Origin of the sequence: Streptomyces sp. NBC_01549 (assembly GCF_026339955.1) — a bacterium.
Classification (GTDB): Bacteria; Actinomycetota; Actinomycetes; order Streptomycetales; family Streptomycetaceae; genus Streptomyces.
The window spans coordinates 1,317,548-1,375,218 of sequence record NZ_JAPEPW010000002.1 but is presented as its reverse complement, the minus strand read 5'-3'; the positions used below and the strand labels follow the sequence as shown (position 1 = coordinate 1,375,218).

The window sequence follows — 57,671 nt, the reverse complement described above, 5'->3', positions numbered from 1 at the left end:
GTTTATGGGGTCATAGATCCAGCCCGACTACTGACTAAGGTTTGCCTTAGTTTAGGCTTCCCGACGAGCCACCCTGCCACCGTTCGAAGGGAACCTGATCATGCCTCGCCCTCTGCGGGTAGCCATTGTCGGAGCCGGCCCCGCCGGGATCTACGCTGCCGACGCGCTGCTGAAGTCCGCAGTGGCGGTCGAGCCCGGTGTGTCCATCGACCTCTTTGAGCGGATGCCGGCCCCCTTCGGTCTGATCCGCTACGGCGTGGCCCCCGACCACCCGCGGATCAAGGGCATCATCACGGCCCTGCACCAGGTGCTCGACAAGCCTCAGATACGTCTCTTCGGCAACGTCGACTACCCGGGGGACATCAACCTCGACGACCTGCGCACCTTCTACGACGCGGTGATCTTCTCCACGGGGGCGACGGCCGACCGGGCCCTCGACATACCCGGCATCGGCCTTGACGGCTCGTACGGTGCGGCGGACTTCGTCTCCTGGTACGACGGCCACCCGGACGTGGAGCGGACCTGGCCGCTCGAAGCGGAGAAGGTCGCCGTCCTCGGTGTCGGCAATGTCGCCCTCGACGTCGCGCGCATCCTCGCCAAGACCGCCGACGAACTGCTGCCGACCGAGATCCCGCAGAACGTCTACGACGGCCTCAAGGCCAACAAGGCCCTGGAGGTCCACGTCTTCGGCCGCCGCGGTCCGGCGCAGGCGAAGTTCAGCCCGATGGAGCTGCGGGAGCTGGACCACTCCCCGAACATCGAGGTCATCGTCGACCCCGAGGACATCGACTACGACGAGGGCTCGATCGCGACCCGGCGCGGCAACAAGCAGGCCGACATGGTCGCCAAGACCCTGGAGAACTGGGCCATCCGCGACGCCGGTGACCGCCCGCACAAGCTCTTCCTGCACTTCTTCGAGTCCCCGACCGAGATCCTCGGCGAGAACGGCCGGGTCGTCGGCCTGCGCACCGAGCGCACCGCCCTCGACGGCACCGGCAACGTCAAGGGAACCGGCGAGTTCAAGGACTGGGACCTCGGTGCGGTCTACCGCGCCGTGGGCTACCTGTCCGACGAACTGCCCAAGCTCCCCTGGGACGCCGATTCGGGCACGGTCCCGGACCAGGGCGGCCGGGTGATCGAGGAGACCGGCGAGCACCTGCAGTCGACGTACGTCACCGGCTGGATCCGGCGCGGCCCCGTGGGTCTGATCGGCCACACCAAGGGCGACGCCAACGAGACCGTCGCCAGCCTGCTCGACGACCACACGAACGGACGTCTGCACACGCCCGCCTCGCCCGACCCGGAGGCCGTGGACGCGTTCCTCGGCGAGCGGAACGTCCGCTTCACCACCTGGGAGGGCTGGTACCGCCTGGACGCCGCGGAGAAGGCGCTGGGCGAACCGCAGGAACGGGAACGCGTGAAGATCGTCGAGCGCGAGGACATGCTCGACGCGAGCGGCGCCTAGTCCTCGGCGTGCGGTCGCCCTCGATGGCGACCGCACGCTGCCGCGTCGCGTCACGCCGGCGTCGGCCGTCAAGGGTCAGTCGGCCGTCAAGGATCAGTCGACGTAGTCGGCGACCAGGACCGCGAACTCGTCGGGGGTGGCCAGCCGGATGCCGAGGCCCTCGGCCTTGGCGCGCTTGGATCCGGCACCCTCGCCGGCGACGACCAGCGTGGTCTTCTTGGAGACGCTTGAGGAGGAGCGGCCACCGGCGCGTTCGATGAGTTCGTTCATCTGGTTGCGGCTGAGCTTCTCCAACGGGCCCGTCATGGCCCCGGTGACGACGACCGCCATCCCGGTCAGCGGACCGCCCGTCGGCTCCGCGCCCTGGGTGGCGCCGCCGGTGTCGTCGGTGGGGACGGGCGGGGTGGCGCCGGGTTCGGTCATGTTGACCCCGGCCGCGGCGAGCTTGTCGATGAGCGGAGCCAGTTCGGCCAGTTCGGCGACGATGGACGGGGCCTTCTCCGTGCCGATGCCCTCGACCCGCTGCATCGCTTCGGCGTCGGCGGCACGGATGTGCTCCATCGCGGCGAAGTACCGGGCGATACGACGGGACATGGAGCGGCCCGTACCGCGGACGCCGAGCGCGCACAGTACCCGCGACAAGGGTTGCCCCTTGGCCGCGTCGATCGCCGCGAGGAGATTGTCGGTGCTGGTCTCACCCATCCGTTCCAGGACGAGGAGCTGGTCGCGGGTGAGGGCGAACACGTCGGCCAGATCGGCGACCAGGCCGGCCTCGACGAGCTGGACGACACGGGTGTGGCCCAGCCCCTCGATGTCGAGCTGGTCACGGCCCGCGGCGTACGAGAGGGCGGCGACCAGGTGACAGTTGCGGCCGTTCGCGCAGCGCCAGCGCTGCTCGCTGGTGTCGATGGCGGAGCCGCACCGCGGGCACACCTCGGGGAAGACGATCGGCCGCTCCTCGCCGGTGCGCAGATGGGCGACGGGGGCCTCGACGCGGGGAATGACGTCCCCGGCGCGGTGGACCATGACATGGTCGCCCAGCCGCAGGTCGCGGCGGGTGATGTCGGCCGGGTTGTGGAGGGTGGCGTAGGTGATGGTGGAGCCGTCGATCTCGACCGGTTCGAGGACCGCGCGCGGAGCGATGATGCCGGTGCGGCCCACGTTCCACTCCACCTCCAGGAGCCGGGTGATCTTCTCCACGGCCGGCAGCTTGTAGGCGATCGCCCAGCGAGGGGCACGCGAACCGGATCCGGCGACGGCCTGATCGGCGGCCAGGTCGGCCTTGATGACGATCCCGTCGATTCCGAACGGCAACTCCGCCCGCAGCGCGGCGACCTCCTTCACCCGGTCCAGGACCTGCTCGGCGGTCTCCGCCGTGGTGCCGGGCACGGCGGTGGAGGCGGTGATGTTCACACCGAGCTCGCCGCACCGCGCCATCAGCTCGCTGTGCGCGGCTTCGCCCAGCCGCGCCGCGAGGTCCTCCTGTGTACCGGGCAGCGCCAGCACGCCGTAGCCGAAGAAGGTCATCGGCACGGTGTAGGCGCGGTCCTTGGCACGCAGCGTGCCCGCCGCGGCGTTGCGCGGGTTCGCGAACGGCTGCCCGCCGTGCGCGGTGCGCACCTCGTTGGCGTGCTCGAACTGGGCGGTGGTCATCAGGACTTCGCCGCGCACCTCCACCGTGACCGGTTCGGCGAGTTCGGCCGGGAGCCCTTCGACGGTGCCGATGGCGTGCGAGACGTCCTCCCCGGCCGTCCCGTCGCCACGGGTGATCAGCCGGGTGAGGCGGCCATGGGTGTAACGGGCGGCGATCGCGAGCCCGTCGAGCTTGGGCTCGACGCTGAACCGCGCGACGTCATGGCCGATTCGCCGGGCCAGCGACGAGGTCCAGGCGGTGAACTCCTCCGGCGAGAACACATTGTCCAGGCTCAGCATGGGCACCGTGTGCGGGACATCGCCCTCCACGGCACCACCGGCGACCTTCCCGGTCGGTGAGTCGGGCAGCACCTCGCCGGGATGAGCGGCCTCCCACGCCGCGATGCCCCGTACCAGCCGGTCGTAGGTGTCGTCGTCCAGCACTGACGTGCCGCCCGCGTAGTAGGCGGCCGAAGCCTTCACGGCGTCCTCGACCGCCTGCGCGTAGGCGGCGGCATCCACGATCACTGCAGCTGGTGTTGTCATGCTCGCCATCCTGCACGCCACCACTGACAACGCCCCGATACGCGTCTGCCGCACGCCGAAATCCAGATGACCGCGACGGCGGCCACCACTACGGTGGACCTCGTTCAGGTGCGAAGGTTTCGGCTACTTCTCCTGTCAAGAGAGAGACGCGGGTTCGAATCCCGTCGCCCGCCTCGGCGGGTGTCGTCCAGCGGCCCAGGACACTTACGTCGCCGACACCGATCCCGATCTCTGAACACCACGACACGAGCCGTCCGCCACGGGGGAGTTACAGGCGGACGGCTTCGTCGCGCGCGTTCGAGGCGGCAGGCGCGCCCACCCGTAGGCCGTCCATGACGAAGTCCAGAAGGCGGGTGGCGCGCGGCTGCCAGTCCCCGCCCGCGTCGATCTGCCAGAGACCGGCGATGACGAGGAAGAAGTCCTCGGGGGTCAGCCCGGGGCGGATGGTTCCGGCCTCGTCGTTCGCCGTCAGGAGCAGTGCGGCGGCCGAGGACATCGCGCCGTGTCCCAGTCTGGCCAGGGTGCCGTGCGCGAGGGTGGTCGCGCGCAGCGCCTCGGCCAGGCCGACCTTGGTCATGGCGAACTGGGCGAGGCGGTCCATCCACTCCCGCAGGGCCCGGTCCGGCGCGCGGGTCTCCAGCAACTGGGCCGCGGCGGCGGCGACCTGCTGCACCTCGTGGCGGTAGATCTCCAGGAGAAGGGCCTCGCGGTTCGGGAAGTTGCGGTAGAACGTTCCCTGCCCGACCCCCGCCTTCTTGGCGATCGTGCTGAGCGGGGTGTCCGCCGACCGCGTCAGCTCGGCCAGGGCCACTTCGAGGATGCGCTCGCGATTGCGTTGCGCGTCGGAGCGCAGTGGCGTGGCCTTCTTCTCCTGCACTCGGTCCTCCTTCGTCCTCCACGGCCTGCCGGGTGAACGCCTTGCTAACCGGACAGCTGTCCGGTAGGTTCACGATTAACGGACAGCTGTCCGTTTAGGGCTCCACCATACCGTCGGATTCGGCCAGTGTGGACTGTCGGAGTCCCCCTTTTCCCGGCCCTCTCGCGACTTCCTTCCCCCTCAGACAGGCGAAAGAAGGCTGATCATGGCCCCTACGACGTCCAGCGGTACGACCTCGACGTCCAGCGCCATCACCCTGCACATCAACGGCGAGAAGCACACGCTGCCCGTCGACCATCGCACCACCCTGCTCGACGCGCTGCGTGAGCGTCTCGATCTCACCGGAACCAAGAAAGGCTGTGATCAGGGCCAGTGCGGCGCCTGTACGGTGCTCCTCGACGGACGACGGGCCGTTTCCTGTCTGCAACTCGCCGTCGCCGCCGAGGGGCGTGAGATCACCACCATCGAAGGGGTGGCGGACGGTGATCGGCTGCATCCCGTACAGCAGGCCTTCCTCGACCTCGACGGCTACCAGTGCGGCTACTGCACGCCCGGTCAGATCTGTTCGGCCCTCGCGGTGATCGAGGAGCACGCGGCGGGCTGGCCGAGCGCCGTGACCGCCGACATACGGCCCGAAGCGGGGGTTTCGCAGCTCACGCCCGAGGAGATCCGCGAGCGGATGAGCGGCAACCTGTGCCGGTGCGGCGCGTATGTGTCGATCGTGGAGGCCGTGGCGAGGGCGGCGCGGGGACGGGTGCCCGACGCGTACGTGGCCGATACGCGGTCGTCCGATACGCGGTCGTCCGAGACCAAGGAGGCGGCGGCATGAGGGAGTTCGGCTATGAGCGCGCCTTCGACGTCTCAGGTGCGGTCGCCCTGCTGGGCGCCGATCCCGACGCGCGCTATCTCGGCGGCGGCACCAATCTCGTCGACCTGATGAAGAGCGGGGTGGAGCGGCCCGCGCGCCTCGTCGACGTACGTGAACTCCCCCTTGACCGCGTCGAGTTCACGAACAGCGGCGAGCTGCGAATCGGCGCGACCGTGACCAACAGCGACCTCGCCGTCCATCCCGACGTGCGGCGTCACTACCCGGCGTTGACCCAGGCCGTCCTGGCGGGCGCCTCCGGTCAGTTGCGCAACATGGCCACGGTCGGCGGAAACCTGCTCCAGCGCACCCGCTGCGGCTACTTCACCGACCTGGCGAAGCCCTGCAACAAGCGTGTCCCCGGCAGCGGTTGCCCCGCCGTCGAGGGCGAGCACCACAACCACGCGATCCTCGGCGCCTCCACGCAGTGCGTGGCCACGCATCCTTCGGACATGGCCGTGGCCCTCACCGCCTTCGACGCCGTCGTCTCGTACGAAACGGCTGACGGGCCGGGGGCGTTGCCCCTCGCGGAGTTCTATCTGCCGGTGGGTGACACACCGCACCTGGAGACCGCCCTGCCGCCCGGCGCGCTGATCACCGGCGTCACCCTGCCGGCCGCCCCGGTCGCCGCCCGCTCCCGCTACCGCAAGGTGCGCGAGCGCGCCTCGTACGCGTTCGCGATCGGCTCGATCGCCGCCGCGCTCGACGTCCGCGACGGTGTCGTACGCGAAGTGCGCCTGGCCTTCGGTGCGGTGGCCTCCCGGCCGTGGCGGGCCCGGGCGGCCGAGCGGGCGCTGACTGGGGGACCGGCGAGCGCCGAGGCCTTCACGGCCGCCGCCGACGCCGAGTTGGCGGCGGCCCGGACGCTGCCCCACAACGGATACAAGGTGCCCCTGATGCGCAATCTCGTCGTGGCGATGCTGACCGAACTCACCGAGGAGGCGGCCCGATGACCAGCACGACCACGACCACGACCACGACGGCGGCGGCGACCGCGACGTCCGGAGCCGTCGGCGTCGCGCACACCCGCGTGGAGGGCGTGGCCAAGGTCACCGGGGCGGCGCGCTACGCGGGTGAGGTCCCGTATCCCGAACTCGCCCACGGCTGGCTGGTGTTGTCCACCGTGGCGCGTGGCCGGATCCGCGCGGTGGAGTCCGCGCCCGTCCTCGCGATGCCGGGCGTCCTCGCCGTCCTGCACCACGAGAACGCCCCGCGCCTCAACGGCGACTACACGAACGCCTTCGGGCTGCCCGACCCGATCGCCCAGATCTTCCAGCACGACCGAGTCCCGTTCGTCGGCTGGCCGGTGGCGCTGGTCGTGGCCGAGACGCCCGAGCAGGCCCGGGAGGCCGCCGAGGCCCTTGTCGTCGAGTACGACGAGGAGCCGCACAACGTCGTGTTCGCCGCCGGGCTTCCCGGTGTGTACGCGCCGGAAAGTGCCCCCGCCGCGCAGAAGGGGGACCTGGAGGCCGAACTCGCCGCGTCCGCCGTCGTCGTGGACGCCGAGTACAGCACTCCGGAGGAGCACCACAGCCCCATGGAGCCGCACGCGGCGATCGCGCGCTGGGACGGCGGCCGGCTCGAGGTCGTCGACTCCAACCAGGGCAGCAGGTTCGTGGCGGACGAGCTGGCGAAGCTGTTCTCGCTCGACCCCCAGTCGGTCCGGGTGCGCTCGGAACACGTCGGTGGCGGCTTCGGCTCCAAGGGCACCCGCCCGCACTCGGTCGCCGCCGCGATGGCCGCGACCGTCCTGCACCGACCCGTCCGCGTCATACTGACCCGCCGCCAGATGTTCTCGCTGGTCGGCTACCGCAGCCCCACGGCCCAGCGGATCAGGCTCGGCGCCGACGCGGACGGCCGGCTGCGCGCGTTCGACCACCGGGCCGAGAGCCTCACCTCGACCGTCCACGAGTTCGTCGAGCGGTGTGCCGAGTTCGGGCGCGCGATGTACGCCTCTGACGCGCACTACTCGCAGAGCCGTGTCGTACCGCTCGACGTGCCGACCCCGAGCTGGATGCGGGCCCCGGGCGAGGCACCGGGCTCGTTCGCGCTGGAGTCCGCGCTCGACGAACTCGCCGAGCGGTGCGGCCTCGACCCGATCGCGCTGCGCGCCCGCAACGAACCGGCCGTCGGCCCCGTCTCCGGGCTGCCGTTCAGCGGCCGCAATCTGCTCGCGTGCTTCGAGGAGGGGGCCCGCCGGTTCGGCTGGGCCGACCGCGACCCGCGTCCCGGCATCCGCCGTGAGGGCCGCTGGCTGCTCGGGACCGGCACGGCCGCGTCCACGTTCCCCGTGTTGTCCGCCCCGTCCACGGCGGCCGTGACGGCCGAGCCGGACGGCACCTTCACCGTACGGATCACCGCGTCCGACATCGGGACCGGGGCACGGACCGCGCTCACCCTGATCGCCGCCGACGCGCTGGAGGTCCAGCCGGAACGCATCCGGATGCGGATCGCGGACAGCGACTTCGGCTTCGCGATGATCGCCGGCGGTTCGATGGGCACCCGCTCCTGGGCCTGGGCGATCCGGGTCGCGGCGGGTGAACTGCGCGAGCGACTCGCCCTGGGCGGTGGCATTCCGCCGGAGGGGATCACGGCACGCTCGGACACCTCCCAGGCGGTCGGCGCGCTGGAGCAGAAGGAACGGCACTCGTTCGGGGCACAGTTCGCCGAGGTCGCCGTCGACGTCACCAGCGGAGAGGTGCGGGTGCGGCGGATGCTCGGCATCTTCGCCGCCGGCCGGATCGTCAACCCGCTGACCGCGCGCGGTCAGTTCATCGGAGGCATGATCTGGGGCCTGTCCATGGCCCTGCACGAGGAGGCTCACAGGGACCGGGCCAGTGGCGGCCATGTCGGCGCCGACCTCGCGGGCTATCACTTCTCCGCGCACGCCGACGTGCCCCACATCGAGGCGGACTGGGTGGACGACCCCGACCCCGGGGATCCGGTCGGCATCAAGGGCATCGGAGAGATCGGGGTCGTCGGCGCGGCGGCGGCGATCGCCAACGCGGTCTGGCACGCGACGGGTGTACGGCACCGGAATCTGCCGATCCGCCCGGACCGGGTGCTGCTGGCCGGCGCGCGAGGGGACCAGGATGCTTGACATCGCCGACGAGCTGAACCGGTGGGCCGAGGAGGGCCGGGACTTCGCCGTCGCCACCGTGGTGAGCGTCGGCGGCAGCGCCCCGCGCGGCCCCGGCGCGGCCCTCGCGGTCGACAGCGGAGGCACGGCCGTCGGCTCGGTCTCCGGAGGCTGCGTGGAAGGCGCCGTGTACGACCTATGTGTCCAGGCGCTCCAGGACGGCCACACGGTGCTGGAGCGGTTCGGCTACAGCGATGAGGACGCCTTCGCGGTGGGGCTGACCTGCGGTGGGGTCATCGAGGTGCTGGTCACGCCGGTGCGCGCGGACGCGCCGGACCGGGCGGTGTACGCGGCGGCGCTGGCGGCCGCGGCCCGGGGCGAGGCGGCGGCCGTCGCCCGGGTCGTCCGGGGGCCGGTGGAACTGCTGGGGCGGATGCTGCTCGTCCGCCCCGACAACTCGTCCGACACCTGCCGGGGGAGCCTCGGCGGTCGCCCGGAGCTGGACCGCACCGCGGTGGGGGAGGCGCGCGCCCTGCTGGCGGCGGGCCGCACCGGCACTCTCGAACTCTCCGAGGACGGTGCGCGCTGCCCCGGCGGTGTGACCCTGCTCGTCGAGTCGAGCGTGCCGCCGCCCCGCATGATCGTCTTCGGCGCCGTGGACTTCGCGACGGCGCTGGTGAGGGTGGGCAAGTTCCTCGGCTACCACGTGACCGTGTGCGACGCCCGCCCGGTCTTCGCCACCCGGGTCCGCTTCCCCGACGCGGACGACATCGTGGTCGACTGGCCGCACCGCTATCTCCGGCGCACCGTGACCGACGACCGCACGGTCCTGTGTGTGCTCACCCACGACGCGAAGTTCGACGTACCGCTGCTGGAGGCGGCCCTGCGGATGCCGATGGCGTTCGTCGGCGCCATGGGCTCGCGCCGCACCCACGAGGACCGCGAGCGGCGGCTGCGCGAAGTCGGCCTCGGTGAGCGGGAGTTGGCCCGACTGAGGTCGCCGATCGGACTCGACCTCGGGGCCCGTACGCCCGAGGAGACCGCGCTGTCCATCGCGGCGGAGATCGTCGCGGCACGGGAGGGCGGGACGGGCGCTCCGCTGACCGGTTCCAGGACACCGATCCACCGTGACGGGGGCGGGCGGGGGACTGGCGCGGTGGCGGCGCGTGAGGCTGCCTGAGTCAGGCGCATGAAGTCGAATGACTCAAGCGCGAGGTGCCCGGGTCGACCACTCTGGAGGTATCGCCGGTTCCCGGCCGGCGCGACCTGGGAGGTTGGAATGGACACCATGCACGCGGTGCGCGGCCACCGACGGGGCGGCCCGGAGCAACTGACGTACGAGATCGCCCCGCGCCCGGTGCCCGGCCCGGGCGAGGTCCTGGTCGGGGTGCGATCCGCGTCCATCACGCCGGGTGAACTCGACTGGGACGCGACCTGGACCGACAGCTTCGACGGCAGCGGCGGCGAGCGGGTGCCCGTCGTGCCGTCCAAGGAGGTGTCGGGTGTGGTCGTCGAGCTCGGCGACGAGGTGTCGGACTGGAAGGTAGGCGACGAGGTGTACGGGTTGATCCCGTTCACCCGGGACGGGGCCGCGGCGGAGTTCGTCGCCGTACCCGCGGCCGTGCTCGCCGCCAAGCCGGCCAGGCTCGACCACGACCACGCGGCGGCGCTGCCGCTGGCCGGGCTGACGGCCTGGCAGGGCCTGGTCCTGCACGGCGGCCTGCGCCCCGGTGCCCGGGTGCTGGTGCAGGGTGGCGCGGGCGGGGTCGGCTCCTTCGCGGTGCAGGTCGCGGCCGCGCTCGGCGCCTCCGTCACCGCGACGGCCGACGCCGCGGCCGCCGATTTCGTACGCGAGCTGGGCGCCGAGCAGGTCATCGACTACCGGAGCGAGCGCTTCGAGGAGCAGGTCAAGGACGTCAACCTGGTCTTCGACACGGTCGGCGGCGACACCCAGGAGCGCTCCTGGCAGGTGCTGCGTCCCGGGGGCCGACTGGTGAGCATCGTCGCCCCGCCCGACGCCACCAGGGAGGGCGGCAGGTTCTTCGTCGTGGAACCGGACCGCTCCGGACTGGAGGAGCTGTCCCGCCTGGTCGCGGACGGCGAACTGGCTCCGCCCGTCGACCGCGTGTTCCCCCTCGCCGAGACCGCGCGGGCGTACGCGGCACTGGAGCAGGGCCATCGCCGGGGCAAGACCGTGCTGCACGTCTCCTGACCCGACGGGGTCGGGGCGACGGTCGTGGCTCAGGAACCTAGGCCGAGCGTGCGAGCCAGTCGTAGGTGGCCTGCGCGGTGAACTCGCCCTGTCCGCCGCGCAGCAGCAGCCCCGCCGTGGCGAACGCCGGGTCGTCGGCCTGCGCGGCGACATACGGGATCGCGACGCAGCGCATCCCGGCCGCGTGCGCGGCGGCGGCGCCCGGAGCGGCGTCCTCGAGGACCACGCAGTCCGCCGGGTCGGCCCCGAGGCGGCGCGCCGCTTCGAGGAACACGTCCGGGGCGGGCTTGCCGTGCGCGACCTCGTCGGCCGAGACGACGGTCGTCAGGTGGGCGGCCAGGCCGGTGCCCGTGAGGATCGCCTCGATGGCGGCGGGTGAGGAGCCCGAGGCCACGGCCATCGGAACACCCTCGGCGGCCAGCAGTTCCACGAACTTCCGATCGAAGACGAACGAAGTGCGGCCCAGAGTGCTCATGGGGTCCAGGATGCCAAGTGAGGGCCGAATGCGGTCGATCGCCCCTGTGCCGCCGGTGAGACCCTGAGTGGACACCCGTCAGCTTCTGGGCGCTCGCCCGATCGACTCCACCAGCGGCAGCACCCTGTGCGCGACCCGCTCGCGCAGCGCCACCTCCGTGCGGGTGCGGACGACGCCGGGCATGCTGATGAGCGCCTGGATCACGTCCTCCAGGTGCGCGTTGTCACGTGCCACGACCCGGGTGAGCAGATCGCCGCCGCCCGTGATCGAGAACGCCTCGATGATCTCCGGTACGGCGGCCAGCGCGTCGCCGACCTCGTCGAGGTGGCCCTGCGTGACCTCGATGTGCACGAAGGCGAGGACGGGGTGGCCGAGTGCCGCGGGGGACAGCGAGGGGCCCGTACCGGTGATCACCCCGTCCCGTTCCAGTCGGTCGAGGCGGGCCTGGAGCGTGCCGCGGGCGACACCGAGCATGCGGGCGTACTCGCGCACGCTGGTACGCGGCTGCTCCAGCAGCAGCCGCAGGATGCGGGTGTCGAGTTCGTCCACGGCCATGATCCACCGGTCTCCTCGCCGCCTTGGATGATCTTCGTCGACCGTACCAATGGCTCGGCCCGTCGTGAGACCGGTGGGCCGGTTCACCCTCCCCGCTCACCTGGTCCGCCGCGCCGCGTTTGCCGGTGCGGCGCCCACCGCGTTACCTGGATGGGGTGGCGCAAGGCTCGAGGAGCGGCGAGGAGCGACGATGATCACGCAGGAGCAGGTCGACCGAATTCTCCGGCTCGGCGGGAACGGGCTCCCGTTGGTCTCCCTCTACCTTCCGGTGGAACCGGACCAGCCCGGCCGTCGTACGTACCGTGCCCGACTGGACGGTCTGCTGGACCGCATCCGGCCGCTCGCGGACGACGACTCGCTGGAGCACCCCGTACGGCTCTCGCTCCGCGACGACCTCGCGAAGATCGAGCGTAGGCTCGGCGAGGAACCCCGGCGGGCCGGGACCGTCGCCGTCTTCTCCTGCAGCGGCAACGGCGTCTACGAGGAGGTGTGGCTGCCGCGCGGCACCCACGAACGCGTCGTGGTGGACGCGGACCCCTACGTCCGTCCGATGCTGGCGGTGCTCGACGAGTCCTACCGCACCTGCGCGGTCGTCGTGGACGAGGGCACCGCCCAGATCTGGGAGTACCACCTCGACGAGGTCCGGGAGCTGGAGGCGGTCCGCGACCGTGTGCTGCGCAGGCCCGACCACGCCGCGGGGCCCGCCGAGGACCGGGTCCGTGACAAGGCCGACGAGGTGAGCAAACGGCACTACCGGCGGCTCGTCGGCGAGCTCAAGCGGCTCTTCCGGGAGGGGGGCTTCGATCTGCTGGCCATCGGCGGGCACCCGCACGAGGTGCCGGCCTTCATCGACTTCCTCACCCGTGACCTGCACGACCGGCTCGTCGGTCGCTTCACCGTCGACCGCGACACCGTGACCGCCACCGACATCCGGGACAAGGTGCGGGGCCTCGTCGCCGACCGCGCGTACCAGGAGCAGGAGCGACTGGTCGGCGAGATCCTCGAGGCCGTGGCGACCAAGCATCACGCGACGGTCGGGCTCGACGACACCCTGTGGGCGGGGTCGCTGGCCGCGATCCGGACGCTGGCCGTGGACACGGACGCGGTGGCCCCGGGAGTCGTCTGCGACCGTGACGGGCTGCTCGCCGCCGCGGGGGTGCACTGCCCGCTCTGCGCAGACGCCCTGCGCGAGGTCCCCGACGTCATCGACGAACTGGTGAAGACCGTCATCGAGGACGGCGGCGAGGTCCGCCACATCGAGGTGGAGTCGGACCTGCGTACGCATCTGACCGGGGCCCTGCTGCGCTTCGAACTCCCCCCGCACCCGATCGACATGGAGTGATGCCAATGGCATCCACATGGCTCACCCATCCGCTCAGTGACTGTGCCAATGGCTCAGTGTTCCGGGAGCCACTTGAGCCAACAGCTCCGATGATGCTGTGATGGGCAGGTCGATGGCGCTGCGGGACCCCCGCGGCGCCTTTTGCGTGCCTGAGGCACAGGCTGAGCTCAAGGGGCGGGGAAACAGTGAAGAGGGTGTTCGTGGCACCGGACCCGGGCCGGCTGCGGCTGCGCGGCGCCACCCGGGCCGTCCTCGGTATCGGCCTGGCGGTGGCCCTGTGCGGCGCCATCGGTGCCTCCCTCGCGGGTGCGGTCGCGGGAGGTCTCGCGGCGCTGCTCGCCCTCTTCACGGTCACCGACGCCACCGTGCGCGGACAGCTGGCGACGACGGCGGCGCTGCCCGTGGTGGGCCTTCCGGTACTGGCTCTCGCGGCCGTCCTGCACGACCACCCGGCGGCGAGGGACGCGGCCTTCCTCGCCCTCGTCGGTGCGGGTGTGTACGCCCGGCGCTGGGGGCCGCGCGGCCATGCCCTCGGCGTCTTCGGGTTCATGGCGTTCTTCATGGCGCAGTTCCTGCACACCGAGCCGGCCGAACTGCCCGAGGTGTACGGCGCGGTACTGCTCGCCCTTCTCGCGTCCTCGGCCGTCCGATTCGGACTGTGGTGCTACGAGCGCCGGATGCCGCCCGCCGGCGTCATCGCCCCTTCGCCGGGCCGGGGCCTCGCCCGTCCCACCACCCGCCAGGCGGTCCAGGCCGTCGTGGCCGCCGCCTTCGCCCTGGGCGTGGGAAGCCTGCTGTCCCAGGAGCGGTGGTACTGGGCCGTCGGGGCCACCTGGTGGATCTTCGTCAACACCACCTCGCGCGGCGAGACCCTGATCCGCGGCTACCGCCGGGTCCTCGGAACGGTGATCGGTATCGTCCTCGGGGTGTCGGTCGTCGTCCCGCTGCACGGCGCGCCCGTACCGACCGCGGCCCTGCTCGCCGTGTGTGTGTCCGTCATCTTCTACAGTGCGGCGGTCTCCTACACCTGGATGATGCTCGCGGTGACGGTGATGGCCGAGCTGCTGTACGGGATGTTCGGCGTGCTGGACCGGCATCTGGTCGTCCTGCGGCTGGCGGAGACCGGCATCGGGGCGGTCGGCGCCGCGCTGGCGGTGCTGTTCGTGCTGCCGATCACCACGCACGCCACGACGGACGCCTGGATCGTACGGGCGATCCAGTGCGTCCACGCCTGCACGACCGAGGCCGCCGCCCGCCTGAACGGCTCCGCCGCCGCCGACCCCGCCGCCCGCGTCGCGGAGCTGGAGACGCTGCTGAACAAGGTGCGACTCTCGCTCACGCCCCTTCTGCACCCCCTCAACCCCCTGCGTGCCCGCGGCCGGAGGGCGCGCCAGGTACTCGCGTCCCTGAACACCTGCGCGCGGGAGGTTCGGGGGCTCGCCGTCATCGCGTCGGACCCCGTGGCCTCCTGCGACGCCCGCCTCATCGTCGCGTGCGAGCGTGTGGAGCGGGCCGTCGAGGCGCTGACCTCTCCCGGACCGCGGCGGATCGAGGTCCAGGCCGACGCACCTCCCCTGGAGGAGCCCGCCCTCGCACACCTGCACGGGCTCGAGCGGGCGCTCGCCGAACTCTCCGCGCCCCTCCTGTACCCCCGTGCTTCGAGTCCCGTGAGCGCCTGACGTCCGCGAGCCGCGTGCAAGGACCACTCGGAGGGTGGATCACCGCCCGGGCGGGGTAACCCCGCGGCTATCAGACGCACGGAGCCCGCGGACCGTGCGGGGGCGGCCCGCGGGCGGAGCCGCTTGGGGGTGGCACCATGCGGGACTTCCCGCGAGGAACCGGACGGACAGAACGATTCGGCGACGACGGGAGCGCGTGGTGTCCGGCACCGTGGGCCGAGGGGCCGGGCGGCTGGCTGGACCGTGTTCCGGCAGGTCGCGGGGCGCAGGGAGCGGCCCCGACCACACTGCCTTACGCAATCGGTTCCCGGAAGGCGGAGCTGTCCGTCCCGGGCCTCGGGGGACACCTGACACCCGTCACGGATGGTCCCGCCGCCCCGATGCCGTGCGACGAGTCCACGCCGTACGAACTCCTGGGCGCCGCCGCCGAGTTCCTCACCCTCCACCACACCGAGCGGCGCCTCGGCGACCCTGCCCGGCGTATCGCCGCCGCGCGGGCCGAGATCGCGGAGACCGGCACGTACCGCCACACCACCGAGGAACTCGCCTTCGGCGCCCGCGTCGCCTGGCGCAACGCCAACCGGTGCATCGGGCGCCTGTACTGGCACTCCCTGTCCGTCCGTGACCGCAGGGACGTGCGGACGGCCGAAGAAGTCGCCGAGGCGTCGGCGGATCATCTGTGGGAGGCCACCCGCGAGGGCCGGATCAGGGCGCTCGTCACCGTCTTCGCGCCCGACCGGCCGGGCCGCCCCGGCCCACGGATCTGGAACGAACAGCTCATCCGGTACGCCGGCTACACGCGTCCGGACGGCGGTGTGACCGGCGACCCGCGCAACGCGGGGCTCACCGCGCTGGCCCGGAGGCTCGGCTGGCCCGGCGGCCCCGGCACCCCGTTCGACGTCCTGCCGCTGGTGATCCAGGGAGCCGACGACAAGCCCCACGACGAGCCCCGCTGGTTCGCGCTGCCGGACGACACGGTGCTCGAAGTGGAGCTCGCCCACCCCGAGTACACCTGGTGGCGCTCGCTCGGACTGCGCTGGCACGCCGTACCCGCGCTCGCCAACATGTGCCTGGAGATCGGCGGCGTCTGCTACCCGGCGGCCCCGTTCAACGGCTGGTACATGGGCACCGAGATAGGCGCCCGCAACCTCGCCGACACCGACCGCTACAACCTTCTGCCGTATCTCGCCGACCGCCTCGGCCTCGACACCCGCACCGACCGCTCGCTGTGGAAGGACCGCGCGCTCGTCGAACTCAACCGTTCCGTCCTGCACTCCTTCGACCGCGCGGGCGTCACCGTCACCGACCACCACACCGAGTCCCGGCGCTTCCTCACCCACCTCGGCCGCGAGGAGCGCAAGGGCCGTCGGGTCGGCGCGGACTGGTCGTGGATCGTGCCGCCGATCTCCGGCAGCGCCACGCCCGTCTTCCACCGCACCTACGAGACCGTGGAACGGCGTCCCGCGTACGTCCACCACCCCGACGCACGCGCACGGGCGCTCGGGGAGACCGGCGGGACCTTGGTCTAGACCGATGGCCGTCGACTGCTACCGTCGGCCCCGGACAGCGCGGGACCGAGAGGGGAACGGCAGTGGCAGACGGCGGCAGGCGGGAACAGCGGGCGTTCATCGGCTCGTTCACGGCGGCGGGAGGCCCGGGCGTCCTCACCGCGGCCATGGACCGCGGCAGCGGCGCGCTCACCCTCCTGAGCGTGGTCGACGGGGTACCCGATCCCTCGTACCTCGCCCTGTCGCCCGCCCGCGACATGCTCTACGCGGTCAGCGAGACGGCCGACGGCGCGGTGGTCGCGTACCGCGTGGACGGCGACCAGCCGGAGTCCGTCGGGCCCCTGGTCTCCGTCGGAGGCAGCGGCCCCACCCACCTCAGCGTGTTCGGGGGACACGTCCTTACCGCGAACTACGGCTCCGGCAGTGTCACCGCCCTGCCCGTGCGCGACGACGGCGCCCTCGTCGGCGCCGCCTCCAGCGTGTTCCAGCACAAGGGTTCCGGCCCCCACACCCGGCGCCAGCAGAGCCCACACGCCCACCAGGTGCAGCCCGACCCGAGCGGGCGCTGGGCTGTCAGCGTCGACCTCGGCACGGACTCCGTGCGGGTGTGCGCGCTGGACGGCGGTCGGCTCACGCTGCACCGCGAGATCGCGCTGCGCCCCGGCTCCGGGCCCCGCCATCTGGCCTTCCATCCGCGCGGCGAACACGCGTACGTGCTCAACGAACTCGCGCCCACGGTCACCGTCTGCCGCTGGAACGCCCTGGAAGGCTCCTTGCGGCCCGTCGGCGAGACGCCGGTGCTGTCCGGGGTCCCGGACGGTGACGCGTACCCCTCGGGCATCGTGGTGTCGCCCGACGGACGCTTCGTGTGGACCGCCACCCGCGGGCAGGACGTCGTCTCCGTGCTCACGCCCGACGCCGTGGGCGAGGGGCTGCGACTGGTCGCCACGGTGCCCTGCGGCGGCACGTGGCCGCGCGCGCTGGCCCTCGAGCCCTCGGGGCGGTTCCTGTACATCGCCAACGAGCGCTCCGGGGACGTGACCTGGTTCGCGGTCGACCCGGACACCGGAGTGCCGCGACGGGGCGGCTCGGTGGAGGTTCCGGCGGCCTCCTGCGTGGTCTTCGGCTGACCCGCCCGGTGACGGCTCGCGACTGACGTGCGAGCCGCGGTTGTACGAGCCGCTGTCGTACGAGAGAAGGGCCCGTTCCTGTGAGAGGAGCGGGCCCTTCGGCGTGCGAGGGGTGGTGACGGGGCGGGTCAGCGGACCGGCGTGCCCTGCGGCTGCGGCGGGGCGATGCCCAGCGCCGCCGTGTACTTGGCCAGCGCGAGCTTGCCGATCGCCGGGTATGGGCCGAGCGCCTCGGCGGCGGAGCAGCCCGCCTCCTTGGCGGCCGCGTCCAGCAGACCGGCGTCGATCTCAGGGCCGATCAGGTACGGAGCCAGGGCGAGCTGCTGGGAGCCGGAGCCGCGCAGCTGCTCGGCGGTGGCCGCGATCGCGCCCTCCTCGTCCAGCGCCGCCGCCATCACCGGCACGGCGAGCCGCGCGGCGAGCAGCATGCCGGTGATCCCGGCCGCCTGTACGGCCTCCTCGCCACCCACGGAGGCGAGGATGATGCCGTCGGCGGCCGTCGCCACGGTGAACAGCCGGGCTCGGTCCGCGCGCGCCAGACCCGCCTCGGACAGGCGCACGTGCAGCGCCTCCGCGAGCAGCGGGTGGGGGCCGAGCACGTCGGTCAGGTCGGCCGCGATCCGGCTCTCCATGACGGCCTGGCGGACCCGGCGCAGCAGCGCGTTGTCCGGGCCGGCGAGCAGGGGCACGGCGACGGCGACGGGGCCGTCGGGCTGGGGCACGTCCGCACCGGCGGCACGGGCCTGCTCATAACGGGCGGTGCGCTCCTCGGCGGCGCGCGTGAGCACGGACTGCAGCGTGGGGAACTCGGCGTCGTCCCCGTCGAGGTACCCGATCCGGGCGTCGAGGCCGGGCAGCTCGGAGCGCGCGATGCTCACGACCTCCTCGGCGAGGCTGCGCGTGGCCGCGCTGGAGGTGCCCGGCACCGCGAGGACGAGCGCGGGCGCGCCCTCGGGAGCCGCCAGCGGCTCGGGTCGGCGGTGCCGCCCGGGCTGGCGAGGTCGCGGCATTCGTACTGGCAGGCCGGACGCGGGTCCAGTGGGGGAGCTCATGGCGACGCATGTTACTGGCTTCTTGGGCTCCCCTGTTCGGGGAGGGTGCAGGTGAGCGGTATCCGTCCGCTTTTGTCTGATGAGTTACGCGTGGATCAGAAATGATCGGTGTGGCTGGACTTGACAGTGCCGTGGTGCTCCTGTGCCGACCGGTGCGACAACCGGTGCGACAGTCGACTTCACTTGTCCGACAGGGCGGATGAATCCCCCTATCAGGTCATGGATGGCGAGGTTGTGCCCTTTTCGGTCATCACGTACAGCATGTGCGCGTCGCGAGGGAGAGTGAGCCGGTCGCTCGCCAGATCGGCGGCGATGCGTACGGCGCCGTCCAAAGGGGTGCCCGCGGCCGGCACCTGCCGCGCGTGCGGCAGTCGCTCCGCCAGTTCCTCGCGCAGCGGTACGAGGAGAGGGTCGCCCATCTTGAACAGGCCCCCGGTGAGGGCGACTTGGTCCGTGCCGGTGTCCGGGCAGACGGCGGACGCGGACTCGGCCAGGTGCCGGGCGGCGGCGCGCAGCACGTCACGTGCGACGGGGTCGCCGATGGCGGACGCGGCGCACGCGGCCACTTCGGGCGCGAAGGCGGCCAGTACGGCGGGCCGGTCGGTGCGTGGGTACAGCTTGCCGGGCAACCCCGCCACCGGCCCGAACATCTCCTCGGCCCGCGCCAGCAACTGCGCCGACCCACCGGGGCGCCCGTCGAAGGCGCGTAGGGCCGCCTCGAGCCCGGCGCGGCCGATCCATGCCCCGCCACCGCAGTCGCCGAGCAGGTGGCCCCAGCCGTCCGCCCTGCGCCAGCTCCCCAGGTCGGTGCCGACCGCGATCATGCCGGTGCCCGCGGCGATCACCGCGCCCGGCCGGGGACCGAGCGCGCCCACGTACGCGGTCACCGCGTCGGCGGCCAACGCGAGCCGCCGCACGCCGAGTTCGCGCTCCAGCGCGGACGGCAGTTCGGCGCGCAGTGCGTCGCCGAGGGTGGCGAGACCTGCCGCCCCGACGGCGACGGCCCCGAGTTCCTCCGTCCCGGCGGAGGTCATCAACTCCCGTGCCATCGGCAGCAGTTGCTCCAGCAGGTGTTCGGCGTCGATGCCGCGCGGGCCGGTGCGGACCGGCTCCTTGGACATCAGTGGAACACCGACGACATGCCCGTGCACGGCCAGTGCTGCCCGCAGTCCCGAGCCGCCCGAGTCCACCGCCAGCACACCGGCCGGCCCGGCCGGCCCGCCGAAGCAAGTCACGGAAGACGCCGGTGCGCGGATCCGGAACGAGAAGGTGAACAGGCATGATGGCGACAGCGGAGTCGCTCGACCAGGGGACGCAACAAGCTCCCCTCCTCCCTGCTGACCGGCTGAGCGATCGGTTGGACCGGCTCGATGATCTCGGCGAGGAGGAAGACTAGCGTCGAGAGGCGGGTCCGCGCGCGGCGCTCGTCCGTATGAATCGGGTCACCGCGTGTGCCAGTAGAGTGGCGCGTCGTGGCACCACGACCCTTGCATGAACTCATCGAAGCAGGTTGGGCGAAGGCTCTGGAACCTGCGGCCGAACGCATCGCCGCCATGGGGGACTTCCTCCGGGCCGAGATAGCGGCAGGCCGGACCTATCTCCCGGCCGGGGCGAATGTCCTGCGGGCCTTCCAGCAGCCTTTCGACGACGTCCGCGTCCTGATCGTCGGCCAGGATCCCTACCCCACACCGGGGATGGCCATCGGGCTGAGCTTCGCCGTGTCGCCCGAGGTGCGTTCGCTGCCCGGCAGCCTGGAGAACATCTTCCGGGAACTGCACACGGACCTGGGCCTGCCCAGGCCGTCCAACGGCGATCTGACGCCCTGGACCGAGCAGGGCGTGCTGCTGCTCAACAGGGCACTGACGACGGCGCCCCGCAAGCCCGCGGCGCACCGGGGCAAGGGCTGGGAAGAAGTCACGGAGCAGGCGATCCGGGCGCTGGTCGCGCGGGAAAAGCCGCTGGTGTCGATCCTGTGGGGGCGTGACGCCCGCAATCTTCGGCCGCTGCTCGGGGATCTCCCGGCCATCGAGTCCGCCCACCCCTCACCGATGTCGGCCGATCGCGGGTTCTTCGGCTCACGTCCGTTCAGCCGGGCCAACGAGTTGTTGGTGAAGCAGGGCGTGCAACCGGTGGACTGGCGCCTGCCGTAGAACAGGGCCGTCGCGGCGGCCGCGGTGGTCGGGCGGCACCGCGCAACCCCGCGACCGCCGAGCGCGTCGACGTGCACGACACTGTGCTCCGCGAGCGTATTTCGCCGCTCGTCCACACTGACCCGGGAGGGGACCAACAGCATGATCATTTTTGGCACCAGGGGATACCTGTACCAGCTCGCGATACTGACGCTGGTGTGCGGCCGCTGCGGCAATCCTTCCGCGCACACACTCCGCAAGCGTGTCACGAAGTTCACGCTGTTCTTCGTGCCGCTGTTCCCGATCTCGTCGAAGTACTCGACGCAGTGCACCTTCTGCGGTGCGGAGCAGAAGGCGACCAAGGAGCAGGCGGAGCAGCTGCAGGCCCAGGCGGCGAGCGGTCAGGCCGGCCAGCAGTACGGCCAGCCCCAGCAGCCCCAGCAGCCCTACCAGGCCTGAGGCGGGGGCGGGGACCGGCGCGGCAGTACGTCGACGGCGCCGCTGCGCCGTCGGTCCCTTCCGTACGAGCCACCCAGGCCGCGTTCCGCGCCGTACCGGCCGGAAATGCTCCTCTCAGGGCAATGATGGACCACCTGGGCATGGCGTATCGACGGAAGGGAACCTCTCATGGGTCTGATCGGATCGATCGGCCTGATCCTGCATCCCCGGCGCAATCCGGGACCGGTCATCGATTCGGTGGTGCAGTGGGCCCGTAAGAACGAGGCCGAGGTGCTGGGGCTGCCGGACGAGGTGGGCCGTATCGACTGCAGCGCGGTCTCCGTGTCGGCGGAGGCCCTGGTCGCCCGGGCCGGTCTGATCGTCAGTCTCGGCGGGGACGGGACCATGCTCCGTTCGATGCGGCTGCTCTCCGGAAGTCCCACCCCGGTGCTCGGCGTCAACCTGGGCCGGCTGGGCTTCCTCGCCGAGGTCGACGTCGACGAACTGCCGTCGGCGCTGGACCGGATCGACGGCGGTCAGTTCACCACCGAGGCCCGGATGGCCGTACGGACGCGCCTCCCGGACGGGCGCGAGGTCCGCGCGTTCAACGACATCGCCCTCGTACGGGTACCCGGCAGCGGCATGGCCGCCATCGCGATCCGCCTCCAGGGCGACGAGTTCATCCGGTACTCGGCCGACGCCGTCGTGGTCTCCACGTCGACCGGTTCGACGGCGTACAGCTTCGCCGCGGGAGGCCCGATCCTCTCGCCCCGGGTGGAGGCCATCCTGGTCGTGCCCGCCAGCGCGCACTCGTCGTTCGACCGAGCGCTCGTCCTGCCCGCGGACGAGGACGTCACCCTGGAACTCCTCCCCACGACCGGGCGGTTGGCGGTCGAGGTCGACGGCGAAGTGGTCGGCTACCTCGACGCGGACGACCAGATCACCGTGACGGCATGCCCCGCGGCGGCTCATGTCGTGCGTCTCGGCGGTACGACGTTCTACCAGCGCGCACGCAGAAAACTCGGTATCAAAGGAAGCGTCGAAGCGGGCCGCCGTACCTCCCATGATCACGCCGACCCCTCGACGGGGCCCTGACCCGCGGGCCGGGGCACTCGCCATCAGCGGCTCAGCGGCCGACCGGGTCTCAGTCCTGGCGGGCGACCCCTTGCAGCGCGGCCCGTTGCCGCGCCGCCCGCACCGCGGCCGACAGCGAGGCGATGTCGTAGGCGCCGTAGTGACGACGGCCGTTGACGAAGAACGTCGGCGTGCCCGAAACGCCGCTGAGGTCCGCGGACTCCACGTCCGCCGCGATCCGGGCCACCCCTGTGCCTTCGCGGAGATCCTTGCGGAAGCGCTCGGTGTCGAGGCCGATCTCCTCGGCGTAGCGGAGCAGGTCCTTCGGCCGCAGGTCACCCTGGTGCTCCATCAGCAGGTCGTGCATCTCCCAGTACCCGTCCTGGTGGGCCGCGGCCTCGGCGGCCTCCGCGGCGAACTGGGCGTTCGGATGGACGTCGGTCAGCGGCAGATGCCGCCACACGTACCGCACGTCGCCGAAGTCGGCGAGCAACTCGCGCACCACGGGCTCGGCCAGGCCGCAGTACGAGCACTCGAAGTCCCCGTACTCGACGAGCGTCACGGGCGCCTCCAGCGGGCCGCGTACGTGATCGCGGTCCACGTCGACGGGATCGCTGAGATCGACGATGGAGGTGCCCGTGCCGAGCAGGGCCCGGACGCGGGACCGCCTGGGAAGGGCGCCGATCACCCAGGTGACCAGCCAGGTGAGGAGGAACGAGCAGACCACGGCGGCGAGGATGCCGATCTTCGCCTCGGCCAGCCGGGCCCCGTTGAAGGCGAGCGTCGCGATCAGCAGGGACACGGTGAACCCCACCCCTGCCAGGGTGCCGCCCGCGGTGATGGCGCCCCAGCCGACCGACGGGTGCAGACGCCCGCGGCTGACGCGTGTGGTGAGCCAGGTGGCGCCGATGATGCCGAGCGGCTTGCCGAGCACATAGCCGAGGAGGATGCCGAGGGCGATCGGTGAGGTGAAGGCATGCGCCAACTGGCTGCCGCTGATGGTGATGCCGGCGTTGGCGAGCGCGAACAGCGGCACGATCGCATAGCTCGTCCAGGGGTGGAACATCTGCTGGAGCCGGTCGTTGGGCGAGAGCGTGGAGGAGATCCCGCGCCGTACGGAGCGTTCGAGTTCCGGGGTCGGCTGCTCGCGGAAGCGCAGGAACAGACGGCTCGCCCGTTCCAGGTCGCCCCGCTCGGCCGGGTAGGCGTAGGTCAGCAGGCCCATCGCGAGGCCGGTCACGACCGGGTCCACCCCCGACTTGAGCAGCGCGACCCACACCGCCACGCCCAGCACCGCGTACAGAGCGGGAATCCGCATGCCGAGGGTGCGCCGCACCAGCACGACGCCGGCGAAGAGGCCGAGCGCCGTCAGTAGTGCGGGCAGGGCCAGGGCGCCGCTGTAGACGACGACGATCACGGCCAGTGCCAGGAAGTCGTCCACGACGGAGATGGTGAGGATGAAGACCCGAAGACTGTCGGGCAGCCGTGCCCCGAAGAGGGCGAGCATGCCCAGGGCGAAGGCCGTGTCCGTCGACATGGCCGCGCCCCAGCCGTGCAGGGAGTCATGGCCCGCGTTGAGGGTCAGGTAGATCACGACGGGGACGACCATGCCGCTGAGCCCGGCGAGCAGCGGCAGCGTCACCCTTCGGCGCTCCCGCAGCTCGCCCAGGTCGAACTCCCGGCGCGCCTCCAGTCCCACCACGAAGAAGAACAGCGTCATCAGCCCGCTGTTCACCCACTCCCGCAAATCCAACGAGACTCCGCCCGCCCCGAGACGGACCGACAACTCGGTGCGCCAGACGGCCTCGTACGTGCCCGGCCCGATGTTGGCCCAGGCGAGGGCCGCGAGCGTGGCGGTCAGCAGGACGGCGGCACTGCCGGTCTCCGTCCGCAGGAAGGCACGCAGCGGACCGTGCGCCTCCTTGCCGCACACGGTCTGCCCCGACAGGGGCGAGGTCTCAGGTGGCACAGTCATCCCCTGATTCTCACCCGGCGCGTGGTCCGGCACGCGGCGAAACGGTACGGGGGCGGAGGAGATCCGCTCAGGTGCTGGGGGACGAGATCCCGTCGGGGGTCAGCGGTTGGCGGTCGGTGGTCAGCGGTCGGCGAGGAGGTCCCGGACGGCCTTGACGACCTCGGCGGGGGCTTCCTCGGCCATGAAGTGACCGCAGGAGACGGTGGTGTGCCGCAGGTCGGGTGCCCAGGCGCGCCACCGGGCGGCGGCGTCGAAGCCGAGAGCCGCACCCCAGTCCTGCTGCAGAACGGCCACGGGCATCCGCAGCCGGTTCCCGGCAGCGCGGTCGGCCCGGTCGTGCTCGACGTCGATGCCGGCCGAGGCACGGTAGTCGGCGACGATGGAAGGGACCGCCGCGCGGGAAGCGGCCAGGTAGGCGGCTCGGATCTCGTCCGGGATCGCCCGCGGGTCCCGCGTCCAGACGTCGAGGAAGTGACCGAAGAAGACGTCCGCCGCGGCGTGGATCATCCGCTCGGGCAGACCCGGCGGCTGGGCCATCAGATAGAGGTGGAAGCCGACGGCCGCGCCGGTGCCGTGCATCACGTCCCACATGTCCAGCGTGGGCAGCACGTCGAGCGAGGCGAGATGGGTGATCGCCTCCGGGTGGTCGAGGCCGGCCCTGATGGCGACCAGCGCGCCCCGGTCGTGCCCCGCCAGCGCGAAACGCTCGTGGCCCAGGGCGCGGGCGAGCGAGACGATGTCGGCGGCCATGGTGCGCTTGGCGTACGCGTTCCCGTCGGCGCTGGTGTCGACGGGCTTGTCGCTGGCACCGTAGCCCCGCAGATCGGGACAGACGACGGTGTGATCGGCCGCGAGGTCGGCGGCCACGTGCCGCCACATCAGATGGGTCTGCGGGAAACCGTGCAGCAGCACGATCGGGCTGCCGGATCCGGCGACGGCGACGTTGAGCGCGACATCGTCGGTGACAGGGACACGCCGGTAGTCGAAACCGGGGAGGGTCGGTGGCATGGTTCGCCCTTTCTGGAAGGCGGAAGCGGAAGGTGACGGACACGACGAGCCTGCCGGGCGTGAATCAGCGGGTGATCAGCACGTCGTCGGCGCAGTACCGTGGCGAGGGTGTCGGGAGAGGCGGGAAGGGTGCGGGTCGCGTTCGGTGTGCTCGGGCCGACCGTGGCCGAGAGCGACGGCCGCGCGCTCGCGCTGAAGGGACCGAGACACCGGGCCGTGCTGGCGCGGCTGGTGGTGGCCCGCCGCCGGGTCGTCCCGGTCGCCCACCTGGTGGACGACCTCTGGGCGGACCCCCCGCCCGGCGCCGTGGGTGCCCTGCAGACCTTTGTCGCCGCGCTGCGACGCGTCCTGGAGCCGGACCGTCCGCCCCGGGCCCCGGCCCGTCTGCTCGTCACGGACGGCCCTGGGTACGCGCTGCGCCCGGAGCCGGACGCCGTGGACGCCTGGCGCTTCGAGACAGCCGTCGGCGCCGCCGCGAAGCTGCCGGCCACACGAGCGCTGCCACGACTGGAGGAGGCACTGACCCTGTGGCGTGGGCCCGCCTTCGCCGAGTTCGAGGAGGAGGACTGGGCACGGGGCGAGCGCTCTCGACTCGCCGAGCTGCGGCTGCAGGCGGTGGAGCGGCGGGCCCGGACACAACTGGCCCTCGGCCTGGCCGCCGAGGCGGTGCCCGACCTGGACGTACACCTCGCCGCCCACCCCTGGCGCGAGGACGCCTGGTGGCTGCTGGCGCTGGCGCTGTACCGGCAGGACCGTCAGGGGGACGCGCTGGGCGTGCTGCGCAGAGCCCGGGCGGTTCTGGCCGACCAGCTGGGTGTGGACCCCGGGCCCCGGCTGCGCCGCCTGGAAGCGGACATCCTCGCCCAGGAGCCCGGGCTCGATCCTCCGGCCGAGCCGACGGCGACCGCGGCCCGGCTGTGGACACGGACGGCGGCGGCCTACGACCGTACGGTCGCCGCCGGGGCCCGGGCCCGATTGGAGACGACGGTGAGCCTGATCCGGAACCTCGCGGTGACCAGTGGGGGTGGACTGGCGGCAGCGAGGCAGCACCGTATGGAGGCCATCGTCGCCGCGGAGGAGTTCGGCGACCCGGATCTGACCGCGCGGGTGATCGGCGCCTACGACGTCCCCGCGATCTGGACGCGCGGCGATGATCCGGAGCTCGCCCAACGGATCGTCGGGGCAGCCGAGCGCGCCCTCACCGCTCTGCCGGGCGACGCGCACGACGCCGCGCGGTGCCGCCTGCTGGCCACGATCGCCCTGGAGACGCGCGGCAGCAGAGCACCACGCGGCCCGCGGGCCGCCCACGAAGCGGAGGGGATCGCCCGTCGTCTCGACGATCCCGCGCTGTTGGCGTTCGCGCTGAACGGGGCGTTCATGCAGTCCTTCACCCGCGCGGGCCTGGCCGCACGGCGTGACGAGATCGGCGCGGAGCTGGTCGAACTGGCCGCCCGGCACGACCTGGTGACCTATGAGGTACTCGGCCACCTCATCCGGCTCCAGGCCCGCGGCGCGCTCGCCGACTTCGCCGCGGCAGACCGCCATGCCGCCGCCGTGGACCGGCTGGCCGAGCGCCACGAGCTGCCGCTGGCCGGGGTCTTCACCCATTGGTACCGGGCGCTGCGGCTGGCCACGTCCGGGCAACCGGAGGGGGCCGAGACCGCCTACCGGGAGGCCGCCGCACGGCTGGACGGCGCCGGTATGCCGGGCCTGGAGCGCGGTCTTCTCCCGCTCGCCCTGCTGTGCCTGCGGCTGGAGCACAAGAGGACGCGGTCCGAGCGTGATCCAGGCCCGGTCGAGATCGACCCGGGGGCCGACTGGGGCCCGTACCGCCCCTGGGCGGCACCCTTCGCCATGCTGGCGTCCGGTCGCCGTGCCGAGGCACGGGCGGCACTGCGCGCGCTGCCGGAGCCGCCGGGCGACCTGATGTACGAGGCGTGCTGCTGCCTGGAGGCCGTTGTCGCGCTGGAGGTCGGTGACCGGAGTGTGCTGGAGCGCGCCCGCATCCGCCTGCTGCCGGCCGCCGGAGAACTCGCCGGCGCGGGAAGCGGTCTGATCACCCTCGGCCCCGTCAAGGACCACCTCGCCGGCATCACCGCCGCGCTGGGGATGACGTGACCGTGCCGTGGTCGGACGCCGTCGGGTGGTGCGCGCTGTCTTCGCCTACGAGTCCAGTTCCGCCCAGATGATCTTTCCCTCGTGGGTGTACCGGGTGCCCCAGCGGTGGGCGAGCTGGGCGACGAGGAAGAGGCCGCGGCCCCCTTCGTCGGTGGTCCGGGCGTGCCGCAGCCGGGGAGAGCTGTTGCTGGTGTCGGTGACCTCGCAGATCAGTCGGGACGCGCGCAGCAGCCGGAGGCGGACCGCGCCCGGGGCGTAGCGCACGGCGTTGGTGACCAACTCGCTGACGACGAGTTCGGTCTGCATGGTCAGCTCTTCCATTCCCCATTCCCGGAGTTGGCGGGTGGCGAGGGCCCGGGCCCCGGCCACCGCGGCGGGATCGCAGGCCACGTCCCACGAGGCGACACGGTCGGCGCTGAGTGCGTGGGTGCGCGCCACGAGGAACGCAACGTCGTCGGACTGCGGTGTGGAGGTCAGGCCCCTCACGTCGGCGCAGAGCGTCTCGAGCGGGAGATCGCAACGGGCCAGGACGTCCCCGAGGCGGGCCATTCCGACGTCGACGTCCTGCGCGCCGTCTTCGATGAGGCCGTTGGTGTAGAGCCCGATCAGACTGTTCTCGGCGAGCTCGATGTCGACTGCCTCGAAGGGGAGACCACCCAGCCCCAGTGGCGGACCGGGCGGCAGTTCGGGGAAACTGACACCGCCCTGCGGAGTGACGAGGACCGGCGGCGGATGGCCGGCCCGGGCCAGCGTGCAGTTCCGTGTGACCGGATCGTAGATGGCGTACAGGCAGGTGGCACCCATCACCGTCGTCCGGATCAGGTCGGCCGACGCGTCATGGGACTCCTCCTCGCTGAGGCGGAGCACCAGGTCGTCGAGGTGGGCCAGGAGCTCGTCGGGGGGCAGGTCCATGTCGGCGAGCGTCTGCACCGCGGTACGCAGCCGGCCCATCGTGGCGGCCGCACTCAGACCGTGGCCGACCACATCGCCCACGACGAGGCCGACTCGGGCTCCGGACAGCGGGATCACGTCGAACCAGTCCCCGCCCACACCGTCCTTGGCGTCCGCGGGCAGATACATGGAGGCCACGTCCACGGCCATACCGCCCTCCAGCGTATGGGGCAGCAGGCTGTGCTGGAGCGTCAGCGTGGCGTGGTGCTCCCTCGTGTAGCGGCGCGCGTTGTCGACGCAGACGGCCGCTCGTGCGACGAGTTCCCGGGCGAGCAGTACGTCGTCCGATGTGAAGGGAGCCGGGTTCTGCGAGCGGATGAAGGTGGTGAGGCCGAGGACGGTGTCGCGCGCCCGCATCGGTACGGAGATGAGTGAGTGAAGTCCGAACTCGCGAATGGTCGAGGTCCTGGACGGCTGTTCGACGATCCATTGAGGGTTGTCGGGGTTCAGTACCGGTATGAGGACGGGGTCGCCGTTCGCGAGGAGGCCGAGATCGTGCGGGGGAGGGATGAAGTCCACCGGGTCGCCGACCTGGGCGACCGCCTCCGGACACCCGTCCCGGACGGAACTCATGCCCGCCCGCCGCATCAGCGGCGGCGCCGTCGGCGGACCCGCGTCGGACAGCCAGGTCCCGTGCCGCTCGGTGCTGAGGACCGGCTCCAGCAGATCCACGACGGTGAAGTCGGCGAACCGGGGTACCGCGAAGTCGGCCAGCTCCTGGGCCGTCCTCATGACGTCCAAGGTGCTGCCCACACAGGCTCCCGCGTCATTGACCATGGAGAGCAGTTGGCGGGCGTTCCACCGGTCGGTGACGTCGAGAACCATGTAGCAGATGCCCGTGACGGTGCCCTCGGCGTCCACCAGAGGGAAGAACGACGTGGAGTAGGCGTGCTGCCGATGCGGGTCGGCCCAGCTCCAGCCCAGGTACTCGAAGTCGCTGACCGGCTCGCCGGTCCGCAGTACCTTGCGCATCACGCCCTCGATGGTCTCCCCCTCCAGGCCCGGGAGCAGGTCGCTCAGGCGTCGGCCCAGACGCTGCTCACGGGGTACGCCGCCGATGCTCTCCAGGATGCTGTTGCACCAGACGCAGCGAAGGTCCATGTCCACGATGGCCATGCCCACGGGCGAACGGGTCAGAAAACCGTCCAGCACGGACTGCCCTATGGCCCACCGCGTGATCCGCTCCCGTGCCGAGACGAGAAAGCATTCGACGCCGCCGACCTCGAACGACGCGGAAACCCGCAGGTTCACTTCGATACGACGACCGTCGCCGTGCCACAGCGTGACCATTCCGCTCCACGGCCGGCCGCCACGGCAGCGCTTCACGATCTCCGTCAGACGGTGGGGGTCTTCCGGCATGGCGAGCAGACGGCCCACAGAGCCGCCGACGACCTCGTGTGCCGCACGGCCCAGGAGCTCCTCCGCGCTTCTGGTCCAGCCGATCACCGTGCCGGCCAGGGTGACGATCGCCGCCGCGTCCGAGGCTTCTTCTTCCGTCCCGATACAGGGCTCTGTGCCTGGGCCTTCGCCGGATTCCGGAATCGCAGGCGTCACGTCTTCACCGCCATCCCCATACCTCCATGCTCACGCCTCCTGTCACGGCGCGCCAGCGGCGCGGGAGACGGCCCGACGCGGTGAACCCGCTACCGGCCGGGTCGGCACCGCCACCCGTGATGATCGGCGCCGGAGGTCGTCCGAGAGGCGGCTCCCGGCCTCAGCCGACGACCGCGGCGCGTACGCACAGCACGTCCGGCAGATGGGAGGCCAGTTGCCGCCAGCTGTCCCCGTCGTCCGCCGACGCGTACACCTCGCCGTTGCGATTGCCGAAGTACACGCCCGCCGGGTCCGCGCCGTCCGTGCAGAGCGCGTCGCGCAGCACCGTGCCGTAGTGGTCCTCCGTGGGCAGCCCCGCCGTCAGCGGATCCCAGGTCCTGCCCGCGTCCTCCGTGCGGAAGACACGACAACGCCGGTCGGCCGGGACGCGATCGGCGTCGGCGTTGATCGGGAAGACGTACGCCGTGTCGCCGCGGTGCGGATGCGCGGCCACCGCGAACCCGAAGGTGGACGGCAGGTCCGCGCCGATGTCGGTCCATGCGCCGCCCGCGTCGTCGCTGCGGTACACACCCCAGTGGTTCTGCAGATAGAGCCGGTCCGGAGTCGAGGCGTCCTGTGCGATCTTGTGCACGCACTGACCGAACTCCGGGTTCGGATCCGGCAGGAACACCGCGGAGACACCGGAGTTGGACGGCTCCCAGCTCGCCCCGCCGTCGTGCGTACGGAACACCCCCGCCGTGGAGACGGCGACCGTGACGGCCCGTGGGTCGCGCTGGTCGGTGAGAACGGTGTGCAGTCCTTCGCCACCGCCGCCCGGCACCCACTTCGACCGGGTGGGGTGCTCCCACAAGGGGCGGACCAGCTCGAAGGACTCGCCTCTGTCCTCGGAGCGGTACAACGCGGCCGGCTCGGTGCCCGCGTACACCACGTCCGGCTCGGCCGCCGCGGGGTGCAACTGCCACACCCGCTCCAGCGAAGCCCCGGTGTCCTTGGGGAACCTGACGGCCGGCTGCGCCGGTTCGGTCCACGTCCGCCCCAGGTCGTCGGAGTGGAAGACGGACGGACCCCAGTGCGCGCTGTCCCCTCCGGCCAGCAGCCGTGGTGTCTCGCCGCGGGTGTCGATCGCGACCGAGTACACGGCCTGCGCGTTGAAGTACGGACTCTCGTCGAACTCCCAGACGGCGCCGCGCCGCCGCCCGATGAAGAGCCCCTTGCGTGTACCTACGGTGAGCAGTACCTCGCCCATGCCGATCACCTCCGCGACGTCGTCGTCCCAGCATCGGCCAGTCTGCACCCCGGCACTGACACTCTCCCTTGTATGCCGCATCGCCACAGGTCAGCGGGGTGGCGTCGATCTTCGGCGGCGCCTCGCCGCGGTCTACGCGTGCACGGCGGAGGGGTGGCCGGACTCCTGGAACGCACGGGTCGTGGGACTCGTTGTGAGCATCGGAGGGACCGATCCCGTATGGGAGGGCGATGTGGCATGTCCGTGCGGTCGTGAGGAGGATGCCATCGATGGCGGCATTCCGTGGTCCGAAGGTTTCGAAGGTGTGGTTGTGGCGATGGCGGCGCAATCCGCTGCGGCGTCGCAGTGACGCGCTGGAGGCCTGGATCGTGCTCGCCGCCTGGGCGCTCACCGTGATGGGCGGGGTCCTCACCGGCGTGCTGGCGACGCAGTCCGTGGAGAGCGGCCTTGCCCGGCAGCGGGCCGAGTGGCACTCCGTCCCGGCGTTGCTCAACGACGACGTGCCGAAGTCGACCGCGTCGGCGAACGACGCCGACATGGTCTGGGCGAAGGTCCACTGGACCGCGGCGGACGGCTCGCCGCACGCCGGCCAGGCCCGGGTGACCGTCGGCACCCCCGCGGGCACCCCGGTGACGGTGTGGACGGACGCCGACGGCCGACTCGTCACCAGGCCCGCCACGCCCTCCCAGGCCCGGCTGCGTGCCGCTCTGGTGGGCGTCCTGGTCGGGGTGAGCGTAGCGGGTGTGCCGTTCATCGGCGGACGGCTGGTACGCGGACGCATGGAACGGCGGCGCATGGCGCAGTGGGACGAGGACTGGCAACGGGTGGGGCCCTTGTGGGGGCGGAAGACAGGCTGAGGGGAGCGGAGTCAGGCGGTACCGTCGTCCCCCTCAAGTGCCCACGCGGCCGTGAGGAGGGACGCTGTGGCGGCCGCGGTATAGGCGGACGACGCGAGCCAGGCGCGGGCGTACGCGTCCGGGTCGGCCGGCCGCAGGCGGCCCAGCGCGTCGTGGCGGCGGTCCGACGCGGTGTCCACCAGCGCCCGCGCGCACGCGGCCCCCGTGGTCAGACCCACTGCACCGAGCCGACGGGGGAGTTCGCCGCCGGCCACGGCGGCGGTGACGGCACGCCCACCCGCGACCGCGCGGTCCACGGCCCGCCGCAGGAGGTCGAGTTCCGTGGGAAGCGCGGGTGTCGGGGTGGCGGGTATGACGGCCGTCCCGGTCCTGGGCAGGTGGGTGCGGTTGAGGCGGCGCAGGCCGAGGTCCGCGCGGATCGTGTCACCTTCGGCGCTCCGCCAGGCCGCGGCGAGGGCGCGTACACCGCTCGGCCGGTCCGGTGCGAGCCGGGCCACGAGGCGCAGGGACAGACCGTGGGCTCCCGTGAGGAGCCGGAGGTTCTCGGCGTAGGCGAGTTCGGGACGCTCGTCCGGCGCCAGGAGGCGCACGGTGGGACCGCCGTCCACGACGAACCCCCCGCCGGTGATCGTCCCGGTGAGAAAGAGCAGGTCACCACCCGCGTCCCGGTCATCGGCGGGTTCCGCCGACCACCGCAGCGCGGCTGACACCTGGTCGGCAGGGGAACGCCGCCAGAGGGTGTCGAGCGGTTCCTCGTGCCAACGCGCCCCCGACGCCCGTACGGAACGGACCGCTCCGCCACCCCCGATCCGCCCGTCCGGCGAGACGGTCGGGTCGGTGAGGATCGCCCCGCCGTGGTCGCCCAGTTCCCGCAGGGAGAGGGCGCTGCCGCCGGGGACCGCGGAGCCCGCGGCCTGTCGAGCCCGGTCGGCGTCACCCGGCGCCACGTCCGACAGCGAGCGGAGTCGGCCGTCCTGCGCGAGGGCGTACGTGACCGCCCCGGCGTACCCCGAAGCGGTCACCACCGGCTCGGTGAACAGACCGTGCAGCCGCAGCGAACCGTTCGCCACATAGGCACGACGTGCGATGCCGATCAGCTCCGGGTCCGGAACGCGGCCCAGTCCGCCCGCGACGGCCAGCAACTCCGCCAGTTCCGAGGTCAGTTCCGAGAGCCGGAACGCCGGGTCCCCGGTGCCCGCCTCGGAGAGCCGCCGCGCCACCCGCACGGCCGCGGCCGCGACACGGTGGAGTCCGGCGACGCGTGCCGAGTGGGCGGCGTGCAGGAGCGTGGCGCGGTGCACGGCACCGGCGCCGGTCACTCCCGCCGCCAGTACGGCGGTCGCGGCCGCCTGGAGGGCCCCGACCGCCGCGGACTGCGGGGGAGTGAGCTGGAAGGCCCCGGTCTCCTGAGGGTCGGTGGCGGCTGGTATCCCCTCCTGAACCTGGTCGATCTCAACGGCTGTTGAGGCCTGAAGGTCCTGCGCGCGGGCGGAGGCCCCGGCGTCCGACGGGACGACGGTCGTCGCCTCCGGCCCGTCCGTCTCCTGCGCCAGCGGTGCCAGCGTCAGGACCGCCGCGCGATGCAGACACGCGGGCGCGAGCAGACAACTGCACACGGCGTCCTCGGCGGACGTCACGACGCCGGCCGTGGTGGTCAGGGTGACCGTCGTCGCGTCGTCGACCCGCACCACGACCGTCGCGTCCGTAGTGGCGACGGGCCAGTTCGCCGCCTTGGACGCGGCCGAGTCGGCACGCTTGCGCAGCCGGGTCGGGAGCGAATCCAGCGCGGCGGCCGCCACCTCGGCCGTCACCGGGGGAAGTGTGGTCATCGGTGCGTACCTCCCATGCGTTCGCCCACCCAACGCGCCAGTTCCAGCGGGCTGAGGGCCGCCACCGGCATGCCCGCGGCCACCAACTGCCCCGCCACACCGGCCGAGTAGCGCGGTCGGCCCGCGTCGTCGAGCGAGGCGCAACCGAGGACATGGCAGCCCGAGTCGACGAGCGCCCGCACCTCGGACAGCAGCGGGCCCACCGGACCCCCCTCCTCGAAGTCGCTGATCAGGACGACCAGCGTGCGGGACGGAACCGTCACCAGCGAGCGCGCGTGCCGCAGCCCCCGGGCGATGCTCGTCCCGCCGCCGACCCGCACCTCGAGCAGCAGCCCGAGGGGATCGTCCACCTGGTCGGTGAGGTCCATCACCTCCGTCGAGAACGCCACGAAGTGCGTACTCAGAGCCGGGACCCCGGCGACCACGGACGCGGTGAGCGCCGCCCAGATCGTCGAGGCCTCCATGGACCCGGACACATCGACGACCAGTACGAGCCGCCAGTCCGCCGCCTTGCGGGCCCGGGTGCGGAACACCGGTCGCTCGGGCAGCACCGTCACCGCTCCCGTCGCCGGATCGCGGCGCGCCGTCGCGAGATTCGCGCGCACGGTGCGGGCGAGGTCCAGGGGGCCGCCCGGTCTACGGGTGGGCCGCGGATGTGTGAGACCGGCGAGCGCGGGCCGCAGCCTGTGCGCGAGAGCGTCAGTGAGCTCCTTGACGAGCCGGGCCACCAGCGGCCGGAGCCGCGCCAGTTGCCGCTCGGGCATGCCTCCCGCGTAGGAGAGGACCGTCCGCAGGAGTTCGACCGAGGGACGGGCCGAGGCGGGGTCGAGTTCCCGCAGGGCGTCGACGCGTCCGGCGTCGGCGGCCGCGGCCAGCACCTCTTCCCGTACCCCGGGTCCGAAGAGCGCCGCGAGCTCCTCGGACCAGCTCCGCACATCCGGGAACGACGCCTCGCTCCCGCCGCCGGCACCCGCGTCGCCGGGCTCCCCGACCCCTTCGCCGCGCCCGCTCCCGTACAACTCGTCGAGTGCGCGTGCGATCCGTCCGGCCCGCCCCGTCAACTGCCGCGCCCTGCCCAGCAGGAGCCGCCAGCGGTCGCCGGGGCCGAGACTGTCGGGCACGGCGAGACTGTCGGGCACGGCGACATTGTCGGGTACGGCGACACGGTTGGGGATGGCGAGACGGTTGGGCATGGCGAGGCCGTTTGGCACGGCGGGGTTGGTCCGAGGGGCGTGATCCGAGGTCGGAGACGGCTCCGCGCCCGACGGGCCCAACCCCGCCGTCGCCAACGCCACACGCCCCGCCAGGTCCGCCGCCGCCATCCGTGCCAGGAACCCCGGCTCCGCCACCGCGTCCGTCAACTCGCCCACCGCGCGACCGGTGCGGTCCTCCACCGCCGCGAGCATCCGGGACCGGGCCGCCGGCGCCAGGACGTCGAAACCGGCGCGCAGGGCGGGCAGTCGGTCGAGGAAGGCCCGGTCGGTGAGGGACTCGACGCGCTCCAGGAGCGGGTCCACGGCCTCGCCCGTCTCCAGCAGCGGACCGGCGGCGAGCAGTGTGCCGCGCAGGAACGCGGCGAGATCGGACCGGAGTTCGGGAGTCACCGCACCGTCGACGCGGGAAGCGAGCCGGGTACCGAACTCCGTGGCCTCCCGCAGCCCCAGCAGCACCCGGGCGGCTCCCGCGGCGCCCCGGATCAGCGGCGTACCGTCCTCGTCCAGGCGGGTGAGGGCGTCCGCGAGCCGGAGCCCGCCGCCCGCGCCGTCCACCCGGGTCGCGAGGTCCACCAGAGCGCGGGCGTCGGCGGCGTCCGTGGAACCGGTCAGCCCGTCGAGCGCGCGGACACCGGCGGCGCCCAGCTCCTCGTACGCCGCCTCCACCCGCTCCTTCTCCCACGGGGCGGGCAGCCCGGGCACATGTCCGGCGCCGATCCTGCTCAGCAGGTCGAGTCCGCCGAGGAGTTCGGGCAGGGTGCCGGACGCGGGCAGCAGTTCCGCGACTTCCGCGAGGCGCTCCGAAGCGAGCCCCGGTACGGCGCAGCGAGCCGCGTCCTCGAGTCCGGTGAGCACCTGGGCCGCGGTCGGACCGCCGTCGCGCCGCTCCGCCGCCCGCCGCCGTGCGAGTACGCCGCCGGCCGCCTGCTCCAGCGTCACTCCGTGAACCCCGGTCACATCCAGCATCGCAGCGGTCGACGGCGTCCAGGCCGCCGTCCACCGCGTGGTGAGCGCGGCGCCCTCGCCGACCCCGGCGACGCCGGCCTCCTCGCCGTAGGGAACACGGCAGACCGCCATCCTGCGCAGACAGATCTCGCGCCGGCGGTCGAGTTCGGACCGCAGCGCGTCGAGCCGCAGGTCACGACGGGCGGGAGCGGTGGGGGACGGCAGTGAGAGTTCCGCGAGGAGGCCCTCCACCGCCGGGCCAAGGCCGGAGCGCGGCGTCCCCGGGGCGAGTCTCCCCTGCCGGTCACCGACAAGCACCCGCTCCATGGCCGCGGCCACCACCCGCCCCCGCCCCAGCAACTGGCCCTGCGTGAGCACCGTCTGCACCGCCTCGACCAGCTCTCCGCGGCCCGCGGCGGGCAGCCCGCGCAGCGTGGCCAGGTCCCGCGCCACCCGCACCACCTCCCGGGCGTCCGCGGGTCCACTGGGATGCCCCGTTTCGCGGACGGCGGCGCAGATCCGCACGGCCGTCGCCGTCAGCAACTCGTCCAGCCGCCCTGGTTCCCCGGCCGCCCGGAACACTCCCCGCTGCCACTCCGGATCACGGATTCCGGCCGGATAGCCCGACCGCTCGTCGAGCAGCGGGTACGAGTAGGGCACGAGGGAGGTGATGACCGAGGGGACATCCTCCCCGGGACCGGCACCCGAACCCTCCGGACCGGCGCCCGACCCCTCCGGACCGGCGCCCGACCCCTCAAGACCGGCAGCCGAACCCACCGGACCGGCAGCCGAACCCACCGGACCGGATTTCGCCCGCAGCAGCGCCGGCGCGTGAAACGCCCCGATCACCGCCGCCGTACGCCGCCCCGTGTACTCGGCCAGCCGTCGCCGCATGTTGGACTCACGCCGCAGGTCGTACGGGTCCACGGCGCCCTCTCCCGGGTCTGTCCGCAAGGCCCAGCCGACGAGCAGCGCGGCGCGACGCAACTCCTCCGCCGCAGCACCCGGCGCGGCCGACTCCACCAGCCGGGCCCACAGGTCGTCCTCCGCCCGGCCTCCGGCGCGCGCCCGCAGGGCGGCGGTCAGCCGACCTCGCCCGCCTCCCGCACGGCCCGAATCCGATTCCTCGGCCTTCTCCCGCGCCGCCTCCCGCACGTCCCGCGCGGCCAGGGGCAGATCGAACGGCACGACCGGCACCCCCGCCTGCCTCGCCCACCGGATCGCCGCCAGCTCAGGGGAGAACTCGGCGAAGGGCAGAAAGACCACCCCGCCGTGCTCCCGGCTCCCCGCCAGTGCCACCGGTGGCACCGTCGCCGGATCCCCCAGGTGTTCCAGCCAAGGCGCGAACTCCTCCGGAAGCTCGATGAAGAGCACTTCGGGCGCCGCCGCCGACAGCATCCCCGGTACGGCCGCCGCGAGCGCCGGTGAATGGTGCCGCACGCCGATCAGGAACGGCTCCCGGCACGCGGACAGCGCCTCGAGAGCCGCCTCGGGCGACGCCGCCGAGTCGGCCGCGGCCTCACGCGAGGTCATCGCGCAGCTCCCACAGCGTCCGCCACAGCGCGGCGCCCTGCTCCGCGCGCCGCCGCACCGGACCGTCCCAGTAGCCCAGCAGCCGTGCGTGATCGGCCGGGTCGTCCTTGCGCACCGTGCCGAGCAGATGCCCGGGCAGGGTGCGCACGACATCCCTGCCGTCCCCGAGATACGCGGCGCCGAGGCCCATCGACGTGGCGACCTGAACCGCCTCCGCCGTCGACATCACCGTGGTGGGCCGCTCGACCTCCCAGCCCTCCGCGCTGCGGCCCGAGCGCAGGTCCCGGAAGGCCGTGACCAGCGCCTCCAGCACCGCGTCGTCCACGGAGAAACGGGCACCCGAGCGGGCGAGCGCAGCCGTGGCCTGGCCGCGCACCAACTCCGTCTCCGCGTCGAGGTCGTCGATCGGTCCGACGGTCTCGAAGTTGAAGCGGCGCTTGAGGGCGGCCGACATCTCGGAGACGCCACGGTCACGGAGGTTGGCCGTCGCGATCAGCGTGAACCCCGGTACGGCGTGCACCGTGCCGTCCCCGTTCGGTCCGCCCGCCAACTCCGGTACGGCCATCCGCCGTTCGGACAGCAGGGACACCAGCGCGTCCTGTACCTCGGGCAGACAGCGTGTGACCTCCTCGATCCGGGCGACGGCTCCCCGGGTCATCGCCGTCAGCACGGGAGAGGGCACCAGGGCCGCGCGGCTCGGCCCCGCGGCGAGCAGCATCGCGTAGTTCCAGCCGTATCTGAGCTGGTCCTCCGTGGTGCCCGCGGTGCCCTGCACGGTGAGCGCGCTGGTGCCGCACACGGCGGCGGCCAGCAGCTCGGAGAGCATCGACTTGGCGGTGCCCGGCTCGCCGACCAGCAGCAGACCCCGCTCGCCCGCGAGGGTCACCACACAGCGCTCGACCAGTCCCCGGTCACCCACGAACTTCCGTGACACGACGAGCCGCTGCCCCTGCGCGCCGCTCAGCGTCTCGCCGTCCGAACCGCACACGAACGTCACCACGGCACGCGGCGTCAGGCGCCAGCCCGGCGGCCGGGGCCCCTCGTCGTACGCCGCGAGAAACGCCAGCTCCTCGGCGTGACGGTCCTCAGGCAGCTCGATCTGCCGCGCGCCCGTCACGCCCGTGACGTCCGTCGCCTCCGTCATGTCCGTCACACCCGTCACCGTCATCCCGCTCTTCGTGTTCCGCCCGCCGCTCATGCCCTGCCTCCACTACGGCCGCCCCGGCCACCTCCGCCGCCCCGGCCACCGCGCCCGGCGAACTCCTCGAACCCGGGTGCGTCGCCGTCGACGACCCTCTGCCAGGCCCGCGCGAACAACGCCGGCACCGGGCAGTCCGGCACCACGAAACCGTGTCCCGTCTCCGGCAGCAGCGGGGCCTTCCAGCGCTCGAGGGGCAACCGCGGCGCCTTGTGCTCCAGCCAGCCGCCGGGCAGGAACTGCGCTCGCCCGGCCCTGGACCGCTTCGCCTCCACCACCAGCCCCGCGGCGGCCATTTCGGCCCTGGCCCGCTTCAGCCGCGCGGGCTTCCAGCCGGTCCAGGCCGCCTGGTTGCGGTCCGTCGGGTCCGGGAGCGCGAGCAGCATCAGATAGAGCCCGGCCGCGTCCTCGGAGAGCCCGCACCGCTGCGCCGCCTCGGCCACCAGCTCCGGCACGCTGTGGGCCGGGTTCTGCGTGGCTCCGGGAGGGCCGTCCGCCGTGATCAGGGCGGTGAACTCCTCGCTCAGCAGGGTGCGCAGCGACCGCAGTTGCCCGCTGTCCCGGCTCAGCGCCGCGAGCAGCCGCAGCGCCGGGTGATCGGGTCCGCCCTCCTCGCCCGCCTGCGGCAGCACGGCCGACGGCCTTAGCCATACGGTGTCCCACTCCGAGCGGTGCCGCATCGGCGCCAGCACGATCGCCGGGCCCGCCCGCAGCACGCCCTCCGCGTCACCGCCCCCTTGGGCGGGCAGCCCGAACGTCTCCCGTATCCGGGTCGACACCATGTCCCCGTCATGTCCCCAGGTCACCCCGAGGTCGAGCAGCAGTCCGGGGTCGGTGAGACGTTCGCGGAGCATGCGCAGGGTCTCGGGCAGCATCGCGCGCAGCGGATCGCCGTACGGGAGCCGATAAGCGAGCCAGCGCAGCATGCTGACGTACGCGGCCAGGGTGGAGCCGGTGAACAGGGCCGGCGCGTCCAGCGGTTCGAGTCCGTTGCCCCGCATCCGCTGCTCGGTGCGACCGGTCAGCTCAGGGCGCGCCTGGGGGTTGAGGACGGCGTCGAGCATCCGGCCCGGACCGATCTCGCTCACCATCCGCGCGATCAGCTCGGGCGGCGCCGCCCGCCGCTGCCCGCGCCGGTCGATCCAGAGCCGTACGACGGGCTCCAGGTCGAAACCGTCGGTCCACAGTCGCTCCATGTGCCCGGGATCCAAGGGGATCAGGGCGGCAGCGAACAACTGCCGCTCCCCGACCGCGAGTTCGCTGAGTGCGCTCCGAGCGGCCTGCGCCTCCGCGCTCTTCGCGCCCAGCGGCTCGAGCCGCTCCGCGGGCAGGAGCCCCTCCTTGCCGTACGAGTTGAGCCCGGGCAGCCCCAGGAGCAGCAGCGCTCCGGCCACCGCGCTCACCCCGACCCGCTCGGCGAACACCCGTGCCTGCTCCGGCCGGTAGGGCAGCGGTCCCCGCTCCCTGACGAGCGCCACCAACCGTCGCACGGCGGGCGCCACCGTCTCGTCCCCGGACGTGCCCCGGATCTCGGACTCGATGAGCGCGAAGCCCTCCCAGGGACCGAACTCGCCTGCCGGGTCGTACTCGACGGCGCTCCAATACGCGTCGTCCGCGTCGACCCTCTGGCAGGACAGGATCAGCAGTCGCCGGTCGCCCGAGGCCAGTACCTCCCCGACCCGCTCCGGCCGCTCCGACCGGGAGGCCTTGAGCTGCGCGACCCGCAGCCGTCCGCGGGGATCGACCAGCACGCCGTCGCCGACCGACAGGACGACGTCGAGGAATTCCAGCAGCGCGGCGCGCTGGTCCTCGGGCGTGGTGGGCGCGGCGGCGCGCAGGGCGGCCGCCGCCGTGCCGGGACCGGTCAGTGAGAGCCAGGCGACTCCGGTGCCGACGAACGGGAACTTCGCGGGCGGTGTGCCCGGGGCCAACAGCGAGCGCAAGGCCCTGAGCTGGTCGACCGCGGTGGTGGCGTGCTGCTCGTTGCCGTAGTAACCGTAGAAGTGTCCGGGAGCGGTGAGCTCGCGCAACGCCTCGCGCAGGACGTGGTCGTACGCGTGCCGGACTTCCTTCTCTTCGTCCCGCGGCATGGCGACCGGCCGCTCGGCCCGCTCGGCGAGCCTGGCGATCCGCTGGGCGCAGCGGGCCGTCTCCTCGACCAACCCGGCCACGCCGAGGGCGAGCCGCTCGTCGGTGACGGCGGGCAGCAGCCGGGCCACGGCCTCCCGCGGGCTCTCGCCGTCCCGGACGGCGGCCAGCAGGGCGGTGGCGTCGGCGTCGGTCACGGCCCGCAGTGCGGCCGAGCCGTGCTCGTCGCGCGGGCGCAGCGCGTGCCAGTACCACAGCGGCGGCAGGAAGCGGGTGCCCGCCGCGTGTGCGCTGCCGCGGTCGCCCAGCTGGACGCGGGCCACCGACAGGCCGTCTTTGTCGCACAGCGCGACGATCGTGCGGTTCCAGCCCTCCTGTACGGGGTGTAGGAGGGCGCCGCCCGGCAGGCGCAGGGGCGGGGCCGGAATGCCCTTGGTGGTCGCCGGACTGCGGCTCCCGTCGACCGAACAGGCCGTCCAGGCACCGGAGTTCTGATCATGCGTCACCCACCAGCCGAGCAGCCCGTCCTTGCTGCCGAACGGTGAGCCCTCCAGACCCGGCTGGACCGGCAGCAGCCGGCAGTCCGGCTGGGTGAGGACGATGCCCGGGCGGGCGTCGGCGAGCGCCGAGTCGAAGAACGCCGGTACCGACGCCCGGCCGCGCTTGGCGGTGGCGGGGTCGTACTCGTGCCAGTGGTTCTCGTGCAGCACCCAGTACGAGATGCCGTCCGAGGCGATCTCGCGGTGCTGCTCGGCGAACGTGGTGTCCCCGGCGTGCACGGGCCGGCCGCCGAAGCAGCGGCCTCCGTCGGGCAGCGCGAGCGACACCGGGTGGCCGCCGTACCAGCCGCCCGGCAGGCCCGTCGGCTTGAACACGTCGGCGGGGCGTCCGGACCAGACGGCCCGCTGCTCGTTCCCGTATCCGGACGCGATGAGCCACTGGCCGTCCACATGACGCACCGTCGGCTCGCCGTACTGGCGCCCCTGGGACGGCAGGGTGAGCGTGCGCGCGTCGAGCAGGACGTCGGGGCCGGCCAGCGCGACCTGGGTCTCGACACGGACGATCAGCGCGGGCCAGGCGTCCGCGTACTGGTACGACCGGCCGTGCTGGTGCTGCCACGGGTGCGATCCACTCGGCGGGGGAGTGACCTGACCAAGGGTGTCCAGGGCCTCTTCGAGTGCGGGCCAGCCCAGTTCGTCGAGGATGCCCGTGCGCAGGGTGCGGCCCAGGACCGGGCCGGGATCGAAGTCGACGATCCGCCGGACGGCCTCCGGTGCCGTCGCCAGTGCGGCGGGTGCCGAGAAGCGGGAGACCTTAATCAGCAGCTCTTTGAGCCCCGGCAGGCCGATCGGCCCGGCCAGTTCGTCGGCACGGTCCCGAAGCCAGCCCGCCACGGCCGTGCGCAGCGTCGGATGGTCCGCGAGCCGCCGCACGCGTGGCGAAGGCCCGGACCCCGGTCCGTCCCCGATCGACAGGCTCTCCACCGCCCTGCGCAACAGGGGAGCGAAGCGCGGGTCGGTGGTGACCGCGGCCAGGTCCCGGCGGCCCGGGCGCTCGTCGTCCGTCCAGTAGCGCAGTTCCAGGCCCTCGGTCCCCGGCGAGGGGTCGGCGACCGGCACCCCCGTCGCGAGGGCGGTGTCCAGCAGGTCGAGATCCACGTAGGAGTTCCAGCCCTGCTCGCGCAGCAGTCGCACCGGCTTGCCGTCGGCGATCAGCCGGGGCGCCAGCCGCTCCACCAGGGCGAGTTCCTCGACGAGCCGCTTGCGCTGCCGCCAGCCGCGCTGACGGTGCCGGTCCCAGGAGCTCAGCCAGTCCGCCGCGTCGACCGTGCCGTCGAGCAGCAGACCGGTCGCCCCGCAGGCGTCGAGCAGCGCGAGCCACGCCGCGTCGAACTCCTCGCGCTGATCACCGCCCGTGGACGGCATCAGCGTCAACAACCGCTCCCGTACCGCCGGATCCTCGTGCGTCAGCTCCGCCAGAGCGGGCAGCGCGGACTTCCAGAAGCTCCCGGCCGCCCGGTTCATGGCCCCCGAGGGGAGGATCTCGGCGAGCAGCGCACGCTCCTCGGCACGCGGATCGAGCCCCGCCCTCTTCGCCAGCCGCCGCAGATCCTCCAGCATGCCCGCGTAGGGGGCGATCCCGGCCGCGCAGCGCTGCGACGACAGCGTCCTGAACTGCTCGTACGCGTCTGCCCCGGACAGCCGCGCCGCCAGCCCCTTGGCGTGGTCGCGCAGCGCCTTCCCGCTCAGCGCGCCCGCCCCGGCGAACTCCAGGAACACCTCCCGCAGCCGGTCCTCGTCCACGTCGAGGGCGTGGCGCTGCTCGGCGGCCCGGGCCTTGCCGAAGAACGACGCGGCGTGCTGGCGCGACTCCGCCGCCAGGAACAGCCGGGCTACCTGCTCGTAGTAGGTCGGCAGGAAGTGCGGCACCGAGCGGTCCAGCCGGGTGCCGATCTCGTCGAAGCCGTCCTTGGCGTGCCCCGGCTTGCTTGCCACCATGCGGGTGAGCCGCTCCATCTCCTTGACCACGGCGAGCGCATGGTGCCCGTTCACCGGGTCGTTGACCAGCGCCCAGGCGGGGAAGCCCAGCGACCGGCGCTTCACCCGGCCCACCGGCGCCGAGTCGGCGGTGCCGAAGCCCAGGTACTCCAGGGCGAGGTCCTCGGCGGCCCCGATCGCCTCGGGCACCAGCCGCACCACCGTGCGCCCCTCCAGCACGGGATGCCCGTACGTCCGTGCCGTCAGCACGTCGCCGGCACCCTCGCCCAGCGGCAGTACCGCTCCCGACTCCATCAGCTGATCCCCGCTCACAGCTCCCCCTCCTCGTCCTCGCCGTTCACCACACGCCCCGCGTACACCAAGGCCGCCATCCGAACCCCCTCCGACCAGGCCACCGGCCCCACCTCCCGCAGCGGCAGTCGGCGTCCGCCCGCGGCCCGCCACTCCAGGCCGCCGGTGCGGGTCTCGGACTCCGGGTAGTCGGCGCCGATCCAGTACGCCGCCTCCACCGCGACCCCGCTCTCGATCAGCGGGCACACCGCGTACCCGCCGCGCACGCGATAGCCGTAGGAGCCCGCCCGTGCCGTCGCGTGCCGCAGTTCCTCGAACTTCCCGCCGGCGTAGGCGCTCCACTCGAACGCGGCGCCGTCCCTCTCGTCCGGCCGCGGCCAGACCTCCCGGAACAGCTGGCCCGCACCCTGCTCGACGCCGAGCTCCGCGGCGAACTCCCGCAGCTCCTCCAGGTCTTCGAGGAGCACCGGATGGGGTATCACCACCGTCCGCGCCGTGAGCCGGACCGAGTCGCCGTCCAGGTCGACCACGCCGAGGCCCTGATCCGGGTCCGCGTCCCGCAGGAACCCGGCGCTCTCCAAGGAGACCGTGCCGTCCGTGTTCACCGGTGCCACCACCAGGTCGCGCAGCGCCGCCTGCCAGGCGGCGTCGGGCCACACCCGGGCCAGCAGGTCCGTCGGCACGGGCAGGGAGCGGACGATCCAGGTGTCCACCTGGGAGCGGCACTCCTGCTCGTGGCGCTCCAGCCACTCGGCCAACTGCCGCAGTCGGATGACCTCCACGTCGTCCCGCAGCTTCCCGGGCACCTGCTTCAGCGTGCGCCCCGCCGCGTTGCGGCACCGCACCTGCGTGCCGTCCAACGTGACGGCGTACCCACTGGATGTCTCGATCCAACCCATGACAGGACCCCTCCCGAACCCACCTGCCGACGATGGTGATCACAGTAGGGGAGGGGTCTGACAATGCCCCGAGGCGTTGTGCTCAACTGGCCTTGAGCTGCGGTTTCTACGCGGCGTCCAGGGCGGCGCGGCAGGCACGCAGGAGCTGTTCGTCCTCGTCGATGTCATGGCTGCCGTATCCGCCGGCGCGCGCCTGGTGCCGCCGGGGTGTGGCGAGTTCCGTACGGAGCAGATCGTGGGCGGGTGCGCCCGCCGGACCCATCCGGGTCAGACAGTCGGCGAGGACGGCGTGGGTGTCCGCGTTCTGCTCCCAGGCGGAGCGGAGCGCCGGGAGGACCGGCCCGGGATCCCCGGCGATGTCCCACAGGGCGGCCGTGGCGATCGCGCGCCGCCACACCTTCCCGGAGTCGGCCATGCGGCGCAGCGTCGGCAGGGCGGGTCGGGCCGCGGGCCCCAGTCGGCCCAGGGCCTTGGCCGCGTTGCGTGCGTGGAGCGGGTCCTCCACCAATTCTCTTCGCAGAGTCGGCAGTACGGCCTCCGCGTCTCCCTCCACCGACCAGAGGGCACCGGCCGCCGCTACCGCGCATTCCCCGTCCAGCAGCTCGCGCAGGGCCGGTATCGCCTCCCGAGCGTCCGGGCCGCATCCGCCGAGCGCGTCGGCGATCGCCCGCACGAGCCACCCCCGGCTTCGCAGCCCCTCCGGCACACCGTGCAGCAGCCGCAGCATCTCCGGTACCGCCGGGGCGTGTTCCAGCCTGCCGAGCGCGAACAGCAACGGCACGGCGCGGTCGTACGTATCGAGCGCGTCGAGGGGAAGCTCGCCGAGCCGCTCGCGCAGCAGTGGAGCGAGCGGGGCCGCCGCGGGGCCCAAGTGCTGGACCTCGTAGCCCGTTTCGGGCGGCACGACCGGACCGTCCAGCACCTCGGCGAGCGCCGCCACCGCGCGTGGATCGCCGGCCCTGGCGAGCGCCTTGAGCGGGGCGGCGAGGGTGGGTACGCCGCGCTCCCACTGGCGTACGCGGTGCTCTGGACCCATCGCCACCAGGGCGGCCAGATGGTCGCTGGCCGGGGTGGCCAGACCGAAGAGGGACTCCAGGACGGAGGCCGCGGCGTCGCGCAACCGCTGCTCCTCCGTGCCGAGCTGATCGCCGATCAACACGACCAGCTCTTCGTAGGAGCCCCGCCATTCACGGAAGAGCCCCGCCGACATCCACACGGCATTGCACCGGTCGGCCGATTCGGCGCTGGTCAACTGACCCTTGAGGAGGGCGATCCGGTCGGCCGTCCGGCTGCCGAGAGCGGTGTGCAGGGTCCGCAGGAGATGACCCCCCTCTTCGTCTGCGGGGCGCAGGCGTCGCAGGTGGCCGATGAGTGTGTCGGTGTCGGGCCGCTCGGGCTGGTCCGGCACCCGAGGGCGTCGCGATCTGGCCCGGAGCAGCGCGACGACGGTGGGCACGAGGTCGGAGGGCAGGCGGTCGGGCGCGCAGCTGGCGAGTTGGCCGAGCGCGGCGAGCCGCAGCCCGGGGTCGTGCGGAGCGGCACAGAGTTCGACCAGGCACTCCACCGCGGGAGCGGCGGACGCGGTGTGCAGGCGCGCGAACAGTCCCAGGCCCTCGGCCAGGGCCGGCCGGACCTGCTCCTCCTCTTCCTCCTCGAGCCGTCCCGTCAACAGTCCCAGTACCCGCTCCGGTTGGCCGAGGAAGCGCACAAGCGCCGTCGGTGCCGCCCGGCGCACCTCCGGGTCCCGGTCCGCGAGCAGGCCTATGAAGGCCGTCGCACCCGCCCGTATCGCCGTCCGGGCCATGGCGTAGTTGCCTTCGGCGCCGTCCTCGCCTTCGAGCGGACCGTCGTCGAAGGCGTCCCCACCGCCGATGCTGACGAGCAGCTCCACGATGCCGCCCCGGTCGGGGAGTTCCGAGTGCCCGACGAGCTCGAACAGGAAGGGGACGCACGCGAGCGTCGAGTCGTACACATCGCCCTGGTGATGCACGGCCCCGTACATCCCGTCGAGCGCTCTCTCACGCTCCTGCGCGCAGGAGGAGGCCAGTCCCCGGAGCAACTCCGGGACGTCCTCGGCACTTCCATAGGCGTGTTTCATCGAGGCCCAGCCGACCTCGTCCATCCCCGCGAACACAGCGTCCTCCCCAGGCGTACGGCAACTCATCGCGAGTGTGCACCACGGCACTGACAGTCACGGGTGCCATGGGGGCGTGTTGCGGACGGGGGGTGGACGGGGATCCGGCGGGACGCGTCAGACTCCGACGCCGAAGTCGGAGGCGATCCCGGACAGACCCGAGGCGTACCCCTGGCCCACCGCGCGGAACTTCCACTCCGCGCCGTTGCGGTACAACTCGCCGAAGATCATCGCGGTTTCGGACGCGGCGTCCTCCGACAGGTCATAGCGCGCGAGTTCGGTGCCGCCGGCCTGGTTGACGACGCGGATGAACGCGTTGCGGACCTGGCCGAAGCTCTGTCCGCGGGCGTCGGCGTCGTGGATCGAGACCGGGAACACGATCTTGGCGACCTCGGCCGGTACGCCGGCCAGGTTCACCTTGATCGACTCGTCGTCGCCCTCGCCCTCACCGGTCAGGTTGTCTCCGGTGTGCTCGGCCGAACCGTCCGGGCTCTTCAGGTTGTTGTAGAAGACGAAGTGCTGGTCCGAGAGGACCTTGCCCGACTCGTCGACCAGCAGCGCGGACGCGTCGAGGTCGTAGTCGGTGCCCGTCGTGGTCCGCACGTCCCAGCCCAGGCCGACCAGGACCGCGGTCAGGCCCGGCGCTTCCTTGCTGAGCGAGACATTGCCGCCTTTGGACAGGGAAACTCCCACGCTGCTCTCCTCCGTGCTGCCGTCGGCCGGGTGACTGGACACCCGGTGCTGGATGGATCGACATCAGAAACTACATCACTGTAGAAATTGAGCGGGAGTTGCCGACGGAAAATCGTCGGTCCTACGCGCTCTCCGCCACGGTGCCGGGTGTGACCAGGCCCGTCTCGTACGCCGTGACGACCGCCTGGACGCGGTCACGGAGGCCTAGTTTGGCGAGGATGCGGGCGACATGGGTCTTGACCGTCGCCTCGGCGAGGTGGAGGTGAGCGGCGAGTTCGGTGTTGCTCAGGCCCTGGGCGAGCAGACGCAGGACTTCGAGTTCGCGCGGGGTCAGGGGGGCCAGGTCACGATGGAGCGCGGCCGTCTCGGGGGACCGACGGGCATGGCGTTCGACCAGGCGGCGGGTGATCGCCGGGGCCAGGAGCGCGTCACCGGAGCGGACCAGGCGGACGGCGGAGACGAGGTGCTCGGGGGTGACGTCCTTGAGGAGGAACCCGCTGGCTCCGGCGGTCAGTGCCGCGTACACCAGGTCGTCGAGATCGAATGTCGTCAGGATGATCACGCGAGGTGGGTCGGACGCGCCGGTCAGGATGCGGCGAGTGGCCTCCAGGCCGTCGAGTTCCGGCATCCGGATGTCCATCAGCACCACGTCGGGGCGGGTGCGACGGACCGCCTCCACGGCCTCGGCGCCGTCGGCCGCCTCCGCGACCACGTCGATGCCGTCGGCCATGAGGATCATCCGGAAGCCCGTACGGGCGAGGGTCTGGTCGTCGGCGACCACCACCCGAAGCGGTGACGTCATCACGCCTCCAGGGGGATCAGCGCGGTGACACGGTAGCCGCCGGTCGGACGTCGTCCGGTGTCCAAGGTGCCTCCGTACACGGCCAGTCGCTCGCGCAGACCGAGCAGGCCGCGGCCGTTTCCGGTGGTCGTCGCGGAGGCGTCCGGGGTGCCTCCGGTGTCCTTGACGTCGACGCGGAGGCGGTCGGCGCCGTACTCGACCGTCACTGTCGCCTTGGCGCCGACAGCGTGCTTCACCGTGTTCGTCAACGCTTCCTGCACCACCCGGTACGCGGCCAGATCGACCCCTGACGGCAGCGCACGGGCCGGCCCCGTCATCGTCAGTTCCACGGATACACCGGATTCGCGCACCCGTCCGACCAGGGACTCCAACCGGTCCAGTCCCGGCTGCGGCGCGAGATCCACCGCGGCGGCCGGTTCCGGCCCCTCGGCCTCCATCGTCAACAGCCCTATGGCGTGCCGCAGTTCGGCCATCGTCGCCCGGCCCCCCGCCTCGACCGCGAGCAGGGCCTCGCGGGCCTGGTCGGGCGCGACGTCCATGACCTTGCGGGCTGCCCCGGCCTGGATGACCATCACGCTGACGTTGTGGGTGACGACGTCGTGCAACTCACGGGCGATTCGGGCGCGTTCGTGCTCGGCGGCGCGGCGCAGCTCCGCGGCCCGCTCACGTTCCAGCGCCGACATCCGTGCCCGGCTCTCGTCGGCCCGCAGCTTCCACATCCGCAGCCCGCTCGCCGCCACCACGAGCGGGACGAGGATCAGCAGCGTGACGTACTGGGTGGGCACCGTGGGCGGCACGTACCGAGAAGTCGGCCCCGAGGACATCGATGTCCCGATCGTGGCGACCGAGACCGCCGTCACCGGCAGACTCGCCAACGTGGCCACGCGGTAGGGGCCGTATGCAGCCGCGCTGTAGGCGGCGACGACACACGGGTAGAAGACGAGCCGCTGCGCGTCGTGCGGTGTCAGCGCCGCGGCGCCCGTCACGACCCACAGCACGGCCAGTGGGTAACGGCGGCGCAGCGCCAGGGGCAGCGTGGCGACGCCCGCCAGCGCGAGCGCCACGATCACACTGCCCGTCTCTGTCGAGCCGACGAACGGGGCGATGCCGTCGTGTGCGTGGCGCACCCGACCGGCACCGGATTCCACGGCCCACTCGGTCAAGGCGCCCGCGAGGACGAGCGTCAGCATGACGTCGAAGGCGAGGTTTCGGCGGGTCGGTCGCGGGAGCGGACCCGTCTGAAGGCTCAGGTGCTCGAGGGCCGTGCGGAACGGCCGGGAGTGGGTGAAGAGGCCCTTGCGCAGGCCGATCACCCGCTCCAGCAGGTGCCTTGGGCGCAGGAGGCGTTCCGGCGGTTCGGCCGCGTCCGACCGCGGATGGTCCAGGACCCCCACCGGGTCGGGCGCGGAGTGCCCGATCGACGCGTTCATCACCGGGCCATTCTCGCCGCGCGCCGCCCACCGCGGCATCCTCCTTGCCGACCCCGGCGCGACCTGCCCCTACATCGCTCGCCTACATCGCAGGGATGACCCGGTACGGCTTCATCCGGACGCGGTAGCGGAAATGACTCGGCCGACCGACGCGCCCGGAGCGGCGGCGCGCCTAGCGTCCGGGCAGACCGGCCGACCGGCGGGCGGGACCGAGGGAGACTCCATGACCACACCCCTGATCGAACTGCGCGAGGTGAGCCGGAAGTACGACGACGGGCCGCCCGCACTGCACGACACGTCGCTGACCGTCCGGGCCGGCGAGGCGGTCGCGATCCTCGGACCGTCCGGCAGCGGCAAGTCCACCCTGCTCAACCTGATCGCCGGCCTGGACCGACCGGACACCGGGACGGTCACCGTGGACGGTGTACGGGTCGACGGACTCGGCGAGGCCGCCTCGGCGCGCTACCGGCGGGACAGGATCGGGATGGTCTTCCAGTTCTTCAACCTGCTCGACGACCTGACCGTCGCCGACAACGTCGTCCTGCCCGCCCAACTCGCCGGAATGCCACGCGCCGAGGCGCACCGGCGCGCCGCGGAACTGCTCGAGACGCTCGGTGTCGACCGGCACGCCCGTGCCTACCCCGGGCGGCTGTCCGGCGGCGAACGCCAGCGCGTCGCCGTGGCCAGAGCCCTGATGAACCGTCCGTCCCTGCTACTGGCCGACGAACCGACCGGCGCCTTGGACAGCGCCTCCGGGGAGGACGTCGGCCAACTGCTCACCGACCTCAACGCCGATGGCCAGACCATCGTGGTCGTCACCCACGACCTCGCGCTGGCCCGGTCCTGCACCAGCCGCACCGTTCGGCTCGTCGACGGCCGGATCGCCGAGGACGTCAGGCCGGAGGCGGTCCGATGAGCGCGCTGGACCGGGTCGTCCGCTCGGGCGTCGGCCGCCGCCGGGTGCAGACCCTCGTGATCGGGCTGACCATGATGATGGCCGTGACCGCGGCGGTCCTCGGCGGATCGCTCCTGGTGGCCTCCAGCGCGCCCTTCGACCACGCCTTCGCCCGGGAGCACGGGGCGCACCTGTCTGTGCAGTTCGACGCGCGCCGGGCCACGGCGGCGCGGTTGTCCGCCTCGGCGGACGCCACGGGGGTGGCCGAGGCGTCCGGCCCGTTCGGGACCGTGACGCTCACCCCGCACACCGAGATCGAAGGCGTGGCCGGCGGCATCGACGGGGTGCCGATGACGGTCGTCGGCCGCGCCGAGCCGCACACCGGCGTCGACCGGGTCGCACTGACCGAGGGACGGTGGGCCGAGCGCCCCGGCGAGATCGTGGTCTCCGACGGATCCCAGCCCTTCCCGAGCCTCGGGCGGCGGCTCACGTTCCCCGGACTGCCCGGGGGGCCGACGCTGAAGGTGGTCGGCCTGGCCCGGTCGGCGAGCCGCACCGGTGACGCCTGGGTCGTCCCCGCCCAGATCGCCGCGCTGACGCCGAAGGGCCGGAACGCCGGTTACGAGATGCTCTACCGCCTCACCAGGCCGGACACCGCCACGCAGGTCGCCGTGGGCCGCCGCGCGGTGACCGCGGTCGTTCCTGCGGGGGCGGTGACCGGGGCGCAGTCCTGGCTGACGGTCAAGAAGACGGCCGACCGGGAGACCGCGCTGTTCGTCCCCTTCCTGCTCGCGTTCGGCGTCCTCGGCCTGATCATGTCGGTGCTCATCGTCGGCAACGTGGTCGCGGGTACGGTCGGCGCGGGGCTGCGGCGCATCGGCATCCTCAAGGCCATCGGATTCACCCCGCACCAGGTGGTACGGGCGTACGTCGGCCAGGCCCTGGTCCCGGCCGCGATCGGCACCGCCCTCGGTGTCGTCGCGGGCAATCTCGCCGCCGTCCCGGTGCTGTCCGATTCCGCGAACGTCTACGGAACGGGCGGCCTGGCGGTCACCCCCTGGGTCGACCTCGCTGTGATCGCGGGGGCGCTGGGCTTGGTGGCGGTCACCGCCTGGGCTGCCGCGTGGCGGGCGGGACGGCTGCGCACGGTGGACGCGCTCGCCGTCGGCCGTACGGCGTTCCCAAGGCGTGGACGGCCGGCGGCCCGGGTGAGCGCTCTGCTGCCGCTCCCGAGGCCGGTCGGCCTCGGGCTGGCGCGTCCCTTCGCCCGCCCGGCCCGCTCGGCCGCCATGGGCGCGGCCGTCGTGTTCGGCGCGGTGGCCGTCACCTTCGCCGTCGGCCTCTCCTCGTCGCTCGCCGAGGTGATGGCCGCGCGGGCGCACGACGCCGCCGACGTCACCGTCGGAGTCCGGGAACCGCAGGGCCCCGAGGCACCGGGCGCCAGGAGTCCGGGTGCCGCGGGATCGGCCGCGGCCGATCCCGCCGCGATCACGGCGGCCATCGACTCCCAGCCGGGCACCGGGAAGTACTACGGCGTCGCCACGACCCAGGCCACCGTCTCGGGGGCGGCCGGTGTCGTCAACGTCGTCGCGTTCACCGGGGACGCCTCCTGGGGCGGCTACGCGATGGTGTCGGGGCGGTGGATCGCGAGGTCGGGTGAGGCCGTTGTGCCGACCCCCTTCCTGACCGCGACCGGCACCCGGGTCGGCGACACCGTCTCCTTGAACGACCATGGCACGGCCGTCACGGTCCGGATCGTCGGCGAGGTCCTCGACACCCACCACCAGGGCATGGAGGTCTTCACCGACCGCGCGACCCTCGCCGCCGCCGAACCGGACCTCCAGGTCGAGAGCCACCAGATCGCGGTGAGATCCGGCACGGACGTGGCGGCCTACGCCACCCGGCTGAACGCCGTACTGCGGCCGCTGGGCGTCACCGCCGAGACCGGTCGGGTGGGCGACAACAGCAGCACGGTCACCGTCCTGAACTCACTGACCGCCGTCCTCACCCTGATGCTCGTCGCGGTCGCCGGACTCGGCGTGCTCAACGGAGTCGTCCTCGACACCCGTGAACGGGTCCGCGACCTGGGCATCCACAAGGCCCTCGGGATGACCCCGCGACAGACCGTCGCCATGGTCGTCACCTCGGTCGTCGTGACCGGACTCGTCGGCGGCGCCCTCGGGGTGCCGCTCGGTGTCGCCCTGCACGGCTGGGTCATGCCGGCCATGGGGCACAGCGCCGGGCTGGAGCTGCCCGAGTCCGTCATCGCCGTCTACCGCACGCCCGAACTGATCCTGCTCGCCCTCGGCGGCCTGCTGATCGCCGTCCTGGGCGCGCTGCTGCCCGCGGGCTGGGCCGCTCGGACGCGAACCGCCACCGCGCTGCGCACGGAATAGCGTCGGAACAGGAGAGGAACAAGAGCAGAAGGGGGAGCCGGGAGACGTCCGATCCGACCCCATGGTTGTACTGTTGCGCAAAGCAGCAATCTTCAAGCGGGTGGCGGCCAGTGGGACGCGCGCCCTCGACCGAGGCGAAGAAGGGCGGGCGCGCGATGCTCCGCAACGGACTGGAACCCTGGCACCTCCTGATCGTGGCGATCTTGTTCATCGTGCTGTTCGGCTCGAAGAAGCTGCCGGACACCGCCCGGGCACTGGGCAAGTCGATGCGCATCCTCAAGAGCGAGACCAAGGCGATGAAGGACGAGAACCCCACGTCCGCCGCCACCGCCGAGAAGGACGCGGCTGCGGTGACCCCCACGGCGGTCATCAGGAACTCCGCCGAGCAGGACGCCCCGCGCGTGACGACCGAGGTTCCGGGCGCCGCGCACTGAGCCCCCGGGGTCCGTGTCCTGGGACGGCGCGCACCGCACCAGGACACGGACCCGACTGAGGACTCAGTCCTCTTCGCCGCCTTCGTCGTCCTCGTCGCCCTCGAAGAAGTCGCCCACCTCGTCGACGACTTCGGCCGCGACCAGGCCGCCGACCACCCCCACCGCGAGCCCCGCCGCGCCGACCGCGACCGCGGTACCGACGCCGGGCCCGGAGCGGTGGCTCTCATGGCCCGACTCATGGCCCGAGTGATGCCCGTACGAGCTCCCCCCGGCATACGGATCGGCGTGACCGTACGTGGCGTGGGAGCCGTACGACGCCCGGTGCTCGACCAACTGCCTGATCCAGCCGTCGACTTCGCCGTTCCAGTCGCGGGCCTCGACATCGTGATGGCTCACCGTGAAGCGGGTGAGCGCGTCCTGCCCGGACTCGAAGAGCCCGCCACGCTTGTCGGCCTCCAGGACGATCTCCATACCTGCGGGGGTGGCGAGGAAGGTCAGCTCGATCTCGTTCACCACATGCGCGTACTGCGGCGCTGGGGTCAGCTCGATCTCCTGGTAGAAGGGCAACTGCTGCCCCGTACCCCCGATGTGGCCGTACTCGAGGTCGGCGGACCTGAAGCCGAAGCCCAGCTGACCCAGCGCCTCCAGGACCGCTTCCTGGACGGGCAGCGGACGCACCGCGAGCGGATCCAGGTCGCCCTTGTCCCTCGCACCGGCCACCGCGAGCTCGGTACGCACGCCGAGGACAATGCCCAGCGGCTGCCCGTACAGCTCGCTGACCGGTGTCTCCCAGGGCAGGGACACACGGAACGGAACGCTGTACCGCTCCTCCTCGGCGAGACGGAAACCGCCGCCGACCGTGAACCTTTCGAAGACGACGACGCCCTCGCTCTCCCCGTCCTCGTGCTCGGCCTCCACCCGGGCGATCAGCTCGAGCCCGATGTGCTCGATCTGCACGTCCGCGCTGCCACCCTGGAGATGGACCTGCCCGGACAGGATCCCGCCGGGCGCCACCGCGCCGCCGTCGAGAACCGTGTCCACCGAGGGGCCGCCTGCACCCATCGCCCCGAGCAGCCGTTTGAACACCATGTCGGTGTGGCTCCTTCACTGATTGCACTCATCGCTTCGAACCGGCTCGGAGCGAGCATCGAGCCGGTGTGATCAGAACTGACGGAATCCGTAAAGAAGTTCCCAAGTCACCTGGAAGAAGGCACCTTTCACGACTTCGTGCGCCCGAAGCAGCGCTCCAGCTCGGCCAGGTCGTAGAAGGCGCTGCCCTTCGCCACGGGCGCGCAGACCGCCTTGAACGCGGTCTCCTTCTCGTTGTAGAGCATCCGCACCAGGTAGGTGTCGCCCTTGCGGAACACGTCCCACTGGACGTTCGCGGCCATCGGAGCCACCGAGCCGCCCCGCCAGGGGTTGTCCGCATAGGTGTACGGCTCAGTCGTCGTCACCGGCTTCGTGCTGCCCGGCAGGCGCATGAGAGCGGCGAGCGGGATGATCTCCTCGGCGTGGGTGAAGCGCAGCTCGGCGCCCAGGTCGCTGGTCCCGTCACGCTTGGCCTCGACCTTCTTGAAGAAGTCGTCGAGCACGACGTCCGCCATCTTGTACGTGATGTCGCTGTCCGCGAAGCCTGGCCCCTTCTCGTAGAAGTCCTCGGCGTCGCCGAGATAGGCGAACCAGGCGGCGTCGCGCGGAGCGAGGTAGCGCTCCAGGTGCCAGCTGCCCTCGTCGCTCATGGACGGGGCGATGCTGTACAGGTTGTAGACCGCCTGGGCCGCGTCCACCTCGCTGCCGATGGCGGCGAACTCCCCGGCCGAGATCCGCCGGACGAAGGCCGGGGTGAAGATCTTCCTCAGGACGTCGCGGGCGGCGCGGTGGGTGGCCGGCTGCTCGGTGATGCTCTTGAGGGTGGTGGCCAGTCGCTGGTCGTTCGCGATGTAGTCGCGGTAGGCGGCACCGCCCGCGGACTTGTGGAAGTAGAGCAGGTCGGGGTCGGTGCGCGCCGGGCCGATGAGGGGGCCGAGGGCCGGGTCGGCGTCCGCGAGGGCCGAGGCGAAGAGGGTGCCGCTGTCGACGGCGCGGCCCTGGCCCGAGCTGACCACGTCGATCGGTTCGGAGTCCTCGGCGATGCGTGTGAACAGTCCGGGCAGCCGCCGCTCCATACGCCGTGCCGTGTTCTGGATCTCCCGCTTGCCCCGACCGCTGAGGTTGCCGTACCCGACCTTCTCCATCGCCGCCAGCAGCGAGCGCACCCGCGGTCCGAACTTAGCACCGGCCCGGGCGAGTTCGCCCTCGCTCTCGGCCTTGTCCCACAGCTGGAGGATCAGTTGGCCGTCCTCGCCGCTCGTCGCCGCGCGTGAACCGTGCCGGGACACGTTCTCCGTGAAGACCGGGACGAAGCCCTTCGGCGCCCGTTGGTACGTACGGGCGTCCTGCCGCGGCGCGTACGGCGTCTTCGACCCATAACTCCCCGACGCCCCGCCGGCGGCCCGCGCCGGGAGCGGGGACACGAGGAGGACGGAGAGCGCGGAGAGGGCGAGAGCCAGGGCGGGGGCGGCCGCGATGCGTTTCATGGGGGAGTCGATTCGTCCGGGGGCGGGCTCGGTGATCGGCCGCATCGTTTCCGCACGACGTGAACGTCGGGTGACCATGACATGGCGGGTACCGGGTGGGGGCGCCGCTCTAAGAGGTGGTGGTGGACGAGGTGTTGGTCTGCGCGCCGCTTCGGGCGTCCGGAGTCGTCTCGCCGTCCGTGCGCGTCTGTTGTCTGGGGATCAGCCCGCCCTCGTGCGGTGGCTGTGTCCGTCCACCCGGTGCCCGCAGGAGGGGGCGGCGGCCGAGCGCGGGCAGGGCGGGCGGGGTGAGGAAGCCCTCCGCACGGGCGGCGGCGACGCCGATGCGGGGGAGGTCGCTGCTCTTCTCGAACAGGAGGTAGCGGGGTTCCCAGACGGGCCGGTACTTGGCGTTGGCCCGGTAGAGGGACTCGAGTTGCCACCAGCGGGAGAGGAAGGTCAGCACCGTGCACCACAGACGCAGCACGGGGCCGGCGCCCAGCCGGGAGCCGCGTTCGAAGACGGAACGGAACATGGCGAAGTTCAGCGAGACCCGTTGCACCCCGATCTCCTGGGCGCGCAGCAGGAGTTCGATGACCATGAACTCCATGAGTCCGTTCTCGGAGTTCCGGTCCCGGCGCATCAGGTCGAGCGACAGCCCCTTCTCGCCCCACGGCACGAAGCTCAGCACGGCCCGCGGTTCGTCCTGGCTGTCGCGGCACTCCAGCATGACGCACCGGCCGTCGCCCGGGTCGCCGAGCCGGCCGAGCGCCATGGAGAACCCGCGCTCGGTCTCGCCGTCCCGCCAGTGGTCCGCCTTGTCGATCAGCGTAGTCATCTCGGCCTCGGGGATGTCCTCGTGGCGACGGATGCCGACGGTGTACCCGGCCCGGCGGATGCGGTTGTGCGCCTGGCGCACTCCGCGCATCGCGCGCCCTTCGAGGGTGAAGTCGGCGCGGTCCACGATGGCTTCGTCGCCGAGTTCGAGGGCGTCGAGGCCGTGCCGGGCGTAGATGGTGCCGGCCTCCTCACTGGCGCCCATCACGGCAGGCGTCCAGGCGTGCCGTCGCGCCTCGTGCAGCCACGCCTCGATGGCGCCCGGCCAGGCCTCGGGGTCGCCGATCGGGTCGCCGGAGGCCAGGGTCACCCCGCCGACCACCCGGTAGGCGATCGCCGCCTTGCCGCTCGGGGACCACATGACGGCCTTGTCGCGGCGCAGCGCGAAGTAGCCCAGTGAGTCCCGTTCACCGTGTTTGGCGAGGAGCTCGCGCAGCCGTCGTTCGTCGTCCTCGCCGAGGAGTTCACGCCCACGCGGCGCGCGGAAGCAGGCGTAGAGCACGAACAGGAAGGACGCCGCCATCAGGATGTTGATGATGACGTCCACCCAGCGGGGTGCGACCACGGAGTCGAGGTGGTCGGCGAGCGGGCCGACGCTGATTCCGCGCAGCAGCGTGTACGCGATCCGGTCGCTCAGCGGCGAGCCGGACACCTTGTTGGTGGCGCTCACCAGCAGCGTTCCGAGGGTGCCGCTGACCAGGATGCCGCCGGCGCCGACGGCCAGCGCCAGCCGGGGGTTGGAGCGGTCCCCGACGGCCTGGAACTCCCTCCGTCCCACGAGTAGCGCGACGACGAAGAGCCCGGTGAACAGGGTCGAGAACCAGTTGAAGCCGTGCCTTCGGCACTGCTCCTGCGTGAGGGCCAGGACGTACAGCCCGAAGAGCGGTCCCGCCAGCAGCATGTTGAAGATCCACGCGGCCCGTTTGCGGCGCCGCATGACCAGGGCCAGGAACAGTGCCAGCGCGGCCGAGACCAGCCCGGCGGTGGCCAGGTAGGGGGTGAAGAACTCACCTCCGTTGTGTTCGTGCACCTCTTCGCGGAACGGCAGCGAGGTGACCGCCACCACGTTGAGCAGCGCGAGCAGTCGCAGGTACCAGACCGTGGCCGTGGCCGCCCGTGGTCGCAGCCGGGCGCCGATGGCCCGCCGTCCGGTCGGGTCCGTCCGGCGCGATTTCGAGTTCCGCTGTTCCGGGACGAGTACTGGCTGTTGGGCAGACACGGTGGAGCATCACC

The 57,671-nt window shown here is 72.4% G+C and carries 39 protein-coding genes, 1 tRNA gene and 1 pseudogene; 19 read left to right on the top strand and 22 right to left on the bottom strand.

The annotated features are described in order from the left end of the window. The first annotated feature begins 100 nt into the window (after positions 1-100). Positions 101-1,465 carry an FAD-dependent oxidoreductase gene (locus tag OG819_RS40960; RefSeq protein WP_266654249.1) on the top strand — a complete coding sequence of 455 codons (1,365 nt, stop codon included), beginning with the start codon at positions 101-103 and terminating at the stop codon, positions 1,463-1,465. 93 nt (positions 1,466-1,558) lie between these two features. On the opposite strand, the gene ligA is transcribed toward OG819_RS40960, so the two are convergent. Then, positions 1,559-3,652 carry an NAD-dependent DNA ligase LigA gene (gene ligA / locus OG819_RS40955; RefSeq protein WP_266654247.1) on the bottom strand — a complete coding sequence of 698 codons (2,094 nt, stop codon included), beginning with the start codon at positions 3,650-3,652 and terminating at the stop codon, positions 1,559-1,561. A gap of 101 nt (positions 3,653-3,753) precedes the next feature. On the opposite strand from ligA, the gene OG819_RS40950 reads away from it, so the two are divergent. Further along, positions 3,754-3,816: transfer RNA gene (locus OG819_RS40950), tRNA-Ser, on the top strand. A 95-nt stretch (positions 3,817-3,911) separates the two neighbouring features. On the opposite strand, the gene OG819_RS40945 is transcribed toward OG819_RS40950, so the two are convergent. Further along, positions 3,912-4,520 (bottom strand): TetR/AcrR family transcriptional regulator, encoded by a 609-nt coding sequence (locus OG819_RS40945; RefSeq protein ID WP_266654245.1) that lies wholly within the window; start codon positions 4,518-4,520, stop codon positions 3,912-3,914. A gap of 205 nt (positions 4,521-4,725) precedes the next feature. Between OG819_RS40945 and OG819_RS40940 the strand changes: the two genes are divergently transcribed. From OG819_RS40940 to OG819_RS40920, 5 genes are all read left to right on the top strand, one after another. Then, positions 4,726-5,349 (top strand): 2Fe-2S iron-sulfur cluster-binding protein, encoded by a 624-nt coding sequence (locus tag OG819_RS40940; RefSeq protein WP_266654244.1) that lies wholly within the window; start codon positions 4,726-4,728, stop codon positions 5,347-5,349. Further along, the gene (locus OG819_RS40935; RefSeq protein ID WP_266654242.1) at positions 5,346-6,338 is read left to right on the top strand and encodes a xanthine dehydrogenase family protein subunit M; all 993 of its coding nucleotides are present in this window, start codon (positions 5,346-5,348) and stop codon (positions 6,336-6,338) included. Before OG819_RS40940 ends, OG819_RS40935 begins: the two co-directional genes overlap by 4 nt. After that, on the top strand, positions 6,335-8,485 hold the full coding sequence (locus tag OG819_RS40930) for a xanthine dehydrogenase family protein molybdopterin-binding subunit (protein ID WP_266654240.1): 2,151 nt from the start codon (positions 6,335-6,337) through the stop codon (positions 8,483-8,485). Before OG819_RS40935 ends, OG819_RS40930 begins: the two co-directional genes overlap by 4 nt. After that, complete coding sequence (locus tag OG819_RS40925) at positions 8,478-9,644, top strand: XdhC/CoxI family protein (RefSeq protein ID WP_266654238.1); 1,167 nt, start codon at positions 8,478-8,480, stop codon at positions 9,642-9,644. The genes OG819_RS40930 and OG819_RS40925 overlap by 8 nt, the downstream gene beginning before the upstream one ends. A 99-nt stretch (positions 9,645-9,743) precedes the next feature. Continuing rightward, complete coding sequence (locus tag OG819_RS40920; protein ID WP_266654236.1) at positions 9,744-10,676, top strand: NADP-dependent oxidoreductase; 933 nt, start codon at positions 9,744-9,746, stop codon at positions 10,674-10,676. Positions 10,677-10,713: 37 nt separating this feature from the next. Here OG819_RS40920 and OG819_RS40915 read toward each other — a convergent pair. Both OG819_RS40915 and OG819_RS40910 read right to left on the bottom strand, forming a co-directional pair. Next, positions 10,714-11,115, bottom strand: a pseudogene (locus OG819_RS40915) (HAD family hydrolase); the annotation flags it as partial. 114 nt (positions 11,116-11,229) lie between these two features. Next, positions 11,230-11,706: an Lrp/AsnC family transcriptional regulator gene (locus tag OG819_RS40910; RefSeq protein ID WP_266654234.1), complete on the bottom strand. Its 477-nt coding sequence runs from the start codon at positions 11,704-11,706 to the stop codon at positions 11,230-11,232. Positions 11,707-11,896: 190 nt separating this feature from the next. Here OG819_RS40910 and OG819_RS40905 point away from each other — a divergent pair, with 190 nt between their 5' ends. The 4 genes from OG819_RS40905 (at position 11,897) to OG819_RS40890 (ending at position 17,365) form a co-directional block, all read left to right on the top strand. Next, positions 11,897-13,048, top strand: coding sequence for a hypothetical protein (locus OG819_RS40905; RefSeq protein WP_266654232.1), 1,152 nt, complete (start codon positions 11,897-11,899; stop codon positions 13,046-13,048). Between the two features lie 194 nt (positions 13,049-13,242). Next, a complete protein-coding gene (locus tag OG819_RS40900) occupies positions 13,243-14,727 on the top strand; it encodes an FUSC family protein (protein ID WP_266654230.1) in 1,485 nt (494 codons plus the stop codon). A gap of 380 nt (positions 14,728-15,107) precedes the next feature. Next, entirely contained in the window at positions 15,108-16,256 is a 1,149-nt protein-coding gene (locus tag OG819_RS40895) for a nitric oxide synthase oxygenase (protein ID WP_266654228.1), read from the top strand. Positions 16,257-16,318: 62 nt separating this feature from the next. Then, positions 16,319-17,365 (top strand): lactonase family protein, encoded by a 1,047-nt coding sequence (locus tag OG819_RS40890; protein ID WP_266654226.1) that lies wholly within the window; start codon positions 16,319-16,321, stop codon positions 17,363-17,365. A 128-nt stretch (positions 17,366-17,493) separates the two neighbouring features. On the opposite strand, the gene OG819_RS40885 is transcribed toward OG819_RS40890, so the two are convergent. Further along, positions 17,494-18,417: a hypothetical protein gene (locus tag OG819_RS40885; RefSeq protein WP_266654224.1), complete on the bottom strand. Its 924-nt coding sequence runs from the start codon at positions 18,415-18,417 to the stop codon at positions 17,494-17,496. A 212-nt stretch (positions 18,418-18,629) separates the two neighbouring features. Beyond that, entirely contained in the window at positions 18,630-19,652 is a 1,023-nt protein-coding gene (locus tag OG819_RS40880) for a BadF/BadG/BcrA/BcrD ATPase family protein (RefSeq protein WP_266654222.1), read from the bottom strand. A 237-nt stretch (positions 19,653-19,889) separates the two neighbouring features. Here OG819_RS40880 and OG819_RS40875 point away from each other — a divergent pair, with 237 nt between their 5' ends. The 3 genes from OG819_RS40875 (at position 19,890) to OG819_RS40865 (ending at position 22,079) form a co-directional block, all read left to right on the top strand. Continuing rightward, on the top strand, positions 19,890-20,567 hold the full coding sequence (locus tag OG819_RS40875; RefSeq protein ID WP_266427083.1) for a uracil-DNA glycosylase: 678 nt from the start codon (positions 19,890-19,892) through the stop codon (positions 20,565-20,567). Positions 20,568-20,708: 141 nt separating this feature from the next. Then, positions 20,709-21,005: a zinc-ribbon domain-containing protein gene (locus OG819_RS40870; protein ID WP_266632358.1), complete on the top strand. Its 297-nt coding sequence runs from the start codon at positions 20,709-20,711 to the stop codon at positions 21,003-21,005. A 168-nt stretch (positions 21,006-21,173) separates the two neighbouring features. After that, the gene (locus OG819_RS40865; protein WP_266588690.1) at positions 21,174-22,079 is read left to right on the top strand and encodes an NAD(+)/NADH kinase; all 906 of its coding nucleotides are present in this window, start codon (positions 21,174-21,176) and stop codon (positions 22,077-22,079) included. Positions 22,080-22,128: 49 nt separating this feature from the next. On the opposite strand, the gene nhaA is transcribed toward OG819_RS40865, so the two are convergent. Both nhaA and OG819_RS40855 read right to left on the bottom strand, forming a co-directional pair. Further along, on the bottom strand, positions 22,129-24,033 hold the full coding sequence (gene nhaA, locus OG819_RS40860) for a Na+/H+ antiporter NhaA (protein ID WP_266654220.1): 1,905 nt from the start codon (positions 24,031-24,033) through the stop codon (positions 22,129-22,131). Between the two features lie 120 nt (positions 24,034-24,153). Then, positions 24,154-25,041 carry an alpha/beta fold hydrolase gene (locus OG819_RS40855; protein ID WP_266654218.1) on the bottom strand — a complete coding sequence of 296 codons (888 nt, stop codon included), beginning with the start codon at positions 25,039-25,041 and terminating at the stop codon, positions 24,154-24,156. A 129-nt stretch (positions 25,042-25,170) separates the two neighbouring features. On the opposite strand from OG819_RS40855, the gene OG819_RS40850 reads away from it, so the two are divergent. Next, a complete protein-coding gene (locus OG819_RS40850; RefSeq protein WP_266655528.1) occupies positions 25,171-27,159 on the top strand; it encodes a BTAD domain-containing putative transcriptional regulator in 1,989 nt (662 codons plus the stop codon). 45 nt (positions 27,160-27,204) lie between these two features. On the opposite strand, the gene OG819_RS40845 is transcribed toward OG819_RS40850, so the two are convergent. Beyond that, positions 27,205-29,613, bottom strand: coding sequence for a SpoIIE family protein phosphatase (locus OG819_RS40845; protein ID WP_266655526.1), 2,409 nt, complete (start codon positions 29,611-29,613; stop codon positions 27,205-27,207). A 211-nt stretch (positions 29,614-29,824) separates the two neighbouring features. After that, complete coding sequence (locus OG819_RS40840) at positions 29,825-30,910, bottom strand: sialidase family protein (RefSeq protein ID WP_266634968.1); 1,086 nt, start codon at positions 30,908-30,910, stop codon at positions 29,825-29,827. A 269-nt stretch (positions 30,911-31,179) separates the two neighbouring features. On the opposite strand from OG819_RS40840, the gene OG819_RS40835 reads away from it, so the two are divergent. Beyond that, on the top strand, positions 31,180-31,767 hold the full coding sequence (locus OG819_RS40835; RefSeq protein WP_266632365.1) for a hypothetical protein: 588 nt from the start codon (positions 31,180-31,182) through the stop codon (positions 31,765-31,767). Positions 31,768-31,778: 11 nt separating this feature from the next. Here OG819_RS40835 and OG819_RS40830 read toward each other — a convergent pair whose 3' ends face one another. The 9 genes from OG819_RS40830 to OG819_RS40790 all read right to left on the bottom strand — a co-directional run bounded on the left by OG819_RS40830 (position 31,779) and on the right by OG819_RS40790 (position 49,321). After that, a complete protein-coding gene (locus tag OG819_RS40830) occupies positions 31,779-33,596 on the bottom strand; it encodes a hypothetical protein (RefSeq protein ID WP_266654216.1) in 1,818 nt (605 codons plus the stop codon). Beyond that, a complete protein-coding gene (locus OG819_RS40825; RefSeq protein WP_266654214.1) occupies positions 33,593-37,288 on the bottom strand; it encodes a DUF5682 family protein in 3,696 nt (1,231 codons plus the stop codon). Before OG819_RS40825 ends, OG819_RS40830 begins: the two co-directional genes overlap by 4 nt. Beyond that, the gene (locus OG819_RS40820; RefSeq protein WP_266634970.1) at positions 37,275-38,432 is read right to left on the bottom strand and encodes an AAA family ATPase; all 1,158 of its coding nucleotides are present in this window, start codon (positions 38,430-38,432) and stop codon (positions 37,275-37,277) included. Before OG819_RS40820 ends, OG819_RS40825 begins: the two co-directional genes overlap by 14 nt. Positions 38,433-38,482: 50 nt before the next feature. Then, the gene (locus OG819_RS40815) at positions 38,483-43,384 is read right to left on the bottom strand and encodes a hypothetical protein (RefSeq protein ID WP_266654212.1); all 4,902 of its coding nucleotides are present in this window, start codon (positions 43,382-43,384) and stop codon (positions 38,483-38,485) included. Continuing rightward, a complete protein-coding gene (locus OG819_RS40810; RefSeq protein WP_266654210.1) occupies positions 43,381-44,262 on the bottom strand; it encodes a DUF4132 domain-containing protein in 882 nt (293 codons plus the stop codon). Before OG819_RS40810 ends, OG819_RS40815 begins: the two co-directional genes overlap by 4 nt. Before the next feature lie 106 nt (positions 44,263-44,368). Then, complete coding sequence (locus tag OG819_RS40805) at positions 44,369-46,396, bottom strand: HEAT repeat domain-containing protein (protein ID WP_266654208.1); 2,028 nt, start codon at positions 46,394-46,396, stop codon at positions 44,369-44,371. Between the two features lie 117 nt (positions 46,397-46,513). Then, complete coding sequence (locus tag OG819_RS40800; RefSeq protein WP_266654206.1) at positions 46,514-47,089, bottom strand: TerD family protein; 576 nt, start codon at positions 47,087-47,089, stop codon at positions 46,514-46,516. Between the two features lie 121 nt (positions 47,090-47,210). After that, complete coding sequence (locus tag OG819_RS40795; RefSeq protein ID WP_266632385.1) at positions 47,211-47,891, bottom strand: response regulator transcription factor; 681 nt, start codon at positions 47,889-47,891, stop codon at positions 47,211-47,213. Continuing rightward, on the bottom strand, positions 47,891-49,321 hold the full coding sequence (locus OG819_RS40790; protein ID WP_266654204.1) for a histidine kinase: 1,431 nt from the start codon (positions 49,319-49,321) through the stop codon (positions 47,891-47,893). The genes OG819_RS40795 and OG819_RS40790 overlap by 1 nt, the downstream gene beginning before the upstream one ends. A gap of 223 nt (positions 49,322-49,544) precedes the next feature. Here OG819_RS40790 and OG819_RS40785 point away from each other — a divergent pair, with 223 nt between their 5' ends. From OG819_RS40785 to tatA, 3 genes are all read left to right on the top strand, one after another. Next, entirely contained in the window at positions 49,545-50,237 is a 693-nt protein-coding gene (locus tag OG819_RS40785; RefSeq protein ID WP_266654202.1) for an ABC transporter ATP-binding protein, read from the top strand. Then, positions 50,234-52,612 (top strand): FtsX-like permease family protein, encoded by a 2,379-nt coding sequence (locus tag OG819_RS40780; protein WP_266654200.1) that lies wholly within the window; start codon positions 50,234-50,236, stop codon positions 52,610-52,612. Before OG819_RS40785 ends, OG819_RS40780 begins: the two co-directional genes overlap by 4 nt. A gap of 155 nt (positions 52,613-52,767) precedes the next feature. After that, positions 52,768-53,046, top strand: coding sequence for a Sec-independent protein translocase subunit TatA (gene tatA, locus OG819_RS40775; RefSeq protein ID WP_266634972.1), 279 nt, complete (start codon positions 52,768-52,770; stop codon positions 53,044-53,046). Between the two features lie 63 nt (positions 53,047-53,109). Here the strand turns inward: tatA and OG819_RS40770 are convergent, their stop codons facing one another. The 3 genes from OG819_RS40770 to OG819_RS40760 form a co-directional block, all read right to left on the bottom strand. Next, the gene (locus tag OG819_RS40770; RefSeq protein ID WP_266654198.1) at positions 53,110-54,135 is read right to left on the bottom strand and encodes a sporulation protein; all 1,026 of its coding nucleotides are present in this window, start codon (positions 54,133-54,135) and stop codon (positions 53,110-53,112) included. Between the two features lie 128 nt (positions 54,136-54,263). Continuing rightward, positions 54,264-55,622 (bottom strand): histidine-type phosphatase, encoded by a 1,359-nt coding sequence (locus tag OG819_RS40765; protein ID WP_266654196.1) that lies wholly within the window; start codon positions 55,620-55,622, stop codon positions 54,264-54,266. A gap of 109 nt (positions 55,623-55,731) precedes the next feature. Further along, positions 55,732-57,576, bottom strand: a complete 1,845-nt coding sequence (locus OG819_RS40760; RefSeq protein ID WP_266655524.1) for a phosphatidylglycerol lysyltransferase domain-containing protein — start codon at positions 57,574-57,576, stop codon at positions 55,732-55,734. Positions 57,577-57,671 lie beyond the last annotated feature (95 nt).

Bases quoted from the DNA above. Each gene is read 5' to 3' on its own strand.
- OG819_RS40925 (WP_266654238.1), top strand. From the start codon at position 8,478: ATGCTTGACATCGCCGACGAGCTGAACCGGTGGGCCGAGGAGGGCCGG.
- OG819_RS40835 (WP_266632365.1), top strand. From the start codon at position 31,180: ATGGCGGCATTCCGTGGTCCGAAGGTTTCGAAGGTGTGGTTGTGGCGA.
- OG819_RS40790 (WP_266654204.1), bottom strand. From the start codon at position 49,321: ATGAACGCGTCGATCGGGCACTCCGCGCCCGACCCGGTGGGGGTCCTG.
- OG819_RS40895 (WP_266654228.1), top strand. From the start codon at position 15,108: ATGCCGTGCGACGAGTCCACGCCGTACGAACTCCTGGGCGCCGCCGCC.
- OG819_RS40780 (WP_266654200.1), top strand. From the start codon at position 50,234: ATGAGCGCGCTGGACCGGGTCGTCCGCTCGGGCGTCGGCCGCCGCCGG.
- OG819_RS40920 (WP_266654236.1), top strand. From the start codon at position 9,744: ATGGACACCATGCACGCGGTGCGCGGCCACCGACGGGGCGGCCCGGAG.
- OG819_RS40905 (WP_266654232.1), top strand. From the start codon at position 11,897: ATGATCACGCAGGAGCAGGTCGACCGAATTCTCCGGCTCGGCGGGAAC.
- OG819_RS40940 (WP_266654244.1), top strand. From the start codon at position 4,726: ATGGCCCCTACGACGTCCAGCGGTACGACCTCGACGTCCAGCGCCATC.
- ligA (WP_266654247.1), bottom strand. From the start codon at position 3,652: ATGGCGAGCATGACAACACCAGCTGCAGTGATCGTGGATGCCGCCGCC.
- OG819_RS40885 (WP_266654224.1), bottom strand. From the start codon at position 18,417: ATGAGCTCCCCCACTGGACCCGCGTCCGGCCTGCCAGTACGAATGCCG.
- OG819_RS40810 (WP_266654210.1), bottom strand. From the start codon at position 44,262: ATGGGTTGGATCGAGACATCCAGTGGGTACGCCGTCACGTTGGACGGC.
- OG819_RS40765 (WP_266654196.1), bottom strand. From the start codon at position 55,622: ATGAAACGCATCGCGGCCGCCCCCGCCCTGGCTCTCGCCCTCTCCGCG.
- tatA (WP_266634972.1), top strand. From the start codon at position 52,768: ATGCTCCGCAACGGACTGGAACCCTGGCACCTCCTGATCGTGGCGATC.
- OG819_RS40855 (WP_266654218.1), bottom strand. From the start codon at position 25,041: ATGCCACCGACCCTCCCCGGTTTCGACTACCGGCGTGTCCCTGTCACC.
- OG819_RS40910 (WP_266654234.1), bottom strand. From the start codon at position 11,706: ATGGCCGTGGACGAACTCGACACCCGCATCCTGCGGCTGCTGCTGGAG.
- OG819_RS40960 (WP_266654249.1), top strand. From the start codon at position 101: ATGCCTCGCCCTCTGCGGGTAGCCATTGTCGGAGCCGGCCCCGCCGGG.
- OG819_RS40865 (WP_266588690.1), top strand. From the start codon at position 21,174: ATGGGTCTGATCGGATCGATCGGCCTGATCCTGCATCCCCGGCGCAAT.
- OG819_RS40770 (WP_266654198.1), bottom strand. From the start codon at position 54,135: ATGGTGTTCAAACGGCTGCTCGGGGCGATGGGTGCAGGCGGCCCCTCG.
- OG819_RS40785 (WP_266654202.1), top strand. From the start codon at position 49,545: ATGACCACACCCCTGATCGAACTGCGCGAGGTGAGCCGGAAGTACGAC.
- OG819_RS40830 (WP_266654216.1), bottom strand. From the start codon at position 33,596: ATGACCACACTTCCCCCGGTGACGGCCGAGGTGGCGGCCGCCGCGCTG.
- OG819_RS40795 (WP_266632385.1), bottom strand. From the start codon at position 47,891: ATGACGTCACCGCTTCGGGTGGTGGTCGCCGACGACCAGACCCTCGCC.
- OG819_RS40935 (WP_266654242.1), top strand. From the start codon at position 5,346: ATGAGGGAGTTCGGCTATGAGCGCGCCTTCGACGTCTCAGGTGCGGTC.
- OG819_RS40930 (WP_266654240.1), top strand. From the start codon at position 6,335: ATGACCAGCACGACCACGACCACGACCACGACGGCGGCGGCGACCGCG.
- nhaA (WP_266654220.1), bottom strand. From the start codon at position 24,033: ATGACTGTGCCACCTGAGACCTCGCCCCTGTCGGGGCAGACCGTGTGC.
- OG819_RS40825 (WP_266654214.1), bottom strand. From the start codon at position 37,288: ATGACCTCGCGTGAGGCCGCGGCCGACTCGGCGGCGTCGCCCGAGGCG.
- OG819_RS40840 (WP_266634968.1), bottom strand. From the start codon at position 30,910: ATGGGCGAGGTACTGCTCACCGTAGGTACACGCAAGGGGCTCTTCATC.
- OG819_RS40820 (WP_266634970.1), bottom strand. From the start codon at position 38,432: ATGACGGAGGCGACGGACGTCACGGGCGTGACGGGCGCGCGGCAGATC.
- OG819_RS40870 (WP_266632358.1), top strand. From the start codon at position 20,709: ATGATCATTTTTGGCACCAGGGGATACCTGTACCAGCTCGCGATACTG.